The sequence below is a fragment of the Shewanella hafniensis genome (assembly GCF_019655335.1).
In the GTDB taxonomy this organism is placed as follows: domain Bacteria; phylum Pseudomonadota; class Gammaproteobacteria; order Enterobacterales; family Shewanellaceae; genus Shewanella; species Shewanella hafniensis.
Map to the genome: position 1 here is coordinate 1 of NZ_BPFD01000002.1, position 57,671 is coordinate 57,671.

Genomic DNA, 57,671 nt, shown 5'->3' on the forward strand with positions numbered 1-57,671 from the left:
GTCTGGGTTAAAGGCTGCGACTTGGAAGACAGTTTTTGCCAAATCAATGCTGATGAGTTTATAGTTCATATCGGTCACCTCGAGTCAGATTTTGTGCACCTAAATCATGGCACATTGCGATGCCGAGACCGAGGTGACCATCTCAGCAGCCATATCTTTTTGTGCTTTATCCCCTCTTATACAAGAAGTAAGAAGCAAATAAGTGGGGACATATATGGTAAAACAAGTGGGGACAGCCATGTCTTTTGTGCTTTGTCCACTCTTCTACTAGTCTTTAAATTATCTTCACCTTGTCTGTTTGGAGCGAGTCATGACCTCGGCCAGAAGAATGCTTATCGATGCCAATACAACGCCCTTCTATCATGTGATAAATCGCTGTGTCAGAAGGGCTTTTCTGTGCGGTGAGGATAAACTCTCAGGCCGCAGTTATGAGCATAGACGTGGCTGGATTGTCGATAAAATCAAAGCATTATCTGCTATCTTTTGTATCGACATTTGCGCCTATGCAGTGATGAACAACCATTACCATTTAGTACTTAAAATTGATGTTGAGGAAGCAAAAACCTTAAGCCCAAAAGAGGTTATCAGCCGCTGGTGCCAAATCACTAAAGGCTATGCCATTGCCACTAAATATATGAATGGTGATGCCTTAATCGACGGTGAACGCATGTTACTCGATGTCTTAATTGCCGAGTGGCAAGAGCGATTAAGCAGTATTTCTTGGTTTATGCGCTGCCTAAATGAAGAGATTGCCCGTAAAGCAAATCGAGAAGATGAGTGTAAAGGTGCCTTCTGGGAAGGCCGTTTCAAATCCCAAGCTTTACTAGATGAGCAAGCCTTACTAGCCTGCATGATGTACGTGGATTTAAACCCTATTCGAGCAGGGATTGCCGACTCTTTGCAATCCTCTGATTTTACATCAATTCAAGAACGTCTAAACGCACTTTCCCCTAACAGCGTCACACCACTGATAACCCAACCCCCTGTAGATAACTCTCAGCCAACACCACATAAATCCCTCGCAAAATTTGATGGTGCAACGCACCTTCATCGGCAAACGGGCATCCCCTTTCATTTTGCCGATTATCTGGAACTTATCGATTGGACGGGTCGCGCGATTCGCCATGATAAAAAAGGCTTTATCGATAATCAGCGACCAAAGCTGCTCAATGAGTTAGGGATTGCATCCGTTGCATGGCTGCTTTCAGCCAAAGAGTTTCGCCGCCAGTACAGTGGCATCAGTGGTCGTTGGGATGCGATGTGTGCTTTTAAACTTCAGCAAGGTGGTAAATGGTGTAGGGGAAAATCGAGTAGCGAAGCTCTGCATCCAAATCAACCTTTAGGGTGAACGAGCCGTTTCCCCACTCTTTATCTGCGGTTAAATTTCGACACTAACATCCTTTGCGCTTGCCGCTTAATAGCCAAAAATCCACTCATGAGTGCCACTCTTTCAACTTAGCCATGCCCCAAAATCTCGCACGTTTCCGCTAAATCGGAGAATTTACCGCGAGAAGAGTAAATTTAAAACCTTTATAAACAATAGATTAAATCGGAAGGTAAGCAGAAGGTATCTTTTCTTTGCGAAGAATAAAGTCATCATCAGAAAAGCGCTTAGCGCAGATGACATTAGGTTCACGGAGAATGATAACGATGACAAGCTCACCTAAACAGACTCGCTCACAACATCCATTATCACTTGTAGGTGAAGACAATGGCTTACAGTGCACTGCGCAGCAAGGCTTGGTCGAGCCCGCATTGCCGTTAACCTTCTTCGAGCATGCCTCGATTGAAACGATTCAGCAGTTTATTCAGCATCTAACCGAGCCTGTGATTATCGTCAATGCCCAAGGTTACATTTACTTTAGCAATAGCAAAGGTGCTGACTTACTGACATGCCCGCAGGCCAGTTTGAAGGGACAAGATTGGCGTAACTTTTTGACTGAGCACCATCAAGCTCGCTACGACAATCTGCTGAGCAATGATATTAAGCTAGGCAAAAACTGCGGCATTCCAGTGCAGCACTGCGCCGAAGAAATCACCCTCATTACCGCCTCAGGCAAAGCAAAAGATGTCGAACTCTCCATTTCCTACATCCCCAGCCATGAACCTCTGTTCGTGATGATGATGCACGATTTAACGCAGCACAAAGCGGAGAATCAAAAGCTACGTAAATTGGCCGCCACAGACTCACTGACAGGGCTGGCGAACCGCCGATACTTCGACGAAATGCTGCATCACTATTGGGAAGAATGCACAGGTAAGCTGCGCCCTATCAGCGTGGTGATTATCGATGTGGATTATTTCAAAGTGTTCAACGACCAATTCGGCCATATCCAAGGCGACGAATGCTTACGCAAGATTGCCAAAGTGATTGCTGACATAGTGCCGATAGACATTGGCCTGGCAGCGCGTTACGGCGGTGAAGAATTCGCGCTAATTCTACCAAGCCACAATGCCAAAATGGCACTAACGATTGCCCAAAAAGTGCAGCAAGGGATTAATGACCTGCGCTTTACCGAGCAAGGGCTGCGCGACTATGTCTCTGTGAGCGCGAGCCAAGGGATTGCGAGTGAAATCAATGGCCAGTACCGTACCTCACTCGCCATGCTGTGCGCTGCCGATACCGCATTATACCGCGCCAAAGCCGATGGCCGTGACAGGATTAACGCGTCACTTTAATCCCCATTTATTGGCGACTGATTTACCCAAAACTGATTTATCCAAAACAACATAGTTACCCGCGGTTTAATTAGCAAAACTGAGTTAGCCATAATGGATTAACCACGGGATGAATGACCCCAGTCGCGCTTTAGCGCACTGAGGAAAACATAAAAAACACACGAAAGGACGCACGAATATGGACAAGCTTGAGGCATCAAGAAATATACGGGCAGTGATTGAAAAAAGCTTACCCGTGAGCACGTCACCCCTTGCCATATTCACTTACCAGTGTTGGGTAAAAACCAGTGCAGCTGGGCGTGTGTTCCATTATAAAACTGATCGAGAAGATACCTATTTCGCGGTGGATATTAATTCACTGGGGCATATTGAATGCGTGATTAATACCACCTTACTGCGGGTAGAGGCAATATCAACCTTAGGTGGACTCAACGATGGCCAGTGGCACTTATTGACTATTTGCCACGAATACCATGAAATCAGTTGTTATGTGGATGGTGATATTACCCATACACAACTCAATAATCTGTCACTGGTTGCCGACAATGAATTTTTAATTGAAAACGTGTCTTTACCGAATCACAGTGATACACATTTCAATGGCGAAATATTTGGTATCACCTTGCTCAACCGATTATTAACCCGAACCGAAATCGTCGACTATTATCGTAATCCAGCGCAACAGAAATCAATTACCGAAAATAACCTTTACATTTATCAGCATCAAGATACGCATAATTTACGCGATGAAAACTTTATTCCACTCAAAAGACAAAAAGTATTACTGGTTATATTTAATGACACTGAACATCAATTTATAAAAAGTACTGCGGATAGCAACACCTATAATCAACAGCTGCCAAAGATTATTCCGCCCCACGAACGCCGAGCTTATATTATTGAGTGCGACTATAACACTTGGCCTAATTTTAATTATGTCGTTAATTACGTGGCGAGCAACCAAGCGGATATCACACTCAATATTGAAGTGTTTAAATCGCTGACGGCCTATCGCTCGAGCATTGACGTGACCGTCGCAAATGAACTCGAACGGGATTGTTTGGTTATTCAATCGACCGAAGAAGAATTAAGTGCAGAAGTTCGTATTAGTGAAAACGTAGTGATCACCCAAGCCAAAAACTTTGTTAACTTTATCAATGAAGTTCGCGCACACATTCCGGCCGACAATATTATTACCAGTGGCCATTATTATAGTGAACAGCAATTCTCGGTCAGCACGGGTAAGCAAATGATTGCCTACCAACAGGCTTGCCAGCTGTTCAACCGCAGGTTACAAAAAAAACCTCTGGCGATCATCAAATGCACTTCCACTGAAGAAGTCAAAATCGCCTATAAAGCGGCCATCGATTATAACTTGCCGATCAGCGTGCGCTCGGGTGGGAATGATCACGAAGGAGAAAGCACTGAGACCAATACCATAGTGTTGGATCTGCTGAAGATGAATAGCCTCACTTTAGATCCCATCACAGGTATTGCGGCCATTGGTCCAGGCAATCGCTTTATCGAACTCACCACAGCCCTTGCAAAAAAAGGCGTGATGATCCCCCATAGTACGAGCGGCAGCGTTGCCTTAGCGGGATTTATTATGGGAGGCGGCTCAGGACCTTGGACCCGCAAATACGGCATGTGCTGCGAATCCCTATTACAGGCAGAAATCGTCCTCGGTATTGGTGAAACTCAAGTCGTCTCGGTTGCCAATAAACCTGAGTTACTCTGGGCGCTCAAAGGTGGCGGCGGGTTAAGTTACGGCATAGTGACCCGCTTTTTTGTGCAGACCTTTCCACTACCGCCAAGCCTTATCAAGTTTGAGTTAGAGTGGAATTGCTATGATAAACAAACCCATGAAATCATTGAGCACACCCCAACAAAAGACATTTTACAGCGCTGGGAAGCCATCATAAATGCCGACAGCACTGGCTGTTTGGTTGGCACTAATCTCAAGATAAATGCCAAAAATTTCCCCGCAGAACAACACAAAACGCCTGACATAGACACAGATTCGATTAAGCATAACTGCTTGATGTACGGCTTTTGGGAAGGCAATTCAGCCAGCCTCAACCACTTTATTCAAATACAATTTAATGAGTTTGACCTAGTGCCCGATGAAATTCGCATCGAGGGGATGGGCGGACTCACCAAAGCCTATGGTGAAAACTTAATGCCCAGTTGGGAAAGGGAATCTTTTCAACATCTGCAAGCTGACTTACAAGGCATAAGCCGCTCACCTAATCCAGCCGATGTGGATGAACCCGCGCCCCATAAAGTCACCTCACGCTTAGTCAATCAAACGGGGCTAAGGGACGGTTATAAGCCACTGCTCGAAAGCTTAACTTCGCACTATGTGCTTGAAGGCAATCGCCAATTGGGGCTATTTACCTATGTAACCCTTGGCGCCATTACGGGCGATTACTATCGCACTATGGGTGAAGAGCAAAAGCGCCGCAGCGCCTTCCCCTACAAGGACAGACAATACACGATTCAATATCAAACTTGGTGGAATAACGCCCTGCAAGAGAAACAACAATTGCAGGATAGCCAAGTGTTTACTCGCATTAATCGTGCGCTCGATTGGATTGATGCCAGCCGAAATTATGACATCCCCAACACCTCAGGCGCTTTTATCAGCTTCAAAGATAAGGCCATCCCCACTGATGTGTACTTCGACCATAGCTACGCCGCGTTAAAACGAATTAAGGCGGCCTACAGCCAAGATAGCTTTAACCATTTCCGCTCACGTAAAAGCATTATTTAGTTAATACACTGACATAGCCTAGGGTGAGTTTTTAGGGCAAAATCGACGCCGTCCACAGGACGGTGTCGGCTATTTTCGCCCATTATTTCTTTGCCGAGAAACTCACCCGCTTAAGCATGGCAAGCCTGGTCGTCGCGCTGATGGGCTTTATCAGTCAGCGCAAAGTGCGGGTTGCAAGCGAGTAAGCCACAAGGCTTCGCCGAGAAGGCTTTAGACAACAGAACTTTAACTAACAGAACTTTTACCAACAGAAGCCAAGTAGCTGAAATAATATGAAGAAAATAGTGTAAGCTCGACAGAGGATTGATTGAACATCTCACTCAAGATATATGACTAAGACTTAGGATCAGGAGGTCAAATTGAGAAAGCTACTGTTAGTCATTAGTATATTTTTGCTCAGCGGTTGTTTAGGCATGCCTAAACTGGTTCAACCCGTGAATGATTTTGAGCTAAATAAATACTTAGGTAAATGGTACGAAATTGCACGATTAGATCATTCATTCGAAAGAGGCTTAAGCCAAGTTAGCGCAGAATACAGCCTGAAAGAGGATGGTGGTGTTAGGGTAATTAACCGTGGATTTTCCGCGGCTAAAAACGAATGGAAAGAAGCCGAAGGTAAGGCCTATTTTGTCAATGGGGACTCAGAAGGCTATTTGAAAGTCTCCTTCTTTGGGCCATTTTATGGTTCGTATGTGGTCTTCGAATTAGATCATGAAAACTATCAATACGCTTTTATATCGGGGCCCGACACGGGTTATTTGTGGCTACTGGCTAAAACCCCGACTGTGCCACCCGAGGTGTTGCAAAAGTTTGTTGAAATGTCTAAAGCACGCGGCTTTGATACCGACAATTTGATTTATGTGCAGCAAGAGTCAGCGCCCTAACGAGTGCCGCCAATGCGCTAAAATCGAGTGCGCGAAAAGCTAATCGCTAGATAAAAGACAACCAATGGATACAAAAACGCCGCAATGAATCGCGGCGTTTTTATTGATGCTGCATTTAGCTGCACTGTATTTAAATGCATGTATTTAAATGCATGTATTTACACATGCAGCTAAATAACAAATAGCGTTAGACTTCAATGCCTTTGCTGGCAAGGAACTCATCGTAAGTGCCTCTGAAGTCATTCACGCCTGTGTGAGTCACTTCAAGGATACGGTTTGCCAGCGACGATACGAATGCACGGTCATGACTCACGAAAATCAAGGTGCCTTCATACATTTCCAGCGCGTTGTTCAATGATTCGATCGATTCCATATCCATGTGGTTGGTCGGTTCGTCGAGCACTAAAATATTGGCTTTTTGCATGATGAGCTTGCCGAATAACATACGGCCTTTCTCACCACCAGACAGCACTTTGACTGACTTTTTAATGTCGTCAGAGCCAAACAACATACGGCCTAAAATGCCACGTACCGATTGGTCGTCATCTTCTGGTTTGCGCCATTGGCTCATCCACTCGAACAAGGTCATATCGTTAGCGAAATCAGACTCATGATCCTGTGCATAGTAACCAATGTTGGCGTTTTCAGACCATTGGATAGTACCTGCATCCTGCGGGATATCGTGGATCAGGGTACGTAACAGGGTCGTTTTACCGATACCGTTTTCACCCAGTACCGCAATGCGCTCGCCCACTTCAACAATCAAGTCTAAGTCTTTAAATAGTGGCTTATCGTAACCTTTAGTTAGGTTTTCAATCACTAAAGCATTACGGAACAATTTCTTTTCTTGCTCGAAACGAATGAAGGGGTTCACACGGCTAGAGGCTTTGACTTCGTCTAACTTAATCTTGTCGATTTGACGGGCACGAGAGGTGGCTTGTTTCGCCTTAGACGCGTTAGCCGAGAAGCGTGCTACGAAGGTTTGCAGCTCAGAGATCTGGGCTTTTTTCTTCGCATTATCAGACAATAAACGCTCGCGAGCTTGAGTCGCCGCTTGCATATATTCGTCGTAGTTACCTGGGTAAACGCGCAGTTCGCCGTAGTCTAAGTCAGCCATGTGCGTACAAACTGAGTTTAAGAAATATCTATCATGCGAAATAATAACCATAGTACTGCTACGTTGGTTCAACATGTCTTGTAACCAACGGATAGTGTCGATGTCCAAGTTGTTGGTAGGTTCGTCGAGCAGCAGCACGTCTGGATCAGAGAACAGAGCTTGCGCAAGAAGCACACGCAGTTTTAAACCCGGGGCGATTTCAGACATCAAACCAAAATGGCTTTCAATACCGATACCTACACCTAACAGTAATTCGCCAGCACGGGATTCGGCGGTATAACCGTCCATCTCAGCAAAATCCATTTCTAGGTTGGCAACGGCAATACCGTCTTCTTCACTCATTTCAGGCAAAGAATAAATACGGTCGCGTTCTTGTTTTACCTTCCACAGTTCGCGGTGGCCCATGATCACGGTATCGATCAGGTTGAATTCCTCATAACCGAACTGGTTCTGGCTTAGTTTACCCAGACGCTCATTCACATCTAACGAAACGTTACCGCTGCTAGGGTCTAGATCACCACACAGGATCTTCATGAAGGTCGATTTACCACAGCCATTCGCGCCGATAAGACCGTAACGGTTACCACCGCCAAATTTAACTGAGATGTTTTCAAACAGTGGCTTAGCGCCGAACTGCATGGTGATATTTGCTGTTGTGATCAAAATGAACTTCCAAATCGAGTAATGTTGGCCGAGCCCGTTGGCGCCGCTTTAAATAAGCATAAACCAAATAACGCTATGCCGAAGGGGTAAAAATAAACGTGGCACTATAGCAGTTTGGGCTAAATTATCAACTAAAAAGGCGGCTAGAAAGCCAGAGGGAATGCCGAAATCGCCGCACTATGCCTGTATGAGAAGCGTAATTAATTTTACCTTATTGGCTTAGCTTTCAATGTATTCGAGCAGAATGACAATCGGATGACCCTTAGCGTCGCACTGCTTGCCAACGCTAAGGGCTTATGTGAATAGTAAAGACTACAACTTCTGCCGTCTTAAGCGGTTGGCGTTCGTGACGACAGTAAGTGAAGACAAAGCCATGGCAGCACCTGCGATCACGGGGCTTAATAACATGCCCGTAAGTGGATAAAGCACGCCCGCCGCAACCGGAATACCCAAACTGTTATACACAAAGGCGCCGAACAGATTCTGCTTAATATTGGTAATCGTCGCCCGCGACAATGCCAATAAGTTAGCAATCACTATCAATTGCTGCGACAACAAGGTGATATCCGCACTTTCAATCGCCACCTCAGTGCCCGATCCCATCGCGATCCCCACATCCGCGCTCATTAGAGCTGGCGCATCATTAATGCCATCCCCAACCATAGCCACCACATGCCCTTGCTTTTGTAAATCCAGCACATGTTGTTGTTTTTGCTCGGGCAGTACGCCGGCAATCACTTCGGTGATGCCCACTTGGTCGGCCACCGCCTGCGCCGTTTGTGGGTTATCCCCCGTTAACAACACCACGCGAATACCCCTTTGCAGCATGGCCGCGATGGCGTCTTTCGCATCGGGTTTAATCGGATCAGCCAGCGCGATAGTGGCCACTAACTTGCCCGCTTTAGCGACATAAATCGGGGTTTTACCTTGGTTCGCAAAACTTAATGTCGCGTTAGGATCTAAGGCACTGCCATCGGAATTGACAATATTCAATGCCGTCATCAAGGCGAGATTACCAATCGCCAGCGATACGCCATCGACCTTGCCCTCAATTCCCTTACCTTGATGGTTCGTAAATGCCTGTGTGTCGGGTAATTGTGACAGGGATCCCTTGGCATAACTGACAATCGCCCCCGCTAAAGGATGCTCAGAGTGCTGCTCAAGGCTCGCAATCTCGCCCAGCAAGGTTTCCTTATCGGCATCACTCAGCGTTTGCACTAAATTAAAATCAGTGACTTGCGGCTTGCCTAAGGTGACAGTGCCGGTTTTATCCAGCACCACACAATCGACTTTACTGGCGGTTTGCAAGGCCTCGCCATTTTTAACTAACACGCCCATTTGGGCGGCGCGGCCAACAGCAACCATGATAGACATAGGTGTCGCCAGCCCCAGCGCACAGGGGCACGCTATGATAAGCACGCTCGTTAGCACCACTAACGCATGGCTTAAGGCGGGTGCAGGCCCCACAAAATACCAAATTGCCGCTGCCAACAGCGCTATCGCCACCACAGTAGGGACAAATACCGCTGAGATTCTGTCAGCCAATCGACCTATGGGCAATTTTGAGGTTTGCGCTTGCTGTACCAGTGCAATGATCTTGGCGAGTTTGGTATCTTCTTGCCCCGCCGTCACTCGGTAAACTAAGCTGCCGTTGCCATTGACTGTGCCCGCGCTCAAACTATCTCCCCGATTTTTAAGCACGGGAATGGGTTCACCTGTGAGCATGGCTTCATCTAGTAGGGATTGCCCTGTTTCGACCTCACCATCGAGGGCAACTCGGTCACCGGGGCGCAAACGCAGCTTATCGCCCAGTTTCAACTGACTTATCTCAACCTTTTCATCGCCTTTATCCGTGATCCGAATCGCTGTGGTGGATTGCAATCCAAGTAATCGCTGCACCGCTTCGCTGGTTTTGCCCCGCGCTTTAAGCTCGAGTCCATGACCTAAGTTAATCAAACCTAGAATCATCACACTCGCCTCAAAGTACACATGGCGGGTATCCATAGGGAATGCGCTCGGCATAATGACCACCAGCATGGAATAAGCCCATGCCGTACTAGTGCCCAGCACAATCAGCGTATCCATATTGGTGGTTTTGGCTTTGAGCGCCCGCCACATACCTTGGTAGAAATGTCCGCCCGTGGTGATGAGTAAGGCCAAAGTGACCAGTCCCATAATGCCCCAGCCAAGCTGCATCGCTGGACTGTTGATCATCATCTCGCCGCCCAGTAATCCCCACAGCATCATAGGCACGCCCACAACGAGCGCGGCTATAGCTTGGCGCATCCGCAGCCGATACTCGGCGGCATCTTCAAGGCGTTTTTCTTCGGCGGCGACTTTTTCATCCACTACTATCTGCGCCGGATAACCTGCATTTTCCATCACAGTTAAAGCAGTATCGGCGCTCATCTTGCCTTCTACCGTCACTTGTTTATCGGCGAGATTCACACGCGCTTCGACGCCCGCTTGGGCGGCAAACGCCTTTTCAATTTTCGCGACGCAGCCAGCACAATTCATATTGGCGACATAGAGTCTGGTCATAGACATGGGAGATCCCTCACTTGATGTTTTACACTATAGGTCTAAGATAAAGTCTCCCATTGCGGGAGAGTCAAGGATGAATTTGCTCAATGTGATCACATCGACAATTAATTGCTGGGCGAAATGGATAAGACCATTCAGTTACTCAAAGAAGAGGTCAAGATGAAGATAGGCGAAGTGGCGAAACAAACAGGCTTGAGCGTTAAGAGTATCCGTTATTACCATGATATTGGCTTAGTGTGCGGCGAGCGCAATGAGGCAGGTTATCGGGTTTATCGCCATCAAGATATTGAAGCGCTTAAGTTTGTGCATCAATGTCGCGACTTAGGTTTTAGTCTAGAAGATTGCAAATCCTTGCTTGGCCTTAAGGGCAATGAAAGCCGTAATGCCGAGGACGTTAAGCAGCTTACCCAAACTCACCTTGCCTATGTCGAAGAGCAAATTAATAAGTTGCAACAGCTTAGGGCGCAATTACACCACATGGTGACCCTATGCCAAGGCGGCGAACAACCTCACTGCGCCATTATCGACAGCCTGAGCCACGAGGACCACGATACTGACGATGACAAATGCCAAAAAGACCAAAGCCTGCAAGATGCAGGCTCTGAGTGTTGCGCTAAAAACCTGAAGTAATAACGACAAATAAGATCAATAACCACGAGTTGCGCGGGGATGACCTTTCAAGACGGGTGGCTTTAACGCCGCAGCATTATCCAGCACCAGAGTGGCCAATTTGCCCGCGGGAATGAAATTAAACACTTGGCCATAAAATGCGAGTTCGGTCTCTAATCCTGCGGCTCGGTGCTCGGGTTTCCAACCTCCGTGTGGCTCATCTTGATAGGCGATATAAGCCGTTGGCACACCTCTCACTTTTAACGCCTCATAAATTTTTCGCGACTGCTGTGGCGGCACAATTTGATCCCGCAGACCTTGAAAAATTAACAAGGGCTCATTCAAGCCTTCAAGATGATACAGCGGCGACAGCTCCCTATATCGGGCTTGATTATTCGCATAAGGCCCAATGAGTTGATCTAAATACCCAGTCTCAAACTTATGGGTACTCTTGGCTAGCTGTTCAAAATCACTGATCCCCGCGTAACTGACACCCGCTTGAAACACATCATAAAAAGCCAAGGACGACATCACAGTTAACCCACCAGCGCTTACGCCTCGAATCGCCAGCTTTTGTCCATCAACCCAGCCTTTATCAACCAAATAACGGGCCGCATTGACCGCATCTTCCACATCGGCCTGGCCCCATTTTCCGTAAATACTTTGACGATAGGCACGGCCAAAACCACTGCTACCGCGAAAATTAACATCGAGCACCGCAAAGCCACGACTGGTCCAAAATTGAATATCACTGCGATAAGCCAAACTCGCTCGCGCCGTTGGGCCACCGTGCAGCATCACGATGAGCGGCGGACGGGTATCATGGGGCGCAGTATAGTTGGGGTTAACTGGACCATAAAAATAACCGTAGGCTTGCTGGTTAACGCCGGTTTTAAAGGTAATATTTTTTGCCCGAGAAATATAATTGGGGTCTAGCTTTGGCAAGCTAGGCGTATACACCAACTCAGTGCCGCGGCCGATGACTTTATAAATACCCTTCTCTGGCGTCGCCTTAGCACCCACAAAATAGACGGCATCTTCACCTCTAATCACTTGGGTAATTTCGCCGAAATCGACAGCTAAAGACTCGGTCAAACCCGAATCCAAATGCAGCCGGATTAGCGCCGCCTGACTGCCAAGCATATAACTGGCAATAATGGTTGTTTCAGATTCGAAGGCGTAGTTGTGATTACCTAAATGCCAATCAGCCACGGCAAACTCGGCTTTTTTGCTCAGCACAGGGGCTAAGGTATTTTGTGCTGTGACTCGATAGATATTCCACCAGTTACTGATATCCGACACGACATACAATTGTCCATCAGGGCTGAATAATGGCTGCGTCACGGAAGAATCCGTAGGCGTGTTGACCTGACGAATATTGTGTAATTGCCCTTTACGGTCGAGATCGCCAAGCCAGAGAATACTGCTGTCCCATGGCATGTAGGGATGTTCCCACGTGATCCACGCCAGTTGGCTATTATCGGGCGAGATGGCGGGCGAAGAAATAAAATCATGCCCCGAGACAAAGGTATCACCTTCGCCAGCAAAGTTAAGATTGATTGTTACTAGACTCGCCTTGGGCTCACCGGGCTGGCGATGATCCTCACGCACGCAGATAATTCGCGATCCTTTGGGATAAGCAATACAGTCGGCATGACGGGTGCCATTGGGCGTTAACGGCAGCGGAGGTTGATTAGGAGCGAAACGATAAAACAGTTGGTCCTGTGCCTTAGTGGCAAACAAACTCTGACCTATCCCTAAAAAGGCGGCGCCGCCGTATTCATGGACGGTGGATTTAACATTAAAGCTTGGTGGTACAACGTCAGTGATATTACCCTTTTTATCGAGACGCTTAATCCCTACTTGACCTTGTCTATCACCATCGGCTTCAGAAAAATAAATCGCCCCATCTACGCTTTGCAACTCGGCCACATTATCGGCCTGTTCAAATACCTCATTTGCCGATAAGGGAGACAGCCAACTGCCATAGGGCGCAATGATACGCCCACCATTATCACTTAGATGCGGTGTTTCTTTGTTCGAGCGCTCGCAAGCCCCCAAACAAAACAAACTCCCAAGCACCCATAAATATCCATGTAACTTCATTGTTTCTCCCCAATGTTTGCCAACTTCACAAACCGAAACAAAATAGGAACGTACGAAAATTGGTTATTTTTTAAATTTTTTTAAGAACCAATTTACCACTTGCACTTGCTGTACTTGCGTTAAGCCAAAATAAATACACACCCAAGGTGAGATAAGGAAAAACCACGGGATCACGGCCACGGAGCGACCACTGAAGAGCAGAAAAAAGAACCCGCAATAGATCACAATCAACCCTAAGACACCCACGATCAACATCATGCGTTTAGTGATTTTCTCAAGCCAGAGGGCTTTATCCTGCCAAGACATCCGGATGTTAAGCTCCATTACATGCGACAACATGTATGTAAAGTTATGTAAAAAAACGGGAGGGCGATTGTTGAAGGTTAACAACTAAATGTCAACTCCAACAGTAAAATCTAAATAAATCCAAAGACTGAGTTTAAAAAACCACTATATTTCTTTACGCAATAAAAAACCGAGCCTCAGCTCGGTTTTTATGAATATCAATAAGATACCGCCATTATAGACGGATACCACCATCGATTTCGAACACGCGACCATTGACATAGTCGTTCTCGATAATAAAGCGTACGGTAGAGGCTATCTCGTCAGCATGACCCAAGCGTCCTACTGGCACTAGCTTCTCTAAACGCTCCAGCGCCTCAGGTTTCATTGCCGCTGTCATCTCAGTAGCAATAACGCCCGGTGCAACCGCGGCACTACGGATATTGTAACGCGCTAATTCCTTCGCCCAGCCAACAGACATGGCCGCGACGCCTGCTTTTGAAGCGGCATAGTTCGACTGACCCATGTTGCCCGCTTTCGCTAAGCTAGAGATATTAACAATCACGCCCGCTTGACCGGATTCAATCATGGCCGCTGCCGCCTCACGACCGCAGAGGAAGCTACCCGTCAAGTTCACATTGATCACAGATTGAAATTGCTCGAATGACATACGGTCGGTGACTTTGCCGTCTTTGGCCTTGACTAACAGGCCATCGCGCAGAATACCGGCGTTGTTCACTAACACGTTAACTTGGCCAAAGTCTTCGAGAATATAGGCAAAACCTGCCACGACGTCTTCTTCGTCGGTAATGTCTAAGGCATAACCTTGGACTTCAGTGTCCGATCCAAGCTCAGCGCAAGCTCGCTCGAGTTTTTCTTGGTCCACGTCGATAAGCGCTATCTTAGCACCCGCCTGCGCAAAATTTTGCGCCATTGCCAGACCTAAGCCACCCGCGCCGCCAGTAATGACGACAACCTTATCTTTTAAATCCATCTGGTTATCCCTTGTTAACTATGTCTATTTTTTAAGTTGTGCAAATTGTTCAAAAATACTGGAAAAATCTCGGCGGCCGTTACCTTGTCTTGCATGATTAACATACAAGCTGCGGGCTAAAGCGCCCATTGGCGTGCTGGAGTTGCTCAATAATGCGGCTTCTTGGGACAGACCGAGATCTTTAACCATCAAATCTACCATAAAGCCGCCCTGATAGCCCTTAGAAGAAGGTACAGTCTCCATCACACCTGGGCAGGGATTGTACTTCTCTAACGTCCAGTTGCCACCACTGCTGACCTTCATAATGTCGGACAAGACTTTAGGATCGAGACCATGGTCAATGCCCATTTGCAACGCCTCTGAAGTACCGACCATCAACACAGATAACAGCATGTTATTGCAGATTTTAGCGACTTGTCCCGCACCTGGGCCACCGGCGTGGAATATGTTCACCCCCATAGCTTTCAGCACTGGCTGACCCCGCTCAAATGCGCTATCGGAACCACCACAAATAAAGGTTAAAGTGCCCGCCGCCGCGCCTGCAGTGCCGCCAGAAACCGGTGCATCCATAAACTCTATGCCGCTTTTAGCCGCTTCGGCCGCCACTAATTGCGCGCTTTGCGCATCTATGGTCGAGCAATCGATCAGTAAAGTATCACCCGCAACAACCTCGAGCAGGCCTTTGTCTGTGCCATTGCCTAAATATAAATTTTTCACATGCTTACCCGCAGGCAGCATAGTGATCACTACATTGGCACCCGCCGCCGCGCCGCAAGCCGTACTAGAAACAAAGGCCCCTTGCTCGGCAAGGCTTTGCATGGCTTCTGGGACTAAATCAAATACGCGAACCGTCATGCCCGCTTTTAATAAATTGGCTGCCATTGGGCCGCCCATATTACCTAAACCTATAAATGCTACTGTACTCATGCTGTCACTCCTGTGTGCTGTTCTTTTTTTAGTGTAGTGATACTGCTAGTCTGTTGATTATGCTGTCGTTATCACAGAGTAAAGCGAACTTGGCTGAGCCTATACACTCAGCACTATTCAAGTGCTGCGTTAATCAAGTCAACGCTTAGTCAACTCTATGCACAATTAACTCAACGCTTAGCTCAGTTGGCTAAAGGGATGCGCCTCGCCCCAAGGGGAAGTCAATATTTGCTCAAGTACAGCGGTAGGCACTGAGCTAACATCCTTAAAGCGCCACTGGGGTTGTCTGTCTTTATCAATCAAGAGTGCGCGAACCCCTTCGCAGAAATCACCATGGGCACACACGTTAACGCTGGCGGTTAATTCCCATTTAAAACATTCAGCTAAGCTTAACTTAGTACCAAGTTGTGATTGGATATTAACCAGATGCCAGCTGATAGGACTGCCTGCAAGGAAGGTGTCGCGCGCCTTCATTAACCAAGCATCTTCCGAGGCTAACGTCGACATACGCGTAACGATATCCTCCAAGCTGCCCGCCATCAGTCGATCGATATTATCTTGGCTGTCCGCCAATACACTTTCGCCCTTCGGGATATCCACTTGATTAGATAACTCGTTGATCATGCTATCTAAGCGTTGATGATTAAGCGCAGGTGTATCGCTCCAATCTAAAGTGGCCATGGCATCGAACATCAGTTCTTTGTCGTCACGGTTCAGGTAATGATCCGCAAGGCCCACATAACAGGCATCGGCAGCATTGAGTTGATAGGCAGTGAGCCCTAAAAACAGTCCCATTTTGCCCTGCATGCGATTAAGGAAATAACTGCCGCCCACATCGGGGTAAAGGCCAATCGTCACTTCAGGCATAGCAATACGCGAAGTTTCGGTAACAACTCTGTGGCTTGCGCCCGCCATCAAACCGAGCCCACCGCCCATCACAATGCCGTCGCCCCACACCAATACAGGTTTGCCAAAGGTATGCAGTAGATAATCGAGGCGATATTCCTCTTCGAAGAAAACCTTCGCCTCCTCAGTCACTTGTCCTTTAGCGGCAATGGATGCATGGTATAAAGCACGCACATCACCACCCGCACAAAATGCCTTCTCACCGCTGCCATCGAGTACCACACAGGCGATTAACGGATCTTTTTTCCACAAATTGAGCTGCGCCGTCATAGCGCGCACCATGTCTAAATCTAAGGCGTTGAGGGCTTTTTCCACATTGAGTGTCACCACCCCAATCAACTTACCGGACGCGGTGGCTAAGGTTTGAAACACCACGTTTTGCGTGGTAGTGGCCTGATTTACCTTATCTACTACATTAGTCATTAGCGGTTCTTCCAATCAGCTTTACGTTTGCCCAAAAACGCATTCACGCCTTCGGCCTGATCTTCGGTATCAAATAACCCGACAAATAATTCACGCTCAATCGGCAGCGCTTGGCTACGCGCCATAGTGCGGCCCGCTTGAATGAGTGTCTTGCACGCTGTGACGCTGCTTGGGCTTTGGTTGGCCACTTTCGTTGCAAGGGCAATTGCCGCATTGAGCGCTTCGCCCGTTTCAACCACTTCTTCAACTAAACGCAGATTCAAAGCCTGAGTCGCATCGACGCGCTCACCGCATAAAATCATCCGTTTAGCCCAACCTTCACCGACTAAAGCGGTCAAATTCTGGGTGCCACCCGCGCAAGGTAATAAACCCACTGTCGCTTCAGGCAATGCCATTACAGCTTGGATTTCAGCGATACGAATATCGCAGGCCAGTGCGACTTCTAAGCCGCCGCCCATGGCATAACCGTTAATCGCGGCAATCGATACACCGCGAAATTGGCTTAAGGTTTCAAAAGCTTCGCCGAAGTGCTTTGCCATCGTCGCCGCATTGCCTTTGTCACCGTCACTAAACAGCTTCAAATCGGCACCGGCAGAGAAAAACTTTTGCCCTTGGCCCGTTAACACTAAGGCATAAATTTCTTTATTCGCATTCAGCTCAAGCACTTTGGCTTTGAGCGCCTGCAAACTCTCGGCGGTCCAAGTGTTTGCCGGTGGATTATTCATCGTCAGAATGGCCGTATGGCCTTCGATACGTTCTACTAAATATTCCATCTATATAGACTCCTTTTATGTTATCGCCAACCGATAAGTCACACTGCTTGCGAGTGGACTTAGAGGATTTGTCCTGCATTTTCATCGAGTAAACGACGGGCGATAATTAAGCGCATAATTTCGTTGGTGCCTTCTAAAATTTGGTGTACACGCACATCACGGAAATGACGTTCCAGCGGGTACTCCCTTATATAACCATATCCGCCATGAATTTGCAGCGCCGCATCACAGACTTGAAAGCCCACATCGGTGGCAAAACGCTTCGCCATGGCGCAATAGGCAGTGGCTTCAGGATCGCTGCTGTCGAGTTTAAAGGCCGCAAGGCGCACCATTTGGCGGGCTGCGACTAATTCTGTCGCCATATCGGCAAGTTTAAATTGCAATGCTTGGAAAGCCGCTAACGGTTTACCAAATTGCTGACGCTCATTCATATACTGAGTTGCACGCTCCAGCGCCGCTTGCGCAGTGCCTACTGAACAGGTCGCGATATTGATACGTCCGCCGTCTAAGCCTTTCATCGCGAAGGCAAAACCTTGGCCTTCTTCACCGAGCAAATTCGCTACTGGCACGCGCACGTTTTCAAAGGTAATTTGACGGGTCGGCTGGGCATTCCAACCCATTTTATCTTCAGCTTTACCGTAGATAACGCCAGCGGCATCTGCTGGGATCGCAATCGCTGAAATACCCTTAGGTCCAGCTTGGCCTGTGCGGCACATCACTACCAATAACTCGGTAGCGCCCGCTCCTGAGATAAACATCTTCGAGCCTGAAATCACATATTCATCGCCGTCGCGCACCGCTTTGGTTTGCAAAGATGCGGCGTCCGAACCCGCACCCGGCTCAGTTAAACAATAGGACGCTAACATTTGCCCTGTGGTTAACGGCTCAGACCAAGTCTGACGCAGGGTTTCAGTTCCCCAAGTTGTCACCATCCAAGTGGCCATATTGTGAATAGTCAACATGGCCGTGGTCGCGGTGCAGCCCTTGGCGAGTTCTTCAAAAATAATCGAGGCATCGAGGCGCGATAAGCCCATGCCGCCTTCGGATTCTGGCGAATAGAGTGAGCAAAAACCCAGCTCACCGGCTTTTTGGATCACGTCTTTGGGGAAATGATGTTCTTCATCCCACTTAGCCGCGAAAGGCGCTAACTCATCTGCGGCAAATTGGCGCGCCAGATCGGCAAACTGGCGTTGGTCATCATTGAAATTAAAATCCATTGGGCTCTCCTATGACTCTGTGGTCACTTTCTTATTGAATAAATTGGGCGCCGTGAAGACGCCGTGGTTTATCGATTAATCACTGAGCTTCATCACTGAGCTTTGCGTACTAGCTTAGCGTAGATTAATGCTCATGTTTGGCGTAGAAGCCACGGCGATATCGGACTCGAACCAGCGTGAAGTGATGGTTTTAGTCTCGGTATAGAAACGTACCGCTTGCTTACCGTAAGCATGTTGATCGCCATAGAAACTGCCCTTCCAACCAGTAAATGAGAAGAAAGGCAATGGCACAGGAATAGGTACGTTAATTCCCACTTGGCCGACTTCTATTTCGTGTTGATATTTACGAGCAGCCGCACCGCTGGCAGTAAAGATAGACGTGCCGTTGCCATAAGGGCTGGCATTGACTAATTCGATGGCCGCTTCTAAGGAGTCTGATTCCATGCAACACAGTACAGGGCCGAAGATTTCTTCCTTATAGATGCTCATCTCTGTGGAGACTTTATTGAACATGGTTGGGCCAATCCAGTTGCCTGACTCATAACCTTCCACAGTAAAGTCGCTGCCATCGAGCAAACACTCGGCGCCTTCATCAATCCCCTGCTTGATAAGCTTGAGCACGCGTGCCTTAGCTGCAGGGCTTATGACAGGGCCGTAACCTGCTGCTTTATCGTCCCATAAACCTGGGCGAACCTTGGCTAAGGCTTCTTTTAATTCAGGGATCCACTCTTTAGCGGCGCCAACAAACACGGCAACCGAAATCGCCATACAGCGCTGACCCGCCGCGCCTACAGAGGCGCCAACTAAGTTATTGATCACTTGCTGTTTGTTCGCATCAGGCATGATAACGCAGTGATTTTTCGCGCCCGCAAAGGCTTGTACGCGTTTTAAATTATCGGTACCGGTTTTATAAATATACTGGCCCACAGCCACAGAACCGACGAAGGAAATTGCTTTAATTGCAGGGTCTGCCAGCAGAATATCCACGGCAGTTTTGTCGCCATGCACTAATTGCAATACGCCCTTAGGTGCGCCCGCTTCAACAAACAGTTCAACAAGGCGCTGCGGCGTCATTGGATCTTGTTCTGAAGGTTTTAAAATGAAGGTGTTACCGCAAGCAATTGCCAGTGGGAACATCCATAACGGGATCATCGCAGGGAAGTTAAATGGCGTAATACCGGCACACACACCCAGTGGTTGAGTGTAGCTATAAGTGTCGATTGAACGCGCGACGTTCTCAACGGTTTCGCCCATCAATAATGACGCCACGTTACAAGCGTGTTCAGCGACTTCGATACCGCGCCATACATCGCCCTTGGCATCTTCGAAGGTTTTACCCGTTTCTTGGGCAAGAATGGTCGCAAGTTCGTCGTGATGTTCTTTTAGCAGATGTTGATAACGCAACATGACGCGCGCACGTTCAGAGACTGGCACTTCTTTCCACGTTTTGAAAGCGGCTTTGGCGCTAGCAATGGCAGCGTGAACTTCTTCGCTCGTAGCAGCATTAATCACGGCAATCGGCGAGTTATTCGCGGGATTGGTGACAATAATCTGCGATGTGCCCGTACCTTGGGTAAACTCACCGTCAATGTAATGCTTTACTTGTGTGGTCATGTTGCAATCCTTTCCTTGTAGAGTGATGGGCTGGCGGTGCGATATTATGATTATCCTCAAGGGAAGTGATTGCCCTTGCCAGCCCCGTCTTGTTGATTTAACTAAAACCTGATTTGACAAAAACCTTTGCGATTAAACCTCAATCGCCATCGCCGTCGCTTCACCACCGCCGATACACAGCGAGGCGACACCGCGTTTAAGGCCGCGGGCTTTTAATGCATGAATTAAGGTCACCAGTAAACGTGAACCTGAGCAGCCAATAGGATGACCTAAGGCGCAGGCGCCGCCATTGACGTTGACCTTAGCAATATCTAAACCCAGTTCAGATACGGCAAGCATAGTCACCATCGCAAAAGCTTCGTTGATTTCGAATAAATCGACTTCATCCGTTGACCAACCCACATTCGCCAGCAATTTCGCCATAGCGCCAACCGGTGCAGTGGTAAAGAGTGAAGGCTCTTGGGCGTGAGTCGTATGGCCTTTAATAGTGGCTAATACAGTTAAGCCTAAACGCTCAGCTTCTCCGCGAGAGGTCAGCATTAATGCCGCTGCGCCATCGGAAATCGAGCTAGAGTTTGCCGCTGTGATAGTGCCATCTTTGGTAAAGGCTGGACGCAGCGTAGGAATTTTTTCAGGGCGGGCATTACCGGGTTGCTCGTCGGTATCGATAGTCACATCACCACGGCGATCACTGACAGTGACAGGGGTAATTTCAGCTTTAAAGGCACCCGAGTTAATCGCCGCATTGGCTTTTTCGAGCGAGCTTAGGGCAAAAGCGTCCATTTGCTCACGGGTAATGCCGTATTCATCGGCGGTTTTCTGGGCAAAAGTCCCCATGGCGCCACCCGTGTAGGCATCTTCAAGGCCATCTAAAAACATATGGTCTAACACTTTGCCATGGCCCATGCGCATGCCGCCGCGGGCTTTATCGAGTAAATACGGCGCTTGGCTCATGCTTTCCATGCCGCCTGCGATCACCACTTTTGCACTGCCCGCTTTAATCAAATCGTGGGCTAACATGACCGTCTTCATACCTGAGCCACAGACCTTGTTCACTGTGGTCGCACCAACGGATAAGGGCAATCCTGCACCCAAAGTAGCCTGACGCGCAGGCGCTTGACCTAAACCTGCGGGTAATACGCAGCCCATCAAGACTTCATCAACATGCTCACCCGCCAATTGCGTTTCCGCTAACAAGCCTTTAATGGCCGTCGCAGCTAATATGGGTGATGCTACGGATGATAAGTTGCCCTGAAACCCGCCCATTGGGGTCCGTTTAGCCGCAACGATAACGATATCTTGATTTAACTGTTCAGTACTCATGAAGGCTCCAACCTAAATTGACCACGAAACCTAGCAGCAGTCTCGGGACGTTTAATAAAATCGACAATAAAACCACTCTGACGTTTACGCGAACGTAAAGCAAGTATCTAATAGTCTAATGTGCAGATTTTATCGAGGGAAAATGTCAGTAAGGATTTACAGCAAAGCAGAGATTAAGCGCAGTCAAGCGTGGACGGCAGGATCTAAGGGAGAGATAGGAGAGATAAATGAAGGGCTTTTGGGTATCAGACTAAGTCACATCCATGTGACCACATCACCCTAAGAGGCTAAACAACACCTTAGCGAGACTCCCACGGTGTCATCGCCGTCATATCGCTTAAATCGTAGGGAGTTAACTGATAGACGTAGTAGTTAAGCCAATTACTGACCAGCAGGCTACCGTGGCTGTGCCAGCGGGCAATGGCGTCGGCTTTCGGGTCATCATTGCGATAGTAATTTTGTGGCACATTTGGATTTAAGCCCTGGGCTAAATCCCTGCGATATTCATCATTTAAGGTCGATTTTTGATATTCAGGATGGCCCATCACAAACAAGTTACGATTATTGCGGCTAAGGACCAGATAAGCGCCTGCCTCATCGGATTCGGCGAGCACTTGCAACTGCGGGTGTTGTCTAATTTCTTCCACATCCATCTCGGCAAAACGCGAATGGGGTGCAAAGAACTCATCATCAAAACCACGCAGCAGTGGGAAATGCTGAGAAGTACGGCGATGCACGAATACGCCAGAACGCTTCTGTTGCAATATTTTTCGATTTAAACCATAGAGGTGATACAAGCCCGCATGGGCAGCCCAGCATAAAAACAACACTGAGGTGACATGCTCTTGCGACCAATCGATGATTTCACGGATATGATCCCAATAAACCACATCTTCAAAATCGATTTGCCCAAGCGGCGCACCTGTGATGATAAGACCATCGTAATTTTTATGGCGCACGGCTTCGAAATCACGGTAGAAAGTATTCATGTGATCGATGGAAGTATGCTTGGATTCTTTGTCGTGAATGCGCAATAAATCCACATCGACTTGTAAAGGCGTGTTGCCCAGTAAGCGCAATAACTGGGTTTCTGTCTCGATTTTGTTCGGCATCAAGTTCAAAATCAGCACCTTCATCGGCCTGATATCTTGATTAGCCGCCCGCGTCTCGGACATAACGAAAATATTTTCTGACTCTAACACTTCTGCTGCGGGCAGATGATCTGGAATTCTAACCGGCATACCGCGCCTCTTCTGTTCGTAAATACCAACGGATTCGGCGCGTATGTCAGCTCACTTCTGAGCGGGCTAACTAGCCACCGACTTTCTCTAGCAGTATCGTCATTGACTCAGTCGAATTGAGGTCAATATGATAGGCTTGAGTATTAATAAACAATAACTTATCACCGAGCATTATCCGTGCACCTATGGCATAAGTGTGCCCAGGTTGGAACTGATCGCTGCCAATCGCAAAACTAAATGGCGTGGGTGTTGCTGCACCTTGTTGTACACGCTCCGCCATCACTATGGCTGGCACATCCATTTTTGAGACATCGAGCAATTGCACTACGACCTTAGCCTCGGCGGGCAGAGCAATCCGTTCGCGATACAAGGTCTCGCCTTTTATCTCCACGATAGCATTGGGTGTCGCACAACCCGATAACACACCCATTAGCGCCATTAATGCTAAAGCGGTTAATCTCAACGCGCTTAAACGCAACCATTTGTTCATTTTGTTTCTCCTAATCATACATAAAGACTTCTAGATGTCCATACGCCCAAGCTATAAATCTTGTCTTGGCGAACATATCTTCCTATCATAAGCCACCATTTCGTTGCCGAAAAACCTATGACCCAAGCAACTGCAATCATTGTGGGAGCTAGCTCACAATTAAGTCGTGAAATTGCAAAGCAATTGGCAGATCAACAGGTTGAATTAGTCTTATTCGCCCAAGATCCAGAATCACTCCGCGATTTTGCCTTATCCTTGCCAACAAAAGTACAAGTATTTTCACTTCAAATTGAACAGCCTCAAGCCATTATCAACCAACTTGAATCCGTCTGGCAGAGTCTTGGCGGCGCACACTTAGTCTTAGTCAATACAGGCCTCAATAGTTATGACCCTGAGCTGCCTTGGCTGCCAGAGCAAGACATTATCGATGTCAATGTGCGAGGTTTTGCCGCTATCTGCAATACGGCATTTAGACTATTTCGCGAGCAAGGTTATGGACAACTGGCGGCAATAAACTCTATCGCAGGTTTGCGCGGTGGCCCAAGTGTGGCCTATCACGCCTCAAAGGCCTTTGGGCAGAATTACCTTGAGGGCTTAAGTATGCATGCTCAGCGCCTTAAGCTACCGATTACGATTACCGATATCCAACTTGGTTTGCTCGATAAAGCCGCTATGCAGCAAAGTGCGATGTGGCTTGCACCATTGCCACAAGTCGCAGCACAAATCATCAAGGCAATGAAACAAGGCAAACGCCGCGTCTATGTGACCAAACGCTGGCGCCTCGTCGCTTGGCTCACCGTATTATTACCCGAATTTATCTATAACACTCGCCACTGGAAAGCTAAAAAGTCAAAGCGCTAAATCGGCTTAGCCTAAGTGGAACATGTCAGGATAAAGTGCAGAAACGAAAAAGGAGCCCAAGGCTCCTTTTTTACGCTTATCTGATCCGTAGATTAGAAAGTGTAACCTACGCTGACCATATAAACCCATGGGTTTATATCGGTGTCGATAACTACAGTGTCACCAGATAATTTAAACTTCACATCGCTGCTAATTTGCGCGTACCACACTGAAGCGTTCACTAACCAGTTTTTGTTAACCTGATAGTCAACACCCGCTTGTGCCGCTAAGCCCCACGAAGTGCTCATGCTCAAGTCAGTTAACGCACCATTTAAATCGTTGGTGAACTCATTATCGAAGAAGTTAGTGTAGTTCACACCAACACCCACGTATGGACGTAATTTAGACTGTGCATCACCAAAGTAGTACTGCGCCACTAAAGTGGGTGGCAAATGTTTAGTTTCGGCAATCTTAGTGCCACCCAAAGAAACGTCATGGCTGAATGGCGTAGCCGCTAATAACTCTACCCCAAAGTTATCTGTCAGCATGTAGCCGAAGTTCAAACCCAATTGAGTGTTATTGCTAATTTGGAACTCGCCCTTACCCGCCACATCATCACTTGATTCGTTTGGCGCAACAACCACAGCACCCGCACGAACGATAATGTCACCTGCTTGGTGAGCCGATACAGTAGCAGAAAAACCAGCAGCTAAAAGGGTGGCAGCGATCAGTGTAGAAACAGTGTTTTTGTTCATCATCATACTCCATATGTACAACATAGGTTTTTGTTTTAAATTACATCCTTAACAATTGACGCTTACACTGCCAGAGAAGCGCGACCACTTTATTGATCCAAATCAAAGTGAATGAGCAATACTCACTTCTAGGTACTGCACATGGGAGCTGAATCACGAAATTCAAACATTTATCGACAGTACACCTTTGTTTTCTGTGAGCTAAGTTCTTTATTAGTCATCACTAATGACTACAGCAAGAGGTAGAGAACATTAGTAAAATAAACATTTAAGTAATAATAAAAAGCACTTAGCTGAGGGGATTTGGCCATTAAGTTCAAATTGATGGGACTAGATGAGGAAGAATAGAAGCAGAAAACGGCCGAACCTAAACGGCTTAAGGATGATCCCCATACTGTTAGCGGTCTTAATTAGTGAGTAACTCAATTGAGTAGCTAAATTACATGGGACGAATTGAGTCAGATGCTTGAGTCGATTTAGGAGTGAGTGAGAGATAAAGTGGGTGAATGAGAAAATCAGCTTGTGCGGTAACACTCAAGCAAAGGATACCGAGTGAGCCACCCCTTAGTCGCAACTCTGTGTTCAAACACGGATAATGATCGCTTTGGATTAGCACTCAGTTTGAGTGCAAACAAGGAGTTCAGCCCAAAGGGAGCCACCAGCTCAATATCATAAGACGCGGGATGATTTTTCATCCCAACACAAGTCTGAGTCTGATCATCAGATTCTGTATCGACAGCTTGATAGCTTACCCCGATTGCGGTTTCAAGCTCTGGCCAATAGGACATAGCATCAACACAAGATGTGTAAGCCATGTCTTGATTTCGAACATGCATGCGCGCCTGATTCTTCACCGACCAAGGTAACTCAGGGGCAAGCTGATTGAGATAAGTTTCAATTGCCAGATCCCGCTCGGGGCTGATATCTAAAGGGCAAAAATAGATCAGATCGATATCGTTCAGTGGACTCAACTCAAATCCGTGCAAGCGATCCCAGACTAGATTACGGACAAATCCCGCCGCAAGGCACCACTGCGGCATTGAGTGTATTCTGGCGCATTGAAGCGCGAGTTCAAGCGCCCTCACCCGCTCGCAGTCTTGAGCTATCCATTCGAGTAATTGATGCTTTAGTTCTGCTTCACTCATTGCATCATTCATAACATTACTCTTAACATAATCGTCCGCTTCAATGTCAGATATAAGCACGGGAATGACATTCGGCTTACTCCACTTCGCCATCGGTTTCTGAGCACTTTACGACCCCATGACAGAGTAGAGAAACGAGACTATAAATAGGTACCATTACCGCAAAACAAATCCAAAACCCATAGACATCTTTGTCTAGCAAATTAACGCTAACAGTAAAGATGGGCATGAACAGTAGCATCCATTTAATTACATTGAGTTTGTACCGTATTGGCTTATCACAGTGGCAGCAGCGTCCTTCCTTAATCGGCACATCCTTAGCGCCGAGTTTACCTTTGCAATACGGACATTTTTTACTGAAAAGCATTAAAACCCCATCACTAAGATAAGACTTGCAAAGCAAGCCTCATGATCCATTCTTTCTATTTGTAAACGCTTCATCAGTACGATTCGTTACACCGCATCCGCTTGACGCTCTGGGGCCGCATCGGCAAAGGCTTCAAGCTGATTACATTCAGCCCACACGCGCATGATATTGGGATAAGGCGTTAAATCCACATTAAAACGCTGGGCGTTATACACCTGCGGCACTAAACATAAGTCGGCTAATGTCACTGTATCTCCAAAGCAATAACGACCACTGTGCCTAATCAACAATGTTTCTAAGGCTGCAAAACCACTCGCAACCCAGTGGTGATACCAAGTATTTTTAGCCGCCTCATCGACCCCTAAGGTTTGGGTTAAATACTGTAATACCCGCAAGTTGTTTAATGGATGAATTTCACAGGCTACCGTGAGCGCCATGGCGCGCACATGGGCACGTTCAAGAGCCGATGCAGGCAATAATGGGGTTTGTGGATGTATTTCATCGAGATATTCAATAATGGCTAAGGATTGCGACAAAGCATCCATATCTAACTCATCCAACGTTAAGGTTGGCACTAACTCGAGCGGATTTAGTGCAGTATAAGCCGCTTTATGCTGCTCGCCGCCATCACGTACAAGATGCACTGACAACTGCTCGGCTGAAATCCCCTTAAGATTGAGGGCGATGCGAACTCGGTACGCCGCGCTTGAGCGCCAATAACCATAAAGTTTCATATTTTCATATCCTTATAAAAGTCAGTATAAAAACGGGGCAATTAAGCCCCGTTAGTTTGAGTCGATGTCGCCCTTTAAGGGAAAGCTTTAGGCTTTGTATTCAACCACTTTTTGATCGATAGAACCGAAAATCGTTACATTGTTGTCATCAAGCATTTCGATGCGAACAGTGTCGCCAAAACGCATAAATGGTGTAGTGGCTTTGCCTTCGGCAATCACTTCTAACATACGTTTTTCCGCTAAGCAGCTAGAACCTGCGCTACGGTCATAGTTAGAAATAGTACCAGAGCCAATAATCGCGCCAGCGCCCAATGGACGGGTTTTCGCCACATGTGAAACTAACTGACTGAAATTAAAGGTCATATCGACGCCCGCATTCGGACGACCAAATAACTCACCGTTTAAATGGGTGATCAACGGTAAATGCACTTTAGAATCTTCCCAACGGGCGCCCAGTTCATCCGGCGTCACTGCTACAGGTGAAAAACTGCTCGATGGCTTAGATTGGAAGAAGCCAAAGCCTTTTGCCAACTCACCAGGGATTAAGTTACGCAGTGACACATCGTTGACTAACATCAACAATTTAATATGCTTAGCCGCATTGTCGCTGCTCACGCCCATAGGCACATCATCGGTGATGATCGCGATTTCAGATTCGAAATCGATACCCCAGTCTTCACTCGCCAGTGGAATATCGGCTTTAGGGGCAATAAAACTGTCTGACCCACCTTGATAGAACAGCGGATCTGTCCAGAAGGTTTCTGGCATTTCTGCGCCGCGAGCCTTACGGACTAGCTCAACGTGATTCACATAAGCGCTGCCATCGGCCCATTGATAAGCACGCGGCAGTGGCGACAAACACTTAGCTTCGTCGAACGCTTGGGCGCTATCTAACATGCCTTCATTTAACGCGTCGTACAATTCTTGCAATTGCGGTTTCAGTAAATCCCAACCGTCGAGTAATTGCTGCATAGTGTGGGCAATAGCAGGAACGGCAACCGTTTTCGTGAGATCGCGGCTAACTAACATCAACTGACCATCGCGGCGACCATTGTTATAACTTGCAAGTTTCATATTGGCTCCAGTGCTTCTAAGGCTAGGCGTACAATTTTATTGTGCTGGAAAACGCGCGGCGTCATCCAGCTTATATTCGGCGATTTTACTCGGACTTTTTGACTCATTAAGGGCGCACACGTTACGCAGTCCGCGCCAACAAAGGCATGCCCTTTTGCTTGCTTTAACGTATTTGTTGCGCGTAGAAATACCCGAAGCTGACGCAGATTCCTATAGCGTGACCCAAATCACATTTGGGTCAATTATTTCACATTTCGTAAACTAATCATTACGTTTATAACCTAGTTGCCGCTTATCAATATCTCGGTAAGCAATATGCCTGAAAAGTCGGCAACTAAGTGGAACGATACTGTTACATCTATCGCGTCAAGCTAGCAGGACACGGCTTAACGACGCTTGGCTATCTTGTACTCACGCAGTTTATTGGCAATAGCGGTGTGCGACACCCCGAGCTTTTTCGCTAACTGCCGAGTGCTCGGATAGGCAGGATATAATCGGCGCAATAGACTCGCCTCAAACTGCTTCATTGCATCGTCGAGATTGCCTTCAAACTCATTGTCAAAGTAACCAAAACCTTCGGCGTAGGAGGGTAATTTTAATTGTTCGACCGTCAACTCAGCCGAACCATCCCACATAGACACTGCCCTAAATACTGCGTTTTTTAATTGGCGTACGTTACCTGGCCAAGCGTAGGTGAGCAAATGATCGCGGCACTGGGCCGAAATCCGCCGCACAGGGCTAGATAACTGTTGGCTGTAATGTTCGAGGAACATTTCCGTCAGTGGAATGATATCGACTTTACGCTCGCGCAGTGACGGTATGTGATAACTCAGCACATGGATGCGATAGTACAAATCTTCCCTAAACTCACCAGTCTGGCACAGTTCGGCTAAATTCTTCTGGGTTGAGCAGATGATTCGCACATCGGCGCGGACTTCCTCATCACCGCCAATACGTCTAAAGGTGCCATCTTGCAATAGCCGAAGCAGCTTAACTTGGGCGGCCTTGGACATTTCCGCAACTTCATCGAGAAATACTGTGCCGCCCTTGGCTTCTTCAAAGAAACCCCTTTTAACGACTTTACCTTGGCTGACATAACCGAATAATTCTTCTTCGGCGGCGCTGTCGGGCAGAGCGGCGCAGTTGATGGCGATAAAGGGTTTCTCGCGGCGCATGCTGGCATCGTGGCTGGCTCTGGCCATTAATTCTTTGCCAGTACCCGTTTCACCTGTGATCAATAAAGGCGCATCGAGCTGGGCCATACGCCGCGCTTGCTTTAGCACTTCCTTCATTTTGTCACTGCTGGCTAATACATTTTCAAAGCCAGTGGTTTGGTTCTGCAGCGCGTTAAACTGTTTTCCAACCCGCGCGGGGGATTTTAGCGACACCACAGCGCCAACTAAGATGGTTTTTTCATCTTCATCTGGCAGGTAAATCGGCAGCATTTCGGCTAGATATTCGTTTGGGCCGATTTGTACCCTCGCCGCTTGCGGTAAGACTTGGCTTTCACTCAACCAACGGCTGAAATTAAAACCTTGCACCCAATGATTGAGCGACTCTTCGAGCACTTCGTGCTCGCCCATGCCGATATTGAGCAAGGCGGACTCGTTAACGATACGAATACGTGCTTTAGCATCGATGGAGAAAACGGAGTCGGGTAAGGTTTTGAGCAAGGTTTTAAGGGCGTAATGTTCCTGCTCTGAGGGCATAAACGACACAGTACGCACATCGTGGACACTTTCCACTTTGCGGATCTGCGGCATCAAGGCACTTAAGGTTTCAAAACTGATTTCGGCAAATTGTAAGTACAGGAATCCTTGGTTACTGGCATTAATGGCAATTAAATTAATACCATAACGCTCTAACACGACTAAGATATCTTTGGCTAAACCAACACGATCCTGACAGCTGACTTCCAAGCGCATAATGACTGATATTCCCTTTTTTGATTCGAATTTTGGGGATAAACCGTGCAGAGCTATTTTTCGCCTTGAGCTTTACAACAAAAATGACGCTTGCTAGGCAAGTCGTTACCTTAACGAAAACGTCAGCGATGAGGGGAAATAGCAGAGCCCATATACGTTAGAAGGTTAAACAGAAAGTGGCAAGCCTAGTTTACAGTTGAATTGTAACAGGAAGAAAAAATCAGCATCGAAAAATAGATTAAGATGCTGATTAAATTGATTAAATAATTAACCTAGTAACTGGTCTGTCTTGGCGGCCATGATGAAGTCATTCTTATGTAGGCCCTTAATAGAGTGTGACCACCAAGTGACGGTTACTTTGCCCCATTCAGTGAAAATGCCTGGATGATGGAATTCTTCTTCCGCTAAATCCGCCAGCTTATTCGTGAATGCCATCGCCAGTTTAAAGTTTTTAAACTTGTAGACACGCTCAAGCTGCATTACGCCGTCACGCACTTGCACGCCCCAGTCGGGGATCATACGAATAAGTTCGGCCAATTCTTCATCGGTCACTTTTGGTGCATCGGCTTGGCACGCTTCACATTTCATATTCGATAACGCAGTCATACATACTCCTGTTGGCAACATTGGTAGGGATTTTCTGTTGCACTTTACTCATTTTCTATTAATAACTTAAATCGCATGACTCAATATCAGATGGCTAAATTAGATGCCAGCCAAATAACGAGTCAACTCATCAACCGAATCGTGACTTAACTCGCCTTAGCTTTTGGCGGAAACTTAGGGGCAAATAAACCTAACTGACGCGCCTTAGTGACATAAGCCATAATGTCCATCTTGGCAATTTCATCCAGCATATCAATGTGCTCAATCACATAATAAATCGGCTGCATAATGTCGATGCGATATGGGGTTCGCAGCACATTCAATAAATCAAAAGGTTGACGTTCTGGCGCGTCACTTTCCATTGCATACAAGGTTTCACCGGGTGAGCTTAAAATGCCGCCGCCATAAATACATAAGGGACCATCTTTTGGCTGTAGTAAACCAAACTCAACCGTAAACCAGTACAAACGCGCTAAAAATACCCTTTCCTCTTTGCTGGCATGTAAACCTAACTGCCCATACATGTGAGAGAAATTGGCAAATGAAGGGTTGGTGAGCAAAGGGCAGTGACCAAAAATCTCGTGGAAGATATCTGGCTCTTGCAAGTAATCAAACTCTTCCTTACGGCGAATAAAAGTGGCCACTGGAAACTCTTTATTTGCCAGCAGTTCGAAAAAACGGCCGAAGGATATCAGCGCAGGGACCGCCGCCGTTTTCCAACCAGTGGTCGCTTGTAATACCGCATCAATTTCGGCAAGTTGCGGAATGCGATCCTTTGGCATCCCTAAGGCATCGAGCCCTTGCAGATATTCCTTGCAGGCACGACCAGGGAGATTAACAGCTTGACGGGCGTAAAGCTGACGCCAAATATCGTGTTCTTCTTGTGGGTAATGGATAAACCCAGTGTCATCGGCTCTGCGAGCGATGTACTCTGTTCCTTTCGTCATAATCTTCACTCGGTGGCTAACACTCATGGCTCCATAGTGATCTAAGGCTTTAAATTTGTTAACTCCCTCACACTTTATTCTTGTGCCGCCACTGTGACGTAAACGTAAAGCAAATATTACAAGGTCATTAAAATCACCCTGTTGCTGCACGCCATGGGTGCTGGATTAGATCCACTGTGCTACCTTTGCTAAAACTTATGCCCGAATTTGCCGTTAAAATACTTAGATTTCCTCAATTTTTTAGTGTTTGTAAATAGCTTTTCTGTGTAGGTCATTTACAATATTGGCCATTAATCGCATCTCCTTGACCTAAAAGGTTCGCAATGAAACAACATCAAATTCGTAAAGCCGTTATTCCCGTCGCAGGCCTAGGCACTCGTATGCTTCCAGCGACCAAAGCGATTCCAAAGGAAATGTTACCTGTTGTCGATAAGCCATTGATCCAATACGTGGTCAGTGAAGCTATCGCCGCTGGGATCAAAGAAATTGTCTTAGTGACCCACGCCAGTAAAAACTCTATCGAAAACCACTTCGATACCAGTTTCGAATTAGAAGCCCAACTCGAGCGCCGTGTTAAACGTCAGTTACTCGAAGCCGTGCAATCTATCTGTCCTAAAGACGTGACTATCATTAGCGTGCGTCAATCTCAGGCGAAAGGATTAGGCCACGCCATTTTGTGTGCAAAATCTGTCGTCGGCGATGCACCATTTGCAGTATTGCCGCCTGATGTGATCATCGATGAAGCCAGCTGTGATCTGCGCCGCGATAACTTAGCCGCTATGGTTACCCTGTTTGATGAAACCCAAGTGGGGCAAATCATGGTTGAAGGCGTGCCACACAATGTCGTTAACCAATATGGTATTGCTGATGTGAATGGCCATGATTTACAACCTGGAGAATCAGAACCATTAGTCGAACTGGTTGAGAAGCCAGCCGTGGATGAAGCACCATCTAACTTAGCCGTTGTAGGCCGTTATGTGTTACCTGCCAGCATTTGGCCGTTACTGGCTAAAACCCCTGCAGGCGCGGGCGATGAAATTCAATTAACCGATGCAATCGCTATGTTAATGAAACAAGAAACCGTAAATGCTTACTACATGGAAGGTAAGAGTCACGACTGTGGTAACAAACAAGGGTATATGCGCGCGAACGTTGAATACGCCCTGCGCCACAGCGAAATCGGTGAAGATTTTGCGCACTATTTAAAAACCGTTGTAAAAGGGATGAAGTAATGACGATTTTAGTGACCGGTGGTGCTGGCTATATTGGCACCCACACAGTAGTAGAACTGCTCAATGCTGGTAATGATGTGATTGTATTGGACAACTTGTCTAATTCAAGCATAGAAGCCTTAAACCGAGTCGAGCGGATCACTGGTAAATCGGTTACTTTCTATCAAGGCGATATTCTCAATAAAGCGTTATTGCAGAAAGTGTTTAACGATCATGCTATTGATTCCGTTATTCACTTTGCGGGATTAAAAGCAGTGGGTGAATCCGTCGCTAAACCCCTTAAGTATTATGAGAATAACGTCACAGGAACTCTTATCCTCTGCCAAGTTATGGCGGAGTTTAAAGTGAAAAATCTCGTTTTCAGCTCATCGGCTACTGTGTATGGCGATCCTGCAAGTTTACCTATAACCGAAGACTTCCCCACTGGGGCGACCAATCCCTATGGCCAATCTAAATTGATGGTTGAACATATACTGGCAGATGTACACAATGCCGATCCGAGCTGGAATATCGCTCGTCTGCGTTATTTTAATCCGGTTGGCGCCCATGCCAGTGGCTTAATCGGCGAAGATCCTAATGATATCCCTAACAACTTAATGCCCTTTATTGCGCAGGTTGCTGTGGGTAAACGTGCCGCCTTAAGTGTGTTTGGTGATGATTATCCGACTCATGATGGAACTGGCGTGCGTGACTATATCCATGTGGTGGATTTAGCCAATGGCCATTTAAAAGCACTGGCAAAATTGGCCACTAAACCGGGTCTGGTCACCTATAACTTAGGCACAGGCCAAGGATATAGTGTTTTAGACATGGTTCATGCCTTTGAAAGAGCCTGTGGTAACACCATTGCCTACCAAATTGCGCCACGTCGTCCGGGTGATATTGCCGCCTGCTACGCCGATCCCACCCACGCAAGGGAAGATCTTGGCTGGCAAGCAACACATACGCTAGAAGATATGGCCAACAGTAGCTGGCATTGGCAATCGACCAATCCCAATGGTTACAACGGCTAACAAATTGAATGGCTTGTGGAAATATCCCAAGCCATTTTTCTTTATCACTGTGAATATACCCATCACTTTAAATAACTAACCGTTCGAGGAGCAACATGACTCAAAGTATTAATCACAGTCGTCGTAACCTCTTTCGCCGTCGTAAAGATAATGCCTTAAGGCCACCTTGGGTGCGCGATGATATCGAGTTCACCGATGTGTGCACGCGCTGTTCAGCCTGTATTGAGGTGTGTGAAACGCAGATCATCATCAAAGGCGATGGTGGATTTCCTGAAGTGTCCTTTAAGGACAATGAGTGTACTTTTTGTACACTGTGCGCTAAGGCTTGCCCTGAGAATATCTTCGATTTAGCCCAAATACCTTGGTCGTATCAAGCCCATATTCAAGAAAGCTGTTTAACCTTTCAAGGGATCTGGTGTCAAAGTTGTAAGGATGCCTGTGAGCCTAGAGCCATCAGTTTTGAGTTCAATATTGGTCAAGCTCCACGTCCGCAAATAGACCTTGAACTTTGTACCGGATGCGGCGCCTGTGTGGCTCCCTGCCCTAGCAAGGCTATTGAAATAACCCGACCGACTTAATGCAGCAAAGCCATCACATTAACCCATACAGAGCTGTGCATATCATCGATTTTACGCTAGTATCGCGCCTCTATTGAACTCTGTTAATCCCTTCTCGAATTAAGTTAATTTATGATGATGTTTGTAAAAAAACTGTTCTTCCCCCCTAAAAAAAGTCCCTCTTTTAGTTTTATTTCTCGAGGCACTAAACTCACGGGGAATATTGAATTAACGGGCGATGTGCTTGTTGGCGGTGATATCCAAGGTCAACTGCTTTCTGAGGCTAATATCACTATAGAACAGGGCGGTACGATTCAAGGCGAAGTCAAGTGCCATGAGTTTGTCGTGAACGGACACTTCAAAGGCAGACTCATTTGTGAACGCTTAGTGATCCAGCATAATGGTGTTGTCGATGGCGAAGTGGCGAGCACTTCAATGCAAATTTTTGAGGGCGGCCAGTTTATTGGCATGCGGATTAAAGAAGATGCACCAACCATTTACTCCCATGCAATTGGCCACTCCCCTGTAACAGCCAATGGTAACTTATCGCACGTACAAAACGATGTTATAGAATCTCGCTAAAACAGCGAATAAATGATGCTCGCAAGCTCACCCACTTAGGCGAGCTTGTATTTTTAACGCATTATTTGCTCGATTTTTTTAATACCCCGACTCAAAACCCTTACCAGCCAAATAACTGCCTGCGAAATAGCACCCTTTACAATAGTTAAATAATTGTTATTTTGCCGAGAGTGATCACAGTTAATCCGCACGACTGCTGTTAATCTCACGGCTAATAGCGATGTTAGGGGGATAGCAAGGAGCAGAGTCAGGGCCACAGAATGCCCCTAATAACCCCGCAAAAAATAGTTAAGACTCATATAGGGCAACATACAAAATGAGCAACGTATTACTCAAACAAATATGTGAACTCGATGTTTTTACCTTACTGGTATTTAAAAGTATTTTCGACACTGGGCACGCGAACAGTGCCGCCAAAGCGTTGGATGTTTCTGCACCGAAAATCAGCCGTTGTCTCAACGCATTACGCCTGACCTTTAACGATGAACTCTTCTATCGCCGACAACAGGGACTAAAACCCACTCCTTTAGCAGAAAGCCTGTATGTGGCGATTTGCCAGTTTACTGAATCAGTTTACCACCTCGAACAATCTGCAACTCAGATACAAAATGCAGCCATCAATGCCGATTTACCACTACATATCGCCGCCTGTAATGGGCTATTGAGCTTTTTAGCGCCGCAATTAAGCACGCCTGAAGTCGCCCAAGCATTAGGACAAATACGTTTACATAAATGGCAGGAAAATAGCGCAGAGTTAATTCACGCAGGTGCACTGGATTTTGGCATCACCTTAGAAAGCGCTGAAAATAAAGAATTAAGTTACACCAAACTTGGCACGATCAATGGTGTCTACATAGTGGCGGCCAAACAACATCCTCTGTGGCAAATTGAAACTGACATTAGCTTAGAGCAAATTTGTCGCCATCCATTTCTATTTATAGAAGTTAAAGGCTTTAACAGTAAAATTGACCCCTTAGAATTGTTTTGCCAACGCAAAGGTATCTTACTGCCTGCGGTGGAGAAAGTTATCGACCGAGAGGAATGGTACGCCCATTTACTCACCATGAAGAGCGTGGCTTTCTGTTCCAGCATTGATATGCACACAGTAAAACATATGCCCGGATTACACTTAGCACGCTTAAATGATAAAGAACTCAACAGACTTCACGATTCTATGATGGCGCCGCAATATTATCTTATTGAAAAACCAGCAATTCATCGACGTTACAGTCAGAGTCAAAGCGCGCTTGTCGTGCGTTCCTTACTTGCCGCACTCGATCGCGCCCGCTAACGCGAGACAATCAGCTCCGCCAAGCTCGTGGACATAACATTCACTAAACCTTGTTTATACCATTGCGATGATTCGATGTTAAACGGGGTTTAAATAGAGAGATGCCGAAGTTTAAAACATCAAAATTTCATTGGTATGTTATCTCTTAACAATACTTATCCTCAGATTACATTACCGCCTCTTTTCCCCTGTGCTTTGATGATCTCAACGTCCATTCCATCACTGAGATTTAGGCCATCTTAACCTCAAGCATTTTGCTTAACTGAAAATGAATTCATGGCTGAAGCCCAAGTTGAAAAATAAAAATTGTGATGTTCATCATGGCTTTCCGGCTAAATTTCATTATTTAAAATATCAAAATGCAAATTTTAGAATTTCCATCTACGGGTGTTAAATCATCGTTCACATATCAGATACAAACTTGCAAATACCACTTTATAAGTAGGTGAATCCTCCTATATTAGAGGCACTGCACACGCAGTCTTATAGAAAGAAAAAGGGACGCGATGATGAAAAACTACAATAAATCTCTACTGGCACTGGCTCTCGTCAGTACCTTAAGTCTTACCGCCTGCGGGGACGGAAGCGATGGTCAAGATGGGGCACCTGGCACACCAGGTACACCCGGAACACCAGGCACTCCCGGAACACCAGGTACTCCGGGAACCCCTGCGGGATCCTTCGCAACGACTGCTCAATCTATTACTGATCTGGCTTTCACTTTAAGTCCAGCGGACATTAAAGTAACCAGCAGCGAAGGCTTTAGCGTTAAATTTACTATGACGGGAAAAAATGCAAATAAAGATGTTCCTTTTACAGGACTCGATAAAATTGCAATTTATTCCTTAACAGCAAATGAAAATACCTCAGGTACTGGCGCGCCCGTTCAATGGCAAAACAATGCCATGGCGAACGCCGCAGGTACTTCGCTGACTTGTACTCTAAATGGTCTAAACGGTACTAAAAACGCGTGTACTTTAACCGAAGATACAACAACACCAGGCACTTATACTGCAACTTGGGCACATGATGGCGCAGCGCCAATCATTAATCCCAATGATAATCCAAATGCGGTACACAGAATATTTCTACGCGCTTACAACGTCACAGACAGTGCAGGCGTAGCCTTATCTGACAAGATTTTATCTGTACCCGTTGACTTTATCCCTGCCACTGATGAACTTGCATCATCAGGTAAAGATACCGTCAGTAGCGCAGCTTGTGAAAAGTGTCACGGTGAAGCAGATGGCCATATCGCCAATATTTCAGCCCACCATAACTACCAAGGCGTTAAAAATTGTGTGACCTGCCATAACCCAGATCAAATCCCAAGTGATGCAGATCTAGCCGCAGGTTTAATATTTGACTTTGCACCTATGATCCACAGGATCCACTCTGGCGCAGAAAACGCAGCAAACTTCGATACGAGCAATAATACCGCTAAAGAATGGAGTGAAATTGGCTTCCCATCTGATCTGAAAGAATGTACGACCTGTCATACTACAGACCAACCTAGCTATAACACTATTTACGCCCAAGCTTGTGTAGGCTGCCATATGACAGTCAACTTTGCGACCAGTGAAAACCACTCTGAATTTGCCTTAGCTCAAGCAGATGATACTCAATGTAGTTCTTGCCACGGCACAGGTAACTTGTCGCCTGCGGTGGTGCATAGTGTCGGTAAACGTGCAGAGTATGCTTCTCTGTTCAAAGTTGACTTCACCAGTGCTACAACAGTTCCATCGGCTACTCTAGGCATGAAAACCTTAACCTTAACAGCCAATGTCACCTTAAATGGTGCGCCAATTGCTGATGGTACATCGTTAAAAGCCTACAACGCGACCACTAACCCAACAGCGATGTTTGTCGCTAACGGTCTATTGATCGGTAATGTGGCCTCTGACGGTACTGTGTACTCTTGGAGAGATGTTAAACCTGCAGCAATCAGCCTGAAACTGGAAAACGGTACGCTTGCTGGTGGCGTGTTAACTATCGTTAAAGATATCCCAGATGCGCAAGCTGTGGGCACTCTCTACGTAGGTTCAGAAGCCAACTTCTGTGCTAAAGCGGGTAAAGTGGTTAGCTGTAATACTCCAAGCTTAGAGTTTGGTCCAACTAGCCCTATCGGTAACGAAGCTGCAGTGAAATTCTATAGCCCTGATGGTAACGCAGTCACTAAAGCCCGTATGGCTGATCCTACTCGTATCACAGTCGCAGAAACTAAGTGTAATGCTTGTCATGGCACCTTAGATTATGCAAAAGGTTCTAGACACGGCGCTTACACCTTCGACCAATGTATGCACTGCCATAACGACACCACAGGCGCTTCTGGCCACGGTGCAACTGGCTATAAAGGCGATGATGGTAAGTTAGTTGTTAATCCTGAAGTGACCTTCAATAACAAAGACCTATTCACAGTTGCTCACCGTTTCCACAGCGGTAACTTCGGTGTAGTAGAAGGTATCTTCCGCGATGCGAAAGGTGGTTTGTTCGGTTATCCTGCTGTTGAAACAGATTGTGCGGCTTGTCATAAAGACAATGCCAAACTGTTTGCAACTGACGGCGGTTTAACTTCAGGCAAACGCTCAATCAAAGTAGGTGCTTACTACATTAGCCCAGTAGCTGAATCATGCCGTAGCTGTCACGCTCACTCTGATGCAGCGGCTGTCGCTCACTTTAGAAGTAACGGTGCTGTGGTTGAAGCTGACGCAATGACAGATCCTAACTTACCAGTAGAATCTTGCGCGACCTGTCATGCTGAAGGAAAAACCTACGGCGTAGATAAGGTACACGCAGAGGTAGCACACTAGTACTAGTACCTTTGGGTTGCCCCTGCACAACCCAAACTTCATCTCTGCAACTCATTGGGGACCCTTAGGGTCCCCTTTTTTATTGCCGATTATCTTCACCAATCCGTATTAATAACTGCGATAAAAACTTAATCCGCTAAGCGACTGGCTTGTGCAATACGTTGTCTAAGCAGCTTAATAAAGTCCTTAGCTTCTCTGTCCAAACTGTCGTGGGGAATATACAAGTGATAACCTAAACGCGTGTCTAACATCACGCAGCGATGCCCAAACATCGCCAATACACCGCGATAACGATCCCCTTCTATCACCAAAGGACCAAACTCTGCGCCGAGATAAATTTCTAAAGTCGCTAAGTCCGCATCTTGCGAGGCTGCAGTCACCAATAAAGGCCGCTGCTCGGTTAATAAGCCTGTCGCTAAACGCAGGGAAATATTGTCCAAAATAGGATTTAAGTGTTTTAACTTAATACCTAAATAAGATAACTCTATGGTATCTAACCCATTAGTCACCCGCGGGATATCGACCCTTTGAATATTATCCCAATCGATAGACACTTTGCCGCGGCGATGAAAATAGGTCAGCCCCTTGTCATCTAGTGCTAGAGTCGTTTCCGGCTCATACACCTTGGCTAAACCGAGAATTAATGAAATCGCGCCCAAACTAAAAAACATCAAACCAACAGCAAACAAGGCCGACCATGTCAGAAACAGCCCAAAACCCAGCAGCAGACTTAAGCCGCCTAGCCAAGTTAAGGTTAACCCATTTCGTTTTGATAAAGGACGCACAGACACACTTTCTGACTCAATTGTCATTGTTCATCTTCCTGTTAACACTCACTCTCTTTAGACCGAACTTAGCAAACCACATCTTTAACTTACGGCCTTTATCCATAACCACAAACGGCCAATGTATTCGTGAATCGCCCGCTGAGAAGCCACTAGATTATCCGCCGTCAAACGCCACCAAAAATCATCTCTCCCAATAAAATCCGTTGGTGCGGCTTCAGGATGTAAACCTTTAGCGGTGAAGATAGCCATCGCCCGTGGCATATGAGTGGCCGATGTGACTAAGCGAAAGGGCTCCTCCCCTAACTCCCACTTCAAGTATTGCGCTTCTTCTATCGTATCTCGCGCTAAAGGGAATTGAATGATCCGACGTTTATCAACGCCCAGTTCAACTGCGGCATTCGCCATCATTTCAGCATGGGAAACCTGCGTGAGTTCGCCGCCCCAACCGCTGACAATCAATTTACATTCTTGGCCTAAATGAAGCTGCCTGACGCCTTCACTCAGTCTTGCAAGCGCTACTGCAGATAAGGATTGCACCGCAGTCGCGCCTTGAATATCCGAGTGTGCCGAACCTAATACCATCACAAAACAAGCGCCAGCGATGGGCGTAGAATTAATAGGGTAAGCCGCTTCTAATGGCCGCACTAAGGTATTTACACTCAGTTGACTGCTTAAAAAGAGTAAGAGAAAAAAAGCGCAGGATACTAAGTATTTCGCCATGCTCCGACGGCGCCATACCAGAAAAGAAATCAATAATAACAATAGGATAAAGGGAATCGGCATTATCCCTTGTGAAACAACTTTCTTAACCCAAAACATGATGTCCATGCCAAGCAACCCAAAGGAGCGCAATCATAGCATCAAAATACGGCGAAACGCACAGCAGATAACATTAGCCCAGCGTTTTGCTGGGCTAATGTTTATAAAACGTATAAGCCATTAAGGATTGATCTCAAAGCCGAATAAGCTCACTAGATGAGTACAGATATCCAAGCGAAGATTACTTTTCCCACAACCAAGCGGCACCGCGCACTCCCGATGAACAACCGTATAGATTCTGCACCACAGGCGTATGACACTCACGCCCCACCACATAATGGGCCAGCAATGCCGGTAATCTTGGGTAAATCGCCGCGACATTCGACATTCCGCCGCCCAGCACTATGGCATCGGGATCGAGCATATTGATCACATGGGCGAGTGAACGAGCGAGCCTATCCATATAACGATCAAACGCAGCCACCGCAATAGCGTTACCTTCATCGACTAACAACATAATATCAGCACCTGATTTGGCAGCAGTACGCACTGTACCTGCAGCCGTCAAAGCCGCATTATAATCACGCACAAAGCCAGTGCCGGAGATAAAGGTCTCGATACAATCGGGATTGCCACAGAAACATCGGGTGGTATTGAACTCTTCCTTGGTCATCCAAGGCAAAGGATTATGACCCCATTCACCGCCGATACCATTACCACCGCCATGAACTTTGCCGTTAATTGCCACACCCGCGCCACAACCAGTACCAATAATCACGCCAAACACCACAGATGCACCAGCGGCAGCACCATCGACCGCCTCAGATACCGCAAAGCAGTTGGCATCATTGGCAACCCGCACTTCACGCTGCAACAATTCCCCTAAATCCACATCGAGGGGATGACCATTGATCCACGTCGAGTTAGCATTTTTGACTAAACCTGAATAGGGCGATACCACACCTGGAATACCCACGCCGACAGTGCCTTGCTCGCCAAGAGTCGCTTCTGCTTCCTTAACTAAATTGACAACCGCAGCAAGCGTGCCCTGATAGTCACGTGGCGTCGTCACACGTTTGCGAAATAGCTCATTACCTTCATCACTCAGTGCGACTAATTCTATTTTTGTTCCGCCTAAATCGACGCCCATGCGCATCATGAATTACTACTCCAGTGTTTAGCCCGCCCTTTCATCAACGAATATCGATGCTAGGCGGTTGTTATTTCACCCAGCCTGGGGCTGTGGCAATAAAATAAGGGTTTAAAATGTCAGGTTTTTGATTATAAGTTAATGGTTCACCTGACTCATAACAGACAACTGTGCCGCCTGCACTTTCGAGTACAGCTTGCGCCGCTGCGGTATCCCACTCGCTAGTTGGTCCCAGTCTGGGGTACAGATCGGCACTGCCTTCTGCCAACATACAAAACTTAAGCGAGCTACCCACGCTTAAGATGTCATGCTCGCCAAACTGTTGTAAATATTGCGCTAAACCTGGGCTCAAGTGCGAGCGACTGCCAACAATCATCGGCATTTCGCGTGGCGTATTGGCGCCCAATAAGGGGCTCTCTTGACCCGCTTGTTGACGCCATGCACCTAAATGCTTAGCGCCGTAATAATAGGTATCGAGCACAGGCGCATAAACCACACCTGCGATAGCAACCCCTTGATGAATAAGCGCAATATTGACGGTAAACTCGCCATTGCGCTTAATAAACTCCTTAGTGCCATCTAAAGGATCAATCAACCAATAGGTTTGCCATTGACGACGCACGTCCCACGCAATATCCGCCGCTTCCTCAGACATAATAGGAATACCGACAAACTGCTGCGCCAATGCCGCCACTATCATGTGGTGCGCGGCTAAATCGGCGGCCGTCACGGGGCTATCGTCACCCTTGTGGCTCACCGAAAAGTCATCTTGACCATAAACCGTCATAATGGCATCGCCCGCCGCTTTGGCAATCGCGACCACTTGCAATAGATCTTGTTTGGTCAATGTCTGTGCTATTGTCGTCTTGTTTGTCACTGAAACTTCCTTAATGCATTAAATATCTTGGCATTATGCCATTGTCATCCAAGGGGAATTTAGAACAAATTCATCATACATCAAGCAAAATAGACTAAGACTCGCGGCCTAAACCACGGCACACAAAACCACAGATTAACAAAGTGATTACGATACTAAGGCAAGCCATCGGCGCTGAGAAGGGGCTTGAGTCCAGCTGCATTCGTATTCACAGCCTATGTTTTCATATTGATAGTCTACATATGTCGCTTAAATCTGATTATTGGCGGGCTTATGGTTTTCGACAGCATTAAACGCTGGATAACGTAAACGCTTAACGCCTGATTAAAATTGCCTAAAGCAAAATGTGAGTCACACTCAATATCGTCAAGATAACCGCCGCAACATGCGATTCAGTTGCTGACACCAATCTTGCCACTCGATTTGTTCAGGCATCGACAGTGCATTATGGGCCACCAAAGTGGAGCGTAATTTACCACTGTTCAACACGCTATAACTCGGCCTTTTTGCCAAACTCACGCCGCGGTTTAATGCCTGTTTAGCGTAATCAGGACTGGTAATTGGCTGGATGACCACAGGTTGACTTAACAAATTAAGCGCTAGGGCTTGTCGCTGGATTTCACAGGCAAATTCATACCAACTGCATTGGCCTTGAGCGCTGTAATGGAATACGCCCGAGCGCTGCTGCATGACTAATTGCCAAATCACCTTAGCGAGTGCATCACTCCATGTTGGGCAGCCGATTTGATCGACTATCACCTGCAAGCTTGGCTGAGTACGCATCAAGTTGAGCATGGTTTTGACAAAATTATGCCCATTTTGACCGTAAAGCCATGAGGTGCGAACAATCGTTGCCCGCTCACCCAAGACCGCCAATACCTTCTGCTCACCGAGCAACTTACTCTTGCCGTAAGCAGACAACGGCTCGGGAGCATCGAGTTCAACAAATGGCCTTGGTAAATGGTTTGGATTTGAATTTGGAGCTAAGTCAGGGTTTTGATGCTGTTCAAAGTCAGCTTCTCTAGCATCACTTACAGCACGTTCAGTTGCATGGGCAATACCGCAAACAGCATGACCACCAAACACATAATCGCTCGACACATGCAGCAAGCGGGCGCCCGACAGTAAACATTGCTGCGCCAATAACTCAGGGCCGAGTGCATTCACCCGATTCGCTTCAATAGCATCATGCTCAGCAGCGTCGACCGCATTATAGGCCGCGCAATTGATCACCCAACTGGGTCGATAATGAGCAAATACGGCAGCAATATTGGCGGCATCGGTAATGTTTAACTGACTGCGATTTAGCGCATAAAGCTTCAGTGGCGCGACTGTGTTTGCGCTCGTGTTTGCACTTGTGCTGCTATTTAGGGCTAGCTCGACAATATCGGCAGCGACTCTCAGCAAGGCCTCTGCGAGCTGACTCTTAGCGCCCGTGATTAACACCACTTGAGGAGTGTTAGCGTCAGTGGCTCTTGCCGCCCCGCATTGAAGTGGCGTCACTTTAGTTGCCACTATTTTCATCACGGATCAACAGCATGGCTCATCGTCTTTCATCACGGATCAACAGCATGGCTCATCGTCGCTAAATAAGGGGATCAAATCAGCAACGGTTTCATGGCCACGGGCGGCTAGAAAGGCCAAGAGTGCAGAAGGACTGCGATTGAGTAAGCGCGATGGCGGATAAGCCACTTCATCGATGATCGCTTGCGCCCGCGCAAAACCGCCCAAGCTGAAAGCCACATGGGAATCAGAGCCCATAACTAAAATAGTGCCAAATTCCTTGGCCGCTTTAGCAATCGCAGTGCAATTGGCTTCGCTACCCTTACGGGATACTTCAAAGGAGGAATTGTTAATTTCAAGCGCTACACCGTATTCGGCAGCGGCGCGGGCAACGGCTTCAATATCAATCGGATAGGCGGGGTTTCCCGGATGAGTAATGACATCGACCTTGCCACTCTTAATCGCATTAATCATGGCCTCTGTGTGGGTTGCCTTATCCGATGGCGGATAAACCGGTTCATGGAATCCCGCGAGCACAATATCGAGCTGCTTTAAATAATCACCAAAGAAATCAATCTCGCCGTCGATATTTTTAATATTGGCTTCGATACCACGCAAAATCCCGACGCCATCAACCATACGCGGCAACACTCTTAAATTCACAAAGTGCCAAAAATGCGGCGCATCGGCCATCGCAGGCCCATGATCTGTGGTGGCAAATAGGCGAATCCCCTTCTGCTTTGCCACCGCTAAGTAGTCATGAATCGTGCTATAAGCATGGCTCGAAGCCACAGTATGGGTATGAGTGTCGACTTGGTACTGCATGGTTCACCTCAGTCAAATGATTCAATCAATTTAGAAAAATTGGCCACGATTTAGCTAAAGAGCGATAACAATTCATCGGCGCTTCCTTGCCATGTGCCCTTGCCTTTACCTTCGAGAATACTGTCCGCTAGGCTTTGCTTATGCTGCTGCATTTCTTGGATTTTTTCTTCTACTGTGCCTTCGGCAATCAGCTTATAGACAAACACGGGCTTATCTTGGCCGATACGATGTGCTCTGTCCGTTGCCTGCTTTTCCGCCGCTGGATTCCACCAAGGATCATAGTGGATCACAGTATCCGCCGCGGTGAGATTAAGCCCAGTGCCGCCGGCTTTTAAACTGATTAAGAACACAGGCGTATCGCCCTCTTGGAACTTATCTATCTGCGCTTGGCGCAGGCGAGTTTGCCCAGTGAGCTTACTGTAATCGAGCCCTAAGTCCACCAGCTCTGCTTCAATCAGGCTAAGCATGCTAGTGAACTGGCTGAAAATTAATATCTTACGCCCCTCTTGCACCATCTCGGGCAAGTTCTGTTTTAGCCAGTCTAACTTAGCATTACTCTTCACTTTTTGGGCTTGCTCTAACTTCACCAAGCGCGGATCGCAGCAGGCTTGGCGTAGCTTAAGTAAAGCATCGAGAAACTCGATACGGCTGCTAGCAACACCTTGAGAGGCAAACAAATCCCGCAGTTTTTTCTCCATCACCAGTCGAATACTCTCGTAGAGATTTCGCTGATCTTTTTCTAACTCTAAGCTCTGGGAGATTTCGGTTTTAGGGGGTAATTCACCGACCACTTCATCTTTGGTTCGGCGCAGCACAAAAGGCGCAATCCGTTGACTCAAGATTTGCGCTTGTTCCCTATCGCCATAACGTTCAATTTTGTGCCTAAAGGATTTGTTAAAGAAGGCATTCGTGCCGAGTAGTCCGGGCAAACAAAAGTCCATCAAGGACTTAAGTTCACCTAAGTGATTTTCAAGCGGCGTACCCGACAGACACAATCTAAACGGCGCTTTAAGAGCTTTAATCACTTGAGTCACTTTCGCCTGCGCATTTTTAATCTGCTGCGCTTCATCGAGCACGATATGTTCAAACACTTGCCGTTGGTAATAGTCACTATCGCGCACAATCAGCGGATAGGTCGTCACCACAATATCAAACTCACCTAAGCGCTCGAGCAAAGGCTTACGCAAGGCGCCATGAATGACGACAAGCTTTAACGAAGGTGCAAATTTCGCGGCTTCTTTCGCCCAATTACCCACTAAGCTCGTTGGGCAAATAATGAGGCTTGGAGCATGGTTAGCCCCTACGGGTTTTAGCGCTTGCTGCTTGAGTAAAAAGGCCAAGGTTTGAATGGTTTTCCCTAGCCCCATATCATCGGCCAAAATACCGCCAAGCTGATATTCCTTTAAAAAACAGAGCCAATTCAACCCTTGCTGTTGATACTGACGTAACTCAGCTTTTAAGTTGTCTGGGACTGCAACCTCTAACACGCCGTTAAAGTTTTCAAGTTTAGTTGCTAAACTGCGCACCCGTTCACCATTAAGCAGGCGAATATCACTGTCGGCAAAATCATTTAATAGGTGGGCACGGTATTTAGGCAAAGACACGCTATTGCCTTTGTGACTGTCAAACAGCTCTAAAATAATGCTGATCAGCGGCTTAATCACGCTAGCTTTGACTTTAAACCAATCGCCATTTGGGCTGGGCAGCAGTAATTCTGCATCATCGGCGGGCTCACCATACTGCTTAAGCCAAGTGGCAATTAAGGGCAGCATAGGCACTATTTGACCATCGATGTCAGCATTCAGTGACAGAGAAAACCACCCCTCTTGGGTATCATCCAGTTCAATCGCCAATGGAGTATCAATCACATTCAAACTGAAATGGTCGGCAAAATGCACTTGGTAGCCCAAGGCCTCTAGCGCTGGGATTTCCTGTTGAATAAAGTGCAACCAAGCATCAATGGTTTCTGGCAGTGGCCCTAACCCCCAAATACTGACATAGCTGCCACTATTCGGGATAAAAGATGGCGCCAGCTCCACCAGTTCCAATGCCATCAAACGATTAATCGCATCCATTTCCGCATCCAGTTGACGCGCGACTTGATAGGTTTTGCCTTGCTGAGTGACTAAGGACAAGGGCTCATCGGGATATTGGCCGCCAAGCACCACGTCTTGATAAACAAATTCCAGCAGCACTAATGGCTGCGCCATAGCAAACTCGGGTAATTCCTGCGAGGTTAAGGTCAACCAAACTTGCAGCGGCACTTGCAGCTCGACAAAATCAATCGAAGCCGGCGTAGGTACGGTTTTCGCAGAAAAATGCTTAATCAGTTTGTGGCTCACTAGTTCAATTTGTGAGCTAGGCACTGGCGGCATCTGACTGAGTAATAAGAGTTTTTCAACGCTGATCTCTGTCTCTAATGCGCCTATCTTAAAATAATCTAAATCGATATAAGTCGGCGGCTCACAGGGGATCAGCTCCCAATTGTCCTTATTAGGCAAGGTTAACTGCATTTGCTTGTGCTCGGCATCCTTATCCAGCCAAATGAATTCTGGCTTTAACGGTTCACCTCGGGTGAGCGGTAAACGACTCTCTTCCCAAAAACACCGTTCAGTAACAAGCATTTTTTCCAGCGCCATGGCACCTAACTGAGCTTTAAGATATAGACGCGAGGCTCCGTGACGACGAGTCGACATGATGAGATTGATGATGAGCACGTCTTCGGCGCTAATCCAAGCGGGCATGTAGTATTGCACATCGGATAACGCGATTTTAGAGCCTTTGTTATAGCCGCCCTTCTTCGCCAGCTTACCTTTTCTTAGTTCAAGGTAAACGCCGTTATCATCTTTGGATAACACGTACAGCACGCGGTCGTCATAGAGTAAATCGACATTTGAAACCGTGAGATCATCACTTTCGTCTAGCAGATGTAACCATTGAGCAATACGTTGATCTTCAACGGTTCTATCACTCAGTAAACTGTAAAGCACGGCGGCAATATGCTTGCAATGCCCAGTGGCGGGGCATGAACAGAAGCCGTTCATGATCAACTTATGGTTCACACTGACGAGGCGAATATCTTGCCGATAGGGCTGGGATTCCGTCCCCATGACGCGACCTTCAATATGACGAAAATCGGCATTCGCTTTGGCGCTCAAGACCCGTCCTTTCATCACATAATCACGGGCGCGCATTAAGGTTGGCGGCGTGAATAATGACTCAATCGTGGTGCGAGTCAATTGAATAGGTTCTTGGGGGGACAAGCGATTCATGTACAAACCTTGAAACTTAAAAATATCGATACCTAACAATAGCAAGCCATTGCCGAGCGACATTTATCAATGAGTTGTGTGGAATTGTATTGAAAGCCTTGGCCGAAAGCCAGAATGATAACCTCTATCGATAAACTCACCCTGCCTGCAAGATAAAAGAACAGACTTATTCGCAGGCAGGGCATGGATTTAAAATTGCCAAAAAACATTAATAAATAAGGCGTTAACCTTGCATCCCCCCCCAAGACGTTAACGGTTGCAACCAAGGGCTAAACTTTTGCTTTAGCCTCAGTACTTTTTGCATCAGTACTATTTTTATCAGCAATGTAGCGGTCGACCAGTGTTTCTAAGATATCCAAGGGCACAGCACCATTTTTCAGCACTACATCGTGGAAATCCCTGAGATCGAACTTATCACCTAAGGCCAACTTGGCTTTTTCACGCAGTTCGAGAATTTTCATCATGCCGACTTTATAAGCCGTCGCTTGACCTGGCATAACGATATAACGCTCAATCTCAGCCGTGACATCGCGATCGGACATGCCAGTATTTTTCTTCATATAGTCAATCGCTTGCTCGCGAGTCCAACGACTATGATGAATACCCGTATCCACCACTAGACGCACAGCGCGGAACAACTCTGCCTGCAGACGACCAATATTATCAAAGGGATCCTTTTGAAAACCGAGCTCCCACGCCAAACGTTCGCTATATAAAGCCCAACCTTCAATGTACGCCGTAAAAGGCGCCATCTTACGAATAAGTGGCATACCTTCTAACTCCATCGCCACCGCAATTTGGAAATGATGCCCAGGGATCCCCTCGTGGTAGGCTAAAGTGCGCATACCGTATTTAGGCGTGGCCTTGATATCATATAAATTGGCATAGAAACGCCCTGGACGACTACCGTCAATCGCGGGCTGCTGATAATAGGCACCCGGTGCTGTTTTCTCTTTAAATTCAGGAATACGCACCACTTCCATGCCCGCTTCGGGTCGAATACGAAAGGCATCACCGAGTCCCGCATTCACTTCATCAAGAATCGCTTGATAATCAACGAGGATTTGCGCCCTACCCGCATCGCTATCCTCGTAGTAAAACTTAGGATCGGCGGCTAATGCTTCAATCGCGACCGAGAAACCTTGGCTTATATCGTAACCTTCAGCGGCTAAGATAGTCATGATTTCACTTTGAATGCGATCCACCTCAGCCAGCCCTTTAGCATGGATTTCATCAGCTGTGTAGTTGGTGGTCGTAAAGAACTTCAGCAATTGCTCATAGGCAAGGTCGCCATTTGGCAGCGCCCAATAACCATCGTCCGTCCCCGCTTTGGCTTGTAACTGGGAAAAATAATCAATAAAGAGTTGATACGCTGGATGCACGTAACCTTTAATGTCCGCTTCAGCGGCGGCCAATAAGCGTGCTTGTTCATCGGCACTGATATCCGTGTCAGCCAATTTGGTTTTAAATGAACTATATAAAATATTGTCTTGAATCGGCGTCGCGACAAAATCATTCATCTCGGTGAGCACCCGCTCAATCACAAACTTAGGCGGAATAATCCCTTTCGCTTCACGGATTTTTAAGCCTTCGAGAGTTTGCGCAAACTTAAGTTTCACCTTTTGTAAACGCGACAGATAGTTTTCAGCATCGCCCACCGAGTGCACTTGGTGCTGCGCCTGCATAAAGCTGGGATAACCGTTTTGCACACCAAACAACTGATTAAGCGGATAGTTATGGTAACGATACGGCTCAGAAACCAGCGCGAAATCGGCAAGATATAGGGCAATATCCTTGGAGATACGTTGATTTTCATCTAAATCCGCATCGGAATAGCTCAGCAAGGTTTCACGCAAATCTCGCACTTGCGCGAAAGTCTTATCCATCGCCTCAGGACTATCGTCATCCAACTCGGCGTTATGGCCTGTAATCCCTACCGATTCTAAGAAGCCCAATGAGGTCAAGGTTTCAGGGCTTTCGAAAGCCATCTTGACCACACTTCTGTCTAGAAACGCGCGAAAGAAAAACGGCTTTTTCGCAAACCATTCATGGGCGGCCAGCGCCACGAATAACAGCACTAAGACTAAGCTGCCGAGTCCAATCCGTTTTAGTAGTGTTTTCAACATCATTCTCCCTTCTTATTATATTGGGTCTACAGTTTTCGCACTGAATCTAAAGCTCAAGCACGCTGTTATTTTGCTGACGAGAATATCACCAACACAAATAAGCAACAATTTAATAACGTAACTAAGCGTGACTGAATCCTGTCTCTGGCATTCAGGTCGCCTTTCAACTTCCACAGACACCTAATAGGCAAACTGTCGTCACTCAGTCGCGACAAACAGACAAAATATTTTTTACGCTCGATAACTTTCAAACTAGCTCCGTATCCAATTGAATATAAACAGTTATAAAGCATCACTTCCACAATATCTTTCTATAACCCACTCTATAGATGAAAGGTATTTCAAAATAAAGCTATACAAACCCCTAGAGTGTGTTAATCTGCACTCCGGCCTGTGATTCAGACCTATTTATAAGTAATATTATGTATTTGAAATCCTTCGCTACGCCTGTAATATTTTTTGCTGTCATGAAGCTTTCCACTCATAACTTATCATCAATGTAAATAATTCTATTTCTGGCTAACATACCGCATAATTGCGAATTATTTGTTTGAAAATTTTGGAGACATTCATGTCTAAAACTACTGGTTTAGTAAAATGGTTTAACGAAGATAAAGGTTTCGGTTTTATTTCTCCTGACAATGGTGGCGCTGACGCATTCGTTCATTTCCGCGCAATCGTTTCAGAAGGCTTTAAAACTCTTGCTGAAGGTCAAAAGGTTTCTTTTGATATCGAACAAGGCCAAAAAGGTCCTCAAGCTGCGAACGTAGTTATTCTGTAATTAGACTTTGTCTAATTTAAGTTAACAAGTTCCAGACAAAAATGCCGACACTATGTCGGCATTTTTATATCTGCAATTCAACCGTATCTAAAAAGCCAGTCTTTGGCTTTAGCCGTGCAAGAGTTTAGCCTCGGCTTTCTCAAGTCTTCGTGGTTTACCCACTATCAGTAAAATATCCCCTGCACGAAAAACCCAGTCCTGCTCAGGATGTTCCACTTCGGCGCCACTGCGACGAATCGCCCTTAACTCGACTCTTAAGGTTTCCCACATAATATCGGCAACGGTTTTACCAATCGCATCTGCGCCACGCGGTAACGCCACCGCATGCAATGACTCTAAGGTGAAGTCGGTTTCTGTACCGGAAAAAAAACCATGTAAAAATTGATAATGATTCCGCCGCTCTGACTCTAAACGTTTTAAAATCCGCGCTAATGGCACACCGCATTGATGCAATACCTGTGACACTAGCATCAAGCTACCTTCTAAAGATTCTGGGATCACTTGATTGGCACCCGCTTTTTTCAGCAAGTCTAGATCACTGTCGTCTTTAGTTCTGACTAAAATTTTAGCTTCTGGCGCCAATAACTTACATAAGGGTAGGACGTCTTCTAAACTGCGCGATTCACAAAAAGTGATGACGATCATCTTGGCCTGCTTAACGCCTATTTGTTTTAACATCGCCCGTTTACACACGTCTCCAAAATAAATCGGTTCGCCAGCACGGCGTGCCTCAGAAACACGAGTCGGATCGAGATCCATCACCAGATAAGGTACGGCTTCAGTTTTCAAAAATCGCGCTATGGTCTGCCCTACTCGACCATAACCGAAAATCATCACCAGCTCTTGCTCATCCATTAAAAGTGGTACGACTTCATCCACGTGTTTTGCCTGCCGGATCCCCAACACCCACTTAGCAATGTCCACGCTATGGCGAACTAACCAAGGTGCGAGCGACATGGAAAGCACGGCGACCATGACCAACATGGTACTGATTTCATTATCTAAAAGTTGATAATTAACCGCTAAAGCCAATACCACAAAACTGAACTCGCCCACTTGGGCTAGGCTCATGGCCGTACTCATCGAAATTCGAAAAGGCTCGCCTACTAGTCTTAAAATGCCATGAATGATCAACGCTTTACCAAGCACAACCGCCACTAAAACCAGCAATATCTGCCACCAGAAACGCATCACTAAGGTAAAGTCCAGCATCATGCCTATGGAGATGAAAAACAGCCCCATCAATAGATCACGAAAAGGCCGGATATCGGCCTCAAGTTGGCGGCGGTACTGGCTTTCCCCCAGCAGCATACCCGCCATAAATGCCCCCAGCGCCATGGATAATCCCAGCCATTGGGTGAACGCGCCAGTGACTAAGGCCACCACCAGCGTTGATAATACGAACAGTTCGTTAGAGCGGGAGCGGGCAACTTCGTCAAAAATCCGCGGCAGTGCCCATTTACCGAAAGCCATTAAGAGGAAAAAGGCCAAAATACCTTTCAACAAAGCAAAGGCGATATCCGCAACGATCAAAGGTTCGCCACCATTAGCCAGTAATGGCAATAGGATCAACAGCGGCACAACTGCTAAATCCTGGAACAATAAAACACTGACAGAGAGCTCACCGTGACGGCGCCTCAGCCATCCCTGTTCATTGAGTAATTTAAGGACTATGGCAGTGGATGATAAAGCGATAGCGGCACCGATAACCAAGGCTTCTACCCAGTTAAGACCACATAATAGGGCCACGCCCATGGTCAACAGGGTCGTGATCACCATCTGCGCACTGCCTAAGCCAAATACAGTCCGGCGCATGGCCCATAGCCGCGGCACAGAGAACTCCAAGCCTAAGGTAAACATCAGCAGCACAACCCCAAGTTCGGCGACGGATTGCATTTGATGCTGGGTAAACCAATGAAAACCGCTTGGTCCACTCACAACACCAGTGAGTAGATAAGCCAGAATTGCAGGTAACCCCAAACGACGCAGCACAGCAATGGCCACAATGGCAATCACTAACATAAGTAGTACTTGGATTAAAAAGCTATGTTCCATTGGGGCTATGACTCCTGTCAAAATGCTGACGTGTCAAAAAAACTAACGCTGAGTTTTAAGCTTAACTGAATGACTAACAAAGACAAATTTTATTAACAAATATTGCGGCACGGTATTTGCTTAGACTAGATAAGAGATGTATCGCACTAACATTTGCTGGAGTGATGATTATGGACTTTGGCCTAGCGACCGAGCTGTATCCCGACGAATATCGCTATCAAACAGAACATTATAGTCCCAATGATAATCCATTGGACTTGATACAAGTGATCCAACAACTGCATGCCAGTTTAGATCCTAGGATAGTCTTTGCCTGCTATGGCAAAGTGCTGGGACAACACTTGCCGATCCAAGGCGTGCGCTTAACCTATGGAGAGCACAAATTCAGCTGGGGCAAACGTTATGGTATCAGCGTCAAACGACAGCTGATATGTGCAGGTTTGCCGCTGACGATCCAATACCAGTTATTGACGCCACTAACGCCATCACAAGCCTCAAACTTACAGGATATTGAACCGCTGTTATTGCAACCGTTATTAAATGCGATGCAATATCAAGAAATGTCGATGCAGGCCATGTTTGACTCGCTCACTGGCTTAGGTAATCGCCATTACTACAGTCAAAGCATCAACAATGCGACCGCCAGAGCCCATAGAAAACAAGGTTCTGTTGCACTCATAGTGCTCGATTTAGATAACTTTAAACAGCTAAATGATAAATTCGGCCATAAATGCGGTGATTATATTCTGAAGGAATTTGGCGACATCATTCGTGCAACCATACGTAATACGGATCAAGCCTTCCGTATCGGTGGTGACGAATTCGTGATTATTGTCCAAGGTAATATTCATGCGGCAGGCCTATTGTGCGAACGGATTGTCTCGGCCATCAATCTGCACACTAGTTTCACTCAATTTGGGGTGAGCTGTAGCTTAGGTGTGGCAGAATCACACGATACCATTGAAGCCGAACAACTTTATGAACTTGCCGATAAGGCGCTTTATCAAGCCAAAGCCGCGGGACGTAACTGCTATAAACTCAGCCAAAATCAATTAGTTTAGACGCGCAAGGATGCCAAATGAAATGCGATAACAAACTCGCAGCGCGTAATCTGTGAAGGTTCAAAACAAAAGGAAGATTACTATCTTAAGGTAGATCTCAAGGAAGATTCGAATCAAACTGACGTGCTGCGACCTACGCTTTCTTACTTTGCTGCTTTCCTACTTCAAAAGAATAATGCTGCAACCACTCACAAAAACTCCAGCGATAACTCCCAACCCACCCCCCTTGCTTCGCCAACAGGCACTTAAACAAGCTCTTGAAAAAAAGCTTAAACAAGCACTTAAATAGAAGTTTGAAGCACCTGCAAACCTAGTTCATTCTGCTCAACAATAAAGCTTTTTTCAACCCAGAGCCCAATCGCCATCACCAGTTGCTCGTTATAAAACACAAAACCAACCTTTTCACGTACCCAAGGCGGCACGCCAAACTCTTGCCATAGTTTCTTTAATTCTCGGCCCTTGCCACGGGAATGGGGATGACAGCGATATTGCCCCGCGAGTTGATAACGCACACTCACCACTTCATCTGGCTGAGGAAAGCGGGCTCTAGCCCCTTGCTTTGTCACTATCAGCCTAATCTGCTCACCATTTGCTATGCCCGCTGGCGACACGACTAATTCGGCACTATCTCCCTGTAATAAAGAAATAAAGTAATGCTGTGGCAACGTCCAACTCACAGGCTGAGTGTGACGTTTGTGAGTTTGATACTTAAATAAATACACTTGATTAGCAAAGCGGCGGATTTCACACTCACCCACTCGAATATGCACTTTAGCATCATCTTTTGCGGTTAACAGCTGAGTGATGATCTGCTTAAGCTGCACCTTTGAGGGCAAGGCAAAACCTTGTGATTCGATAAATCCCCGCAAGAGTAACGCTTGCCAGTCGGCTGACTGCTCGGCAAAACCCTCGAGCTTAAATACACTTTGAGTATGGTAAGGCGCTTGGGTTAACCATAAAGGTAAACGTTCACTCACCTGTAAATCCAACGTTGCCTGTTGCTCGGCGCACAATGCCGCGCTACGACTCGCAGTTGTCGCAATACTCGGCCAGCGCGCTTTTAAACGGGGAATTATTTCTAAACGTAAAAAATTACGATCGAACTTATCGTCTTGATTACTTTCATCTTCGATATGCACTAAGCCTTGCTGTTTTGCGTAGGCTTCAATCTGCTCACGGCTGATATCCAACAACGGCCGCAGTTGTCTGCCTTGCGCTAATGCTTGAACTTGTCCCATGGCCGCCAGCCCTTTAGGACCCTGACCACGTTTGAGCGCCAGTAAGATAGTCTCAAGCTGATCGTCTTCATGGTGGGCCGTCAGCAACACATCATTAGCGCTTAAATGCCGTTCAATCGCTTGATAACGCACTTTTCGCGCTTCGGCTTCAAGGCTCAATCTGGGCCCGTGATTAACTGTCACTCGCTCAACCGTCACGGGTAAACCATAATGCTGACCGCGCTCAAGACAATGCTGCGCCCAAGCATCAGCGTTATCGCTTAGGCCATGGTGCACATACACCAACTGATAGTTAAACTTAGGATGTTGCCGCGCAAACTGACTTAAGCCAAAGGCTAAGACTTCGGAATCAACCCCGCCACTGTAAGCCAGCACTAACTTGCAGTCAGGCGCTAAGGATTGCGCAGCCAAAAAAGCACTGATATGCATGCTGAGATCGCCAACTGCCAATGGCTCGTAAAGCTTAGCCGACATAGGTTAACTTCATCTGTTTGCACCTAAGACATTCACCAACATTAGAATAAAATTCGCACCTTGTTTGGCCCGAGCAGCGATTCGAGCGAAAGCATCAAGTCATCGGTCGGATTCACTCGCCAAGCATCGGCTAACCTAAACTGACCTTTGGCTTGGGCTTGAGTGTAGTTGATCACCACAGGCACAGCGCCATTACGCCACGGGCTTAAGGCTTGCTCGAAGGTATCAAGGGCAGATGGCGTTAACTCACTGCCATCCATATCGATTTCTAGCGCCTTAGCAAAGTGGCTGCGCGCCTCACTGATATCTATGATGTTACGCGCCGTCATACGGTTGCCGCCGGCAAAATCATCATAACTCACCTCACCTTCACAAATGAGGATGCGGTCTTTCTCCAGCAGATGATTAAACTTTTCAAAGGCTTCGGTAAACAACATGATTTCAAGACGCGCGCTCTTATCGTCAAGCGTCAACAGGCCCATTTTCGAGCCGCGCTTAGTCAGCATCACGCGTGTCGCCACCACTAACCCCGCAGCCTTAGCGGTTTTACCGCGTTCGGTCGGATGCACATCTTTCAAACGACCGGACGTGTAATGCTTAAGCTCTTTTAAATATTGATTGATCGGATGACCGGTCAAATACAAGCCTAAGGTTTCACGCTCGCCTTCAAGCCAAATTTTATCCGGCCAAGGGGTGCATTCAACAAACTGCTGCTTACTATCTTCGGGTTCACTGTTGAGCAAACCAAACATATCGTGTTGACCAATCGCCTCAGCTTTAGCGTGTTGATCGGCGGCGCGAATCGCTTCGGGCAAGGTGGCCATCATAGAAGCACGATGCGGTCCAAGAGTATCGAGTGCGCCCGCGCAGATAAGCTTTTCAATCACGCGCTTATTGAGCTTTTTCAAATCGATACGGGCGCAAAAATCGAATAGATCCACGAAGGGGCCATCCTTACGCGCCTCTAAAATCGATTCAACTGGGCCTTCACCTACACCTTTAATGGCACCAATGCCATAAACAATGCGCAGATCATCATCAACGGTAAATTTGAACAAGCCTTTGTTCACATCCGGAGGAATGAGCGGTAGCCCCATACGCTCACATTCATCGACCAAGGTCACAATTTTATCTGTGTTGTCCATATCGGCCGACATTACCGCCGCCATAAACTGCGCAGGATAATGGGTTTTTAGCCATAAGGTCTGATAAGACACCAACGCATAGGCGGCTGAGTGAGATTTGTTAAAACCGTAGCCGGCGAACTTTTCCACTAAGTCGAAGATCTTCATCGACAAGTCGCCATCGACGCCGTT

General features: G+C 46.8%; 46 protein-coding genes (1 of these 46 running past the window's edge). 15 read left to right on the plus strand and 31 right to left on the minus strand.

From position 1 onward, the window contains the following. The first annotated feature begins 310 nt into the window (after positions 1 to 310). The 4 genes from K5Q99_RS00895 (at position 311) to K5Q99_RS00910 (ending at position 6,336) form a co-directional block, all read left to right on the plus strand. Positions 311 to 1,348 (plus strand): transposase, encoded by a 1,038-nt coding sequence (locus K5Q99_RS00895; protein WP_220775749.1) that lies wholly within the window; start codon positions 311 to 313, stop codon positions 1,346 to 1,348. Positions 1,349 to 1,650: 302 nt separating this feature from the next. Continuing rightward, positions 1,651 to 2,679: a sensor domain-containing diguanylate cyclase gene (locus K5Q99_RS00900; RefSeq protein WP_220775750.1), complete on the plus strand. Its 1,029-nt coding sequence runs from the start codon at positions 1,651 to 1,653 to the stop codon at positions 2,677 to 2,679. 178 nt (positions 2,680 to 2,857) lie between these two features. Then, entirely contained in the window at positions 2,858 to 5,452 is a 2,595-nt protein-coding gene (locus K5Q99_RS00905) for an FAD-binding protein (protein WP_220775751.1), read from the plus strand. Between the two features lie 359 nt (positions 5,453 to 5,811). Beyond that, positions 5,812 to 6,336 (plus strand): lipocalin family protein, encoded by a 525-nt coding sequence (locus tag K5Q99_RS00910; RefSeq protein WP_106650068.1) that lies wholly within the window; start codon positions 5,812 to 5,814, stop codon positions 6,334 to 6,336. 187 nt (positions 6,337 to 6,523) lie between these two features. On the opposite strand, the gene K5Q99_RS00915 is transcribed toward K5Q99_RS00910, so the two are convergent. Both K5Q99_RS00915 and K5Q99_RS00920 read right to left on the minus strand, forming a co-directional pair. Beyond that, the gene (locus K5Q99_RS00915) at positions 6,524 to 8,116 is read right to left on the minus strand and encodes an ABC-F family ATPase (RefSeq protein WP_106651801.1); all 1,593 of its coding nucleotides are present in this window, start codon (positions 8,114 to 8,116) and stop codon (positions 6,524 to 6,526) included. A 312-nt stretch (positions 8,117 to 8,428) separates the two neighbouring features. After that, entirely contained in the window at positions 8,429 to 10,663 is a 2,235-nt protein-coding gene (locus tag K5Q99_RS00920; protein ID WP_220775752.1) for a heavy metal translocating P-type ATPase, read from the minus strand. 156 nt (positions 10,664 to 10,819) lie between these two features. Here K5Q99_RS00920 and K5Q99_RS00925 point away from each other — a divergent pair, with 156 nt between their 5' ends. Beyond that, entirely contained in the window at positions 10,820 to 11,290 is a 471-nt protein-coding gene (locus K5Q99_RS00925) for a MerR family DNA-binding protein (RefSeq protein WP_220775823.1), read from the plus strand. Positions 11,291 to 11,305: 15 nt separating this feature from the next. Here the strand turns inward: K5Q99_RS00925 and K5Q99_RS00930 are convergent, their stop codons facing one another. From K5Q99_RS00930 to K5Q99_RS00980, 11 genes are all read right to left on the minus strand, one after another. Beyond that, the gene (locus K5Q99_RS00930; protein WP_220775753.1) at positions 11,306 to 13,375 is read right to left on the minus strand and encodes a S9 family peptidase; all 2,070 of its coding nucleotides are present in this window, start codon (positions 13,373 to 13,375) and stop codon (positions 11,306 to 11,308) included. Between the two features lie 63 nt (positions 13,376 to 13,438). Next, the gene (locus K5Q99_RS00935; protein WP_006081033.1) at positions 13,439 to 13,681 is read right to left on the minus strand and encodes a hypothetical protein; all 243 of its coding nucleotides are present in this window, start codon (positions 13,679 to 13,681) and stop codon (positions 13,439 to 13,441) included. A 214-nt stretch (positions 13,682 to 13,895) separates the two neighbouring features. Continuing rightward, positions 13,896 to 14,654, minus strand: a complete 759-nt coding sequence (locus tag K5Q99_RS00940) for an SDR family oxidoreductase (RefSeq protein ID WP_106650065.1) — start codon at positions 14,652 to 14,654, stop codon at positions 13,896 to 13,898. 24 nt (positions 14,655 to 14,678) lie between these two features. Next, a complete protein-coding gene (gene mmsB, locus K5Q99_RS00945) occupies positions 14,679 to 15,581 on the minus strand; it encodes a 3-hydroxyisobutyrate dehydrogenase (protein WP_106650064.1) in 903 nt (300 codons plus the stop codon). 177 nt (positions 15,582 to 15,758) lie between these two features. Further along, positions 15,759 to 16,910: an enoyl-CoA hydratase/isomerase family protein gene (locus tag K5Q99_RS00950; RefSeq protein ID WP_220775754.1), complete on the minus strand. Its 1,152-nt coding sequence runs from the start codon at positions 16,908 to 16,910 to the stop codon at positions 15,759 to 15,761. Continuing rightward, a complete protein-coding gene (locus K5Q99_RS00955; RefSeq protein WP_220775755.1) occupies positions 16,910 to 17,683 on the minus strand; it encodes an enoyl-CoA hydratase in 774 nt (257 codons plus the stop codon). Before K5Q99_RS00955 ends, K5Q99_RS00950 begins: the two co-directional genes overlap by 1 nt. A gap of 59 nt (positions 17,684 to 17,742) precedes the next feature. Beyond that, on the minus strand, positions 17,743 to 18,900 hold the full coding sequence (locus K5Q99_RS00960) for an acyl-CoA dehydrogenase family protein (protein WP_106650061.1): 1,158 nt from the start codon (positions 18,898 to 18,900) through the stop codon (positions 17,743 to 17,745). Between the two features lie 114 nt (positions 18,901 to 19,014). Further along, entirely contained in the window at positions 19,015 to 20,514 is a 1,500-nt protein-coding gene (locus K5Q99_RS00965) for a CoA-acylating methylmalonate-semialdehyde dehydrogenase (protein WP_220775756.1), read from the minus strand. 132 nt (positions 20,515 to 20,646) lie between these two features. Next, positions 20,647 to 21,837, minus strand: coding sequence for a thiolase family protein (locus K5Q99_RS00970; protein ID WP_220775757.1), 1,191 nt, complete (start codon positions 21,835 to 21,837; stop codon positions 20,647 to 20,649). A 299-nt stretch (positions 21,838 to 22,136) separates the two neighbouring features. Further along, positions 22,137 to 23,078, minus strand: a complete 942-nt coding sequence (gene metA / locus K5Q99_RS00975; protein WP_106650058.1) for a homoserine O-acetyltransferase MetA — start codon at positions 23,076 to 23,078, stop codon at positions 22,137 to 22,139. A gap of 70 nt (positions 23,079 to 23,148) precedes the next feature. Continuing rightward, positions 23,149 to 23,568 (minus strand): YbaY family lipoprotein, encoded by a 420-nt coding sequence (locus K5Q99_RS00980; RefSeq protein WP_220775758.1) that lies wholly within the window; start codon positions 23,566 to 23,568, stop codon positions 23,149 to 23,151. Between the two features lie 117 nt (positions 23,569 to 23,685). On the opposite strand from K5Q99_RS00980, the gene K5Q99_RS00985 reads away from it, so the two are divergent. Continuing rightward, positions 23,686 to 24,429: an SDR family NAD(P)-dependent oxidoreductase gene (locus tag K5Q99_RS00985; RefSeq protein WP_220775759.1), complete on the plus strand. Its 744-nt coding sequence runs from the start codon at positions 23,686 to 23,688 to the stop codon at positions 24,427 to 24,429. 92 nt (positions 24,430 to 24,521) lie between these two features. Here K5Q99_RS00985 and ompW read toward each other — a convergent pair whose 3' ends face one another. Beyond that, a complete protein-coding gene (ompW, locus tag K5Q99_RS00990; protein WP_220775760.1) occupies positions 24,522 to 25,166 on the minus strand; it encodes an outer membrane protein OmpW in 645 nt (214 codons plus the stop codon). A gap of 512 nt (positions 25,167 to 25,678) precedes the next feature. Continuing rightward, a complete protein-coding gene (locus tag K5Q99_RS00995) occupies positions 25,679 to 26,320 on the minus strand; it encodes a nucleotidyltransferase family protein (protein WP_220775761.1) in 642 nt (213 codons plus the stop codon). Positions 26,321 to 26,535: 215 nt separating this feature from the next. Here K5Q99_RS00995 and K5Q99_RS01000 point away from each other — a divergent pair, with 215 nt between their 5' ends. Next, a complete protein-coding gene (locus K5Q99_RS01000) occupies positions 26,536 to 26,697 on the plus strand; it encodes a hypothetical protein (protein ID WP_220592493.1) in 162 nt (53 codons plus the stop codon). 64 nt (positions 26,698 to 26,761) lie between these two features. Here K5Q99_RS01000 and maiA read toward each other — a convergent pair whose 3' ends face one another. The 5 genes from maiA to phhA form a co-directional block, all read right to left on the minus strand. Further along, on the minus strand, positions 26,762 to 27,409 hold the full coding sequence (gene maiA, locus K5Q99_RS01005) for a maleylacetoacetate isomerase (protein WP_220775762.1): 648 nt from the start codon (positions 27,407 to 27,409) through the stop codon (positions 26,762 to 26,764). Positions 27,410 to 27,496: 87 nt separating this feature from the next. Beyond that, positions 27,497 to 28,483 (minus strand): fumarylacetoacetate hydrolase family protein, encoded by a 987-nt coding sequence (locus K5Q99_RS01010; RefSeq protein WP_220775763.1) that lies wholly within the window; start codon positions 28,481 to 28,483, stop codon positions 27,497 to 27,499. Between the two features lie 386 nt (positions 28,484 to 28,869). After that, positions 28,870 to 30,408: a transcriptional regulator TyrR gene (gene tyrR, locus K5Q99_RS01015; RefSeq protein WP_220775764.1), complete on the minus strand. Its 1,539-nt coding sequence runs from the start codon at positions 30,406 to 30,408 to the stop codon at positions 28,870 to 28,872. A 267-nt stretch (positions 30,409 to 30,675) separates the two neighbouring features. Continuing rightward, positions 30,676 to 31,014 carry a 4a-hydroxytetrahydrobiopterin dehydratase gene (locus tag K5Q99_RS01020; RefSeq protein ID WP_106650051.1) on the minus strand — a complete coding sequence of 113 codons (339 nt, stop codon included), beginning with the start codon at positions 31,012 to 31,014 and terminating at the stop codon, positions 30,676 to 30,678. 146 nt (positions 31,015 to 31,160) lie between these two features. Continuing rightward, positions 31,161 to 31,961, minus strand: a complete 801-nt coding sequence (phhA, locus tag K5Q99_RS01025) for a phenylalanine 4-monooxygenase (protein ID WP_220592490.1) — start codon at positions 31,959 to 31,961, stop codon at positions 31,161 to 31,163. A gap of 323 nt (positions 31,962 to 32,284) precedes the next feature. On the opposite strand from phhA, the gene galU reads away from it, so the two are divergent. From galU to K5Q99_RS01055, 6 genes are all read left to right on the plus strand, one after another. Continuing rightward, positions 32,285 to 33,193, plus strand: a complete 909-nt coding sequence (gene galU / locus K5Q99_RS01030; protein ID WP_220775765.1) for a UTP--glucose-1-phosphate uridylyltransferase GalU — start codon at positions 32,285 to 32,287, stop codon at positions 33,191 to 33,193. Next, positions 33,193 to 34,206: a UDP-glucose 4-epimerase GalE gene (gene galE, locus K5Q99_RS01035; RefSeq protein WP_106650048.1), complete on the plus strand. Its 1,014-nt coding sequence runs from the start codon at positions 33,193 to 33,195 to the stop codon at positions 34,204 to 34,206. Before galU ends, galE begins: the two co-directional genes overlap by 1 nt. A gap of 95 nt (positions 34,207 to 34,301) precedes the next feature. Next, positions 34,302 to 34,784, plus strand: a complete 483-nt coding sequence (gene napF / locus K5Q99_RS01040) for a ferredoxin-type protein NapF (RefSeq protein ID WP_107946976.1) — start codon at positions 34,302 to 34,304, stop codon at positions 34,782 to 34,784. A 111-nt stretch (positions 34,785 to 34,895) separates the two neighbouring features. Further along, the gene (locus K5Q99_RS01045) at positions 34,896 to 35,345 is read left to right on the plus strand and encodes a bactofilin family protein (RefSeq protein WP_220775766.1); all 450 of its coding nucleotides are present in this window, start codon (positions 34,896 to 34,898) and stop codon (positions 35,343 to 35,345) included. 316 nt (positions 35,346 to 35,661) lie between these two features. Next, positions 35,662 to 36,636, plus strand: a complete 975-nt coding sequence (locus K5Q99_RS01050) for a LysR family transcriptional regulator (RefSeq protein WP_220775767.1) — start codon at positions 35,662 to 35,664, stop codon at positions 36,634 to 36,636. 506 nt (positions 36,637 to 37,142) lie between these two features. Next, a complete protein-coding gene (locus K5Q99_RS01055; protein WP_220775768.1) occupies positions 37,143 to 39,446 on the plus strand; it encodes an OmcA/MtrC family decaheme c-type cytochrome in 2,304 nt (767 codons plus the stop codon). 128 nt (positions 39,447 to 39,574) lie between these two features. Here K5Q99_RS01055 and K5Q99_RS01060 read toward each other — a convergent pair whose 3' ends face one another. From K5Q99_RS01060 to K5Q99_RS01095, 8 genes are all read right to left on the minus strand, one after another. Then, entirely contained in the window at positions 39,575 to 40,258 is a 684-nt protein-coding gene (locus K5Q99_RS01060) for a DUF2982 domain-containing protein (RefSeq protein ID WP_220775769.1), read from the minus strand. Between the two features lie 57 nt (positions 40,259 to 40,315). After that, entirely contained in the window at positions 40,316 to 41,017 is a 702-nt protein-coding gene (locus tag K5Q99_RS01065; RefSeq protein ID WP_220775824.1) for a YdcF family protein, read from the minus strand. A gap of 217 nt (positions 41,018 to 41,234) precedes the next feature. After that, the gene (mak, locus tag K5Q99_RS01070) at positions 41,235 to 42,152 is read right to left on the minus strand and encodes a fructokinase (RefSeq protein WP_220775770.1); all 918 of its coding nucleotides are present in this window, start codon (positions 42,150 to 42,152) and stop codon (positions 41,235 to 41,237) included. Between the two features lie 61 nt (positions 42,153 to 42,213). Continuing rightward, entirely contained in the window at positions 42,214 to 43,020 is an 807-nt protein-coding gene (cysQ, locus tag K5Q99_RS01075; RefSeq protein ID WP_220775771.1) for a 3'(2'),5'-bisphosphate nucleotidase CysQ, read from the minus strand. A 366-nt stretch (positions 43,021 to 43,386) separates the two neighbouring features. Continuing rightward, on the minus strand, positions 43,387 to 44,544 hold the full coding sequence (locus K5Q99_RS01080; protein WP_220775772.1) for an SDR family oxidoreductase: 1,158 nt from the start codon (positions 44,542 to 44,544) through the stop codon (positions 43,387 to 43,389). Between the two features lie 39 nt (positions 44,545 to 44,583). Beyond that, complete coding sequence (locus K5Q99_RS01085; RefSeq protein WP_220775773.1) at positions 44,584 to 45,348, minus strand: phosphatase; 765 nt, start codon at positions 45,346 to 45,348, stop codon at positions 44,584 to 44,586. A 50-nt stretch (positions 45,349 to 45,398) separates the two neighbouring features. Beyond that, positions 45,399 to 48,620 carry a DEAD/DEAH box helicase gene (locus K5Q99_RS01090; RefSeq protein ID WP_220775774.1) on the minus strand — a complete coding sequence of 1,074 codons (3,222 nt, stop codon included), beginning with the start codon at positions 48,618 to 48,620 and terminating at the stop codon, positions 45,399 to 45,401. A gap of 269 nt (positions 48,621 to 48,889) precedes the next feature. Continuing rightward, positions 48,890 to 50,749, minus strand: coding sequence for a DUF885 domain-containing protein (locus K5Q99_RS01095; RefSeq protein WP_246604357.1), 1,860 nt, complete (start codon positions 50,747 to 50,749; stop codon positions 48,890 to 48,892). 568 nt (positions 50,750 to 51,317) lie between these two features. On the opposite strand from K5Q99_RS01095, the gene cspE reads away from it, so the two are divergent. Further along, the gene (gene cspE / locus K5Q99_RS01100; protein ID WP_106650037.1) at positions 51,318 to 51,527 is read left to right on the plus strand and encodes a transcription antiterminator/RNA stability regulator CspE; all 210 of its coding nucleotides are present in this window, start codon (positions 51,318 to 51,320) and stop codon (positions 51,525 to 51,527) included. Between the two features lie 108 nt (positions 51,528 to 51,635). On the opposite strand, the gene K5Q99_RS01105 is transcribed toward cspE, so the two are convergent. Beyond that, positions 51,636 to 53,582, minus strand: coding sequence for a monovalent cation:proton antiporter family protein (locus tag K5Q99_RS01105; RefSeq protein WP_220775776.1), 1,947 nt, complete (start codon positions 53,580 to 53,582; stop codon positions 51,636 to 51,638). A 170-nt stretch (positions 53,583 to 53,752) separates the two neighbouring features. Between K5Q99_RS01105 and dgcS the strand changes: the two genes are divergently transcribed. Beyond that, positions 53,753 to 54,643, plus strand: a complete 891-nt coding sequence (gene dgcS / locus K5Q99_RS01110) for a diguanylate cyclase DgcS (protein ID WP_220775777.1) — start codon at positions 53,753 to 53,755, stop codon at positions 54,641 to 54,643. A gap of 281 nt (positions 54,644 to 54,924) precedes the next feature. Here the strand turns inward: dgcS and tilS are convergent, their stop codons facing one another. Together tilS and dnaE are read right to left on the minus strand one after the other, a co-directional pair. Continuing rightward, positions 54,925 to 56,355: a tRNA lysidine(34) synthetase TilS gene (tilS, locus tag K5Q99_RS01115; RefSeq protein WP_220775778.1), complete on the minus strand. Its 1,431-nt coding sequence runs from the start codon at positions 56,353 to 56,355 to the stop codon at positions 54,925 to 54,927. A gap of 41 nt (positions 56,356 to 56,396) precedes the next feature. Further along, positions 56,397 to 57,671, minus strand: partial view of a DNA polymerase III subunit alpha gene (dnaE, locus tag K5Q99_RS01120; protein WP_220592478.1) — the 3' portion only. 2,199 nt of this gene lie beyond the right edge of the window; 1,275 of the gene's 3,474 nt are visible here — the last part of the coding sequence; its start codon lies beyond the right edge, outside the window — the gene reads right to left on this strand; it ends in the stop codon at positions 56,397 to 56,399.

Excerpts from the sequence above, each read along its gene's own strand:
- K5Q99_RS00895 (WP_220775749.1), top strand. The coding sequence starts at position 311 with ATGACCTCGGCCAGAAGAATGCTTATCGATGCCAATACAACGCCCTTC.
- K5Q99_RS00900 (WP_220775750.1), top strand. The coding sequence starts at position 1,651 with ATGACAAGCTCACCTAAACAGACTCGCTCACAACATCCATTATCACTT.
- K5Q99_RS00905 (WP_220775751.1), top strand. The coding sequence starts at position 2,858 with ATGGACAAGCTTGAGGCATCAAGAAATATACGGGCAGTGATTGAAAAA.
- K5Q99_RS00920 (WP_220775752.1), bottom strand. The coding sequence starts at position 10,663 with ATGTCTATGACCAGACTCTATGTCGCCAATATGAATTGTGCTGGCTGC.
- K5Q99_RS00925 (WP_220775823.1), top strand. The coding sequence starts at position 10,820 with ATGAAGATAGGCGAAGTGGCGAAACAAACAGGCTTGAGCGTTAAGAGT.
- K5Q99_RS00930 (WP_220775753.1), bottom strand. The coding sequence starts at position 13,375 with ATGAAGTTACATGGATATTTATGGGTGCTTGGGAGTTTGTTTTGTTTG.
- K5Q99_RS00935 (WP_006081033.1), bottom strand. The coding sequence starts at position 13,681 with ATGTCTTGGCAGGATAAAGCCCTCTGGCTTGAGAAAATCACTAAACGC.
- K5Q99_RS00940 (WP_106650065.1), bottom strand. The coding sequence starts at position 14,654 with ATGGATTTAAAAGATAAGGTTGTCGTCATTACTGGCGGCGCGGGTGGC.
- mmsB (WP_106650064.1), bottom strand. The coding sequence starts at position 15,581 with ATGAGTACAGTAGCATTTATAGGTTTAGGTAATATGGGCGGCCCAATG.
- K5Q99_RS00950 (WP_220775754.1), bottom strand. The coding sequence starts at position 16,910 with ATGACTAATGTAGTAGATAAGGTAAATCAGGCCACTACCACGCAAAAC.
- K5Q99_RS00955 (WP_220775755.1), bottom strand. The coding sequence starts at position 17,683 with ATGGAATATTTAGTAGAACGTATCGAAGGCCATACGGCCATTCTGACG.
- K5Q99_RS00960 (WP_106650061.1), bottom strand. The coding sequence starts at position 18,900 with ATGGATTTTAATTTCAATGATGACCAACGCCAGTTTGCCGATCTGGCG.
- K5Q99_RS00965 (WP_220775756.1), bottom strand. The coding sequence starts at position 20,514 with ATGACCACACAAGTAAAGCATTACATTGACGGTGAGTTTACCCAAGGT.
- K5Q99_RS00970 (WP_220775757.1), bottom strand. The coding sequence starts at position 21,837 with ATGAGTACTGAACAGTTAAATCAAGATATCGTTATCGTTGCGGCTAAA.
- metA (WP_106650058.1), bottom strand. The coding sequence starts at position 23,078 with ATGCCGGTTAGAATTCCAGATCATCTGCCCGCAGCAGAAGTGTTAGAG.
- K5Q99_RS00980 (WP_220775758.1), bottom strand. The coding sequence starts at position 23,568 with ATGAACAAATGGTTGCGTTTAAGCGCGTTGAGATTAACCGCTTTAGCA.
- K5Q99_RS00985 (WP_220775759.1), top strand. The coding sequence starts at position 23,686 with ATGACCCAAGCAACTGCAATCATTGTGGGAGCTAGCTCACAATTAAGT.
- ompW (WP_220775760.1), bottom strand. The coding sequence starts at position 25,166 with ATGATGAACAAAAACACTGTTTCTACACTGATCGCTGCCACCCTTTTA.
- K5Q99_RS00995 (WP_220775761.1), bottom strand. The coding sequence starts at position 26,320 with ATGAATGATGCAATGAGTGAAGCAGAACTAAAGCATCAATTACTCGAA.
- K5Q99_RS01000 (WP_220592493.1), top strand. The coding sequence starts at position 26,536 with ATGAACAGTAGCATCCATTTAATTACATTGAGTTTGTACCGTATTGGC.
- maiA (WP_220775762.1), bottom strand. The coding sequence starts at position 27,409 with ATGAAACTTTATGGTTATTGGCGCTCAAGCGCGGCGTACCGAGTTCGC.
- K5Q99_RS01010 (WP_220775763.1), bottom strand. The coding sequence starts at position 28,483 with ATGAAACTTGCAAGTTATAACAATGGTCGCCGCGATGGTCAGTTGATG.
- tyrR (WP_220775764.1), bottom strand. The coding sequence starts at position 30,408 with ATGCGCTTGGAAGTCAGCTGTCAGGATCGTGTTGGTTTAGCCAAAGAT.
- K5Q99_RS01020 (WP_106650051.1), bottom strand. The coding sequence starts at position 31,014 with ATGACTGCGTTATCGAATATGAAATGTGAAGCGTGCCAAGCCGATGCA.
- phhA (WP_220592490.1), bottom strand. The coding sequence starts at position 31,961 with ATGACGAAAGGAACAGAGTACATCGCTCGCAGAGCCGATGACACTGGG.
- galU (WP_220775765.1), top strand. The coding sequence starts at position 32,285 with ATGAAACAACATCAAATTCGTAAAGCCGTTATTCCCGTCGCAGGCCTA.
- galE (WP_106650048.1), top strand. The coding sequence starts at position 33,193 with ATGACGATTTTAGTGACCGGTGGTGCTGGCTATATTGGCACCCACACA.
- napF (WP_107946976.1), top strand. The coding sequence starts at position 34,302 with ATGACTCAAAGTATTAATCACAGTCGTCGTAACCTCTTTCGCCGTCGT.
- K5Q99_RS01045 (WP_220775766.1), top strand. The coding sequence starts at position 34,896 with ATGATGATGTTTGTAAAAAAACTGTTCTTCCCCCCTAAAAAAAGTCCC.
- K5Q99_RS01050 (WP_220775767.1), top strand. The coding sequence starts at position 35,662 with ATGAGCAACGTATTACTCAAACAAATATGTGAACTCGATGTTTTTACC.
- K5Q99_RS01055 (WP_220775768.1), top strand. The coding sequence starts at position 37,143 with ATGATGAAAAACTACAATAAATCTCTACTGGCACTGGCTCTCGTCAGT.
- K5Q99_RS01060 (WP_220775769.1), bottom strand. The coding sequence starts at position 40,258 with ATGACAATTGAGTCAGAAAGTGTGTCTGTGCGTCCTTTATCAAAACGA.
- K5Q99_RS01065 (WP_220775824.1), bottom strand. The coding sequence starts at position 41,017 with ATGCCGATTCCCTTTATCCTATTGTTATTATTGATTTCTTTTCTGGTA.
- mak (WP_220775770.1), bottom strand. The coding sequence starts at position 42,152 with ATGATGCGCATGGGCGTCGATTTAGGCGGAACAAAAATAGAATTAGTC.
- K5Q99_RS01080 (WP_220775772.1), bottom strand. The coding sequence starts at position 44,544 with ATGAAAATAGTGGCAACTAAAGTGACGCCACTTCAATGCGGGGCGGCA.
- K5Q99_RS01085 (WP_220775773.1), bottom strand. The coding sequence starts at position 45,348 with ATGCAGTACCAAGTCGACACTCATACCCATACTGTGGCTTCGAGCCAT.
- K5Q99_RS01090 (WP_220775774.1), bottom strand. The coding sequence starts at position 48,620 with ATGAATCGCTTGTCCCCCCAAGAACCTATTCAATTGACTCGCACCACG.
- K5Q99_RS01095 (WP_246604357.1), bottom strand. The coding sequence starts at position 50,749 with ATGATGTTGAAAACACTACTAAAACGGATTGGACTCGGCAGCTTAGTC.
- cspE (WP_106650037.1), top strand. The coding sequence starts at position 51,318 with ATGTCTAAAACTACTGGTTTAGTAAAATGGTTTAACGAAGATAAAGGT.
- K5Q99_RS01105 (WP_220775776.1), bottom strand. The coding sequence starts at position 53,582 with ATGGAACATAGCTTTTTAATCCAAGTACTACTTATGTTAGTGATTGCC.
- dgcS (WP_220775777.1), top strand. The coding sequence starts at position 53,753 with ATGGACTTTGGCCTAGCGACCGAGCTGTATCCCGACGAATATCGCTAT.
- tilS (WP_220775778.1), bottom strand. The coding sequence starts at position 56,355 with ATGTCGGCTAAGCTTTACGAGCCATTGGCAGTTGGCGATCTCAGCATG.